At 70.4% G+C, this 44,170-nt stretch carries 47 protein-coding genes (1 of these 47 cut by a window edge); 19 read left to right on the top strand and 28 right to left on the bottom strand.

The annotated features are described in order from the left end of the window. Positions 1-574: 574 nt before the first annotated feature. A complete protein-coding gene (locus QLQ12_RS39820; RefSeq protein WP_282766168.1) occupies positions 575-1,189 on the bottom strand; it encodes a phosphatase PAP2 family protein in 615 nt (204 codons plus the stop codon). Between the two features lie 183 nt (positions 1,190-1,372). On the opposite strand from QLQ12_RS39820, the gene QLQ12_RS39815 reads away from it, so the two are divergent. From QLQ12_RS39815 to QLQ12_RS39805, 3 genes are all read left to right on the top strand, one after another. Then, the gene (locus QLQ12_RS39815; RefSeq protein WP_282766167.1) at positions 1,373-2,380 is read left to right on the top strand and encodes a zinc-dependent alcohol dehydrogenase; all 1,008 of its coding nucleotides are present in this window, start codon (positions 1,373-1,375) and stop codon (positions 2,378-2,380) included. Between the two features lie 250 nt (positions 2,381-2,630). Beyond that, the gene (locus tag QLQ12_RS39810; RefSeq protein WP_282766166.1) at positions 2,631-3,329 is read left to right on the top strand and encodes a polysaccharide deacetylase family protein; all 699 of its coding nucleotides are present in this window, start codon (positions 2,631-2,633) and stop codon (positions 3,327-3,329) included. 25 nt (positions 3,330-3,354) lie between these two features. Continuing rightward, entirely contained in the window at positions 3,355-3,681 is a 327-nt protein-coding gene (locus QLQ12_RS39805; protein ID WP_407651687.1) for an ATP-binding protein, read from the top strand. Between the two features lie 24 nt (positions 3,682-3,705). On the opposite strand, the gene QLQ12_RS39800 is transcribed toward QLQ12_RS39805, so the two are convergent. Together QLQ12_RS39800 and QLQ12_RS39795 are read right to left on the bottom strand one after the other, a co-directional pair. Then, the gene (locus QLQ12_RS39800) at positions 3,706-4,494 is read right to left on the bottom strand and encodes a hypothetical protein (protein ID WP_282766164.1); all 789 of its coding nucleotides are present in this window, start codon (positions 4,492-4,494) and stop codon (positions 3,706-3,708) included. Further along, positions 4,487-5,407 carry an ADP-ribosylation family protein gene (locus tag QLQ12_RS39795; protein WP_282766163.1) on the bottom strand — a complete coding sequence of 307 codons (921 nt, stop codon included), beginning with the start codon at positions 5,405-5,407 and terminating at the stop codon, positions 4,487-4,489. Before QLQ12_RS39795 ends, QLQ12_RS39800 begins: the two co-directional genes overlap by 8 nt. Positions 5,408-5,446: 39 nt before the next feature. Here QLQ12_RS39795 and QLQ12_RS39790 point away from each other — a divergent pair, with 39 nt between their 5' ends. Next, positions 5,447-6,217: a carbon-nitrogen hydrolase family protein gene (locus tag QLQ12_RS39790; RefSeq protein WP_282766162.1), complete on the top strand. Its 771-nt coding sequence runs from the start codon at positions 5,447-5,449 to the stop codon at positions 6,215-6,217. A 102-nt stretch (positions 6,218-6,319) separates the two neighbouring features. Here QLQ12_RS39790 and QLQ12_RS39785 read toward each other — a convergent pair whose 3' ends face one another. The 5 genes from QLQ12_RS39785 to QLQ12_RS39765 all read right to left on the bottom strand — a co-directional run bounded on the left by QLQ12_RS39785 (position 6,320) and on the right by QLQ12_RS39765 (position 9,088). Continuing rightward, on the bottom strand, positions 6,320-6,526 hold the full coding sequence (locus tag QLQ12_RS39785; protein ID WP_282766161.1) for a hypothetical protein: 207 nt from the start codon (positions 6,524-6,526) through the stop codon (positions 6,320-6,322). A 109-nt stretch (positions 6,527-6,635) separates the two neighbouring features. Further along, positions 6,636-7,511, bottom strand: a complete 876-nt coding sequence (locus QLQ12_RS39780) for a HEAT repeat domain-containing protein (protein ID WP_282766160.1) — start codon at positions 7,509-7,511, stop codon at positions 6,636-6,638. An 87-nt stretch (positions 7,512-7,598) separates the two neighbouring features. After that, positions 7,599-7,991, bottom strand: coding sequence for a hypothetical protein (locus QLQ12_RS39775; RefSeq protein ID WP_282766159.1), 393 nt, complete (start codon positions 7,989-7,991; stop codon positions 7,599-7,601). A gap of 154 nt (positions 7,992-8,145) precedes the next feature. Next, positions 8,146-8,688, bottom strand: coding sequence for a GNAT family N-acetyltransferase (locus tag QLQ12_RS39770; RefSeq protein ID WP_282766158.1), 543 nt, complete (start codon positions 8,686-8,688; stop codon positions 8,146-8,148). Between the two features lie 4 nt (positions 8,689-8,692). Beyond that, complete coding sequence (locus QLQ12_RS39765) at positions 8,693-9,088, bottom strand: DUF2203 domain-containing protein (RefSeq protein WP_282766157.1); 396 nt, start codon at positions 9,086-9,088, stop codon at positions 8,693-8,695. 108 nt (positions 9,089-9,196) lie between these two features. Between QLQ12_RS39765 and QLQ12_RS39760 the strand changes: the two genes are divergently transcribed. Continuing rightward, entirely contained in the window at positions 9,197-9,778 is a 582-nt protein-coding gene (locus QLQ12_RS39760; RefSeq protein WP_282766156.1) for a GNAT family N-acetyltransferase, read from the top strand. Here the strand turns inward: QLQ12_RS39760 and QLQ12_RS39755 are convergent. Continuing rightward, positions 9,770-10,507, bottom strand: a complete 738-nt coding sequence (locus QLQ12_RS39755; protein ID WP_282766155.1) for a VOC family protein — start codon at positions 10,505-10,507, stop codon at positions 9,770-9,772. The two genes, QLQ12_RS39760 and QLQ12_RS39755, sit on opposite strands and share 9 nt — an antisense overlap. A gap of 183 nt (positions 10,508-10,690) precedes the next feature. On the opposite strand from QLQ12_RS39755, the gene QLQ12_RS39750 reads away from it, so the two are divergent. Further along, positions 10,691-10,987, top strand: a complete 297-nt coding sequence (locus QLQ12_RS39750) for a DUF6232 family protein (RefSeq protein ID WP_282766154.1) — start codon at positions 10,691-10,693, stop codon at positions 10,985-10,987. On the opposite strand, the gene QLQ12_RS39745 is transcribed toward QLQ12_RS39750, so the two are convergent. Genes QLQ12_RS39745 through QLQ12_RS39735 form a run of 3 tightly spaced genes read right to left on the bottom strand, consistent with a single transcriptional unit; the run spans position 10,923 to position 12,788 of the window. After that, entirely contained in the window at positions 10,923-11,567 is a 645-nt protein-coding gene (locus tag QLQ12_RS39745; protein ID WP_282766153.1) for a class I SAM-dependent methyltransferase, read from the bottom strand. The two genes, QLQ12_RS39750 and QLQ12_RS39745, sit on opposite strands and share 65 nt — an antisense overlap. After that, positions 11,564-11,812, bottom strand: a complete 249-nt coding sequence (locus QLQ12_RS39740) for a cysteine hydrolase family protein (protein ID WP_282766151.1) — start codon at positions 11,810-11,812, stop codon at positions 11,564-11,566. The genes QLQ12_RS39745 and QLQ12_RS39740 overlap by 4 nt, the downstream gene beginning before the upstream one ends. A gap of 10 nt (positions 11,813-11,822) precedes the next feature. Next, the gene (locus QLQ12_RS39735) at positions 11,823-12,788 is read right to left on the bottom strand and encodes a helix-turn-helix transcriptional regulator (protein WP_282766150.1); all 966 of its coding nucleotides are present in this window, start codon (positions 12,786-12,788) and stop codon (positions 11,823-11,825) included. 93 nt (positions 12,789-12,881) lie between these two features. Between QLQ12_RS39735 and QLQ12_RS39730 the strand changes: the two genes are divergently transcribed. Together QLQ12_RS39730 and QLQ12_RS39725 are read left to right on the top strand one after the other, a co-directional pair. Next, positions 12,882-13,289: a VOC family protein gene (locus QLQ12_RS39730; protein WP_282766149.1), complete on the top strand. Its 408-nt coding sequence runs from the start codon at positions 12,882-12,884 to the stop codon at positions 13,287-13,289. Between the two features lie 44 nt (positions 13,290-13,333). Next, positions 13,334-13,945, top strand: a complete 612-nt coding sequence (locus QLQ12_RS39725) for a GNAT family N-acetyltransferase (RefSeq protein WP_282766148.1) — start codon at positions 13,334-13,336, stop codon at positions 13,943-13,945. Positions 13,946-14,053: 108 nt separating this feature from the next. Here the strand turns inward: QLQ12_RS39725 and QLQ12_RS39720 are convergent, their stop codons facing one another. After that, positions 14,054-14,677: a TetR/AcrR family transcriptional regulator gene (locus QLQ12_RS39720; protein WP_282766147.1), complete on the bottom strand. Its 624-nt coding sequence runs from the start codon at positions 14,675-14,677 to the stop codon at positions 14,054-14,056. 115 nt (positions 14,678-14,792) lie between these two features. Here QLQ12_RS39720 and QLQ12_RS39715 point away from each other — a divergent pair, with 115 nt between their 5' ends. After that, the gene (locus tag QLQ12_RS39715; RefSeq protein ID WP_282766146.1) at positions 14,793-16,055 is read left to right on the top strand and encodes an alpha-hydroxy-acid oxidizing protein; all 1,263 of its coding nucleotides are present in this window, start codon (positions 14,793-14,795) and stop codon (positions 16,053-16,055) included. Between the two features lie 427 nt (positions 16,056-16,482). Here the strand turns inward: QLQ12_RS39715 and QLQ12_RS39710 are convergent, their stop codons facing one another. The 3 genes from QLQ12_RS39710 to QLQ12_RS39700 all read right to left on the bottom strand — a co-directional run bounded on the left by QLQ12_RS39710 (position 16,483) and on the right by QLQ12_RS39700 (position 19,168). Continuing rightward, entirely contained in the window at positions 16,483-16,869 is a 387-nt protein-coding gene (locus QLQ12_RS39710) for an Imm32 family immunity protein (RefSeq protein ID WP_282766145.1), read from the bottom strand. A 205-nt stretch (positions 16,870-17,074) separates the two neighbouring features. After that, complete coding sequence (locus QLQ12_RS39705) at positions 17,075-17,794, bottom strand: hypothetical protein (RefSeq protein ID WP_282766144.1); 720 nt, start codon at positions 17,792-17,794, stop codon at positions 17,075-17,077. A 180-nt stretch (positions 17,795-17,974) separates the two neighbouring features. Beyond that, entirely contained in the window at positions 17,975-19,168 is a 1,194-nt protein-coding gene (locus QLQ12_RS39700) for an MFS transporter (protein ID WP_282766143.1), read from the bottom strand. Positions 19,169-19,207: 39 nt separating this feature from the next. On the opposite strand from QLQ12_RS39700, the gene QLQ12_RS39695 reads away from it, so the two are divergent. The 3 genes from QLQ12_RS39695 (at position 19,208) to QLQ12_RS39685 (ending at position 20,747) form a co-directional block, all read left to right on the top strand. Next, complete coding sequence (locus QLQ12_RS39695) at positions 19,208-19,771, top strand: hypothetical protein (protein WP_282766142.1); 564 nt, start codon at positions 19,208-19,210, stop codon at positions 19,769-19,771. Between the two features lie 101 nt (positions 19,772-19,872). Next, entirely contained in the window at positions 19,873-20,199 is a 327-nt protein-coding gene (locus QLQ12_RS39690; RefSeq protein WP_282766141.1) for a DMT family transporter, read from the top strand. Further along, positions 20,196-20,747 carry a TetR/AcrR family transcriptional regulator gene (locus QLQ12_RS39685; RefSeq protein ID WP_282766140.1) on the top strand — a complete coding sequence of 184 codons (552 nt, stop codon included), beginning with the start codon at positions 20,196-20,198 and terminating at the stop codon, positions 20,745-20,747. Before QLQ12_RS39690 ends, QLQ12_RS39685 begins: the two co-directional genes overlap by 4 nt. A 124-nt stretch (positions 20,748-20,871) precedes the next feature. Here QLQ12_RS39685 and QLQ12_RS39680 read toward each other — a convergent pair whose 3' ends face one another. Further along, complete coding sequence (locus QLQ12_RS39680; protein WP_282766139.1) at positions 20,872-23,178, bottom strand: putative bifunctional diguanylate cyclase/phosphodiesterase; 2,307 nt, start codon at positions 23,176-23,178, stop codon at positions 20,872-20,874. Positions 23,179-23,385: 207 nt separating this feature from the next. Between QLQ12_RS39680 and QLQ12_RS39675 the strand changes: the two genes are divergently transcribed. Then, on the top strand, positions 23,386-24,009 hold the full coding sequence (locus QLQ12_RS39675) for a hypothetical protein (protein ID WP_282766138.1): 624 nt from the start codon (positions 23,386-23,388) through the stop codon (positions 24,007-24,009). Positions 24,010-24,092: 83 nt separating this feature from the next. Continuing rightward, positions 24,093-24,587 carry a hypothetical protein gene (locus tag QLQ12_RS39670; protein WP_282766137.1) on the top strand — a complete coding sequence of 165 codons (495 nt, stop codon included), beginning with the start codon at positions 24,093-24,095 and terminating at the stop codon, positions 24,585-24,587. 84 nt (positions 24,588-24,671) lie between these two features. Here QLQ12_RS39670 and cysK read toward each other — a convergent pair whose 3' ends face one another. The 4 genes from cysK to QLQ12_RS39650 form a co-directional block, all read right to left on the bottom strand. After that, positions 24,672-25,592, bottom strand: coding sequence for a cysteine synthase A (gene cysK, locus QLQ12_RS39665; RefSeq protein ID WP_282766136.1), 921 nt, complete (start codon positions 25,590-25,592; stop codon positions 24,672-24,674). Further along, positions 25,589-26,140 carry a serine O-acetyltransferase EpsC gene (epsC, locus tag QLQ12_RS39660; RefSeq protein WP_282766135.1) on the bottom strand — a complete coding sequence of 184 codons (552 nt, stop codon included), beginning with the start codon at positions 26,138-26,140 and terminating at the stop codon, positions 25,589-25,591. Before epsC ends, cysK begins: the two co-directional genes overlap by 4 nt. A 138-nt stretch (positions 26,141-26,278) precedes the next feature. Beyond that, positions 26,279-26,866, bottom strand: coding sequence for a TetR/AcrR family transcriptional regulator (locus tag QLQ12_RS39655; protein WP_282766134.1), 588 nt, complete (start codon positions 26,864-26,866; stop codon positions 26,279-26,281). A 123-nt stretch (positions 26,867-26,989) separates the two neighbouring features. After that, entirely contained in the window at positions 26,990-29,425 is a 2,436-nt protein-coding gene (locus QLQ12_RS39650; protein WP_282766133.1) for a transglycosylase domain-containing protein, read from the bottom strand. A gap of 683 nt (positions 29,426-30,108) precedes the next feature. Here QLQ12_RS39650 and QLQ12_RS39640 point away from each other — a divergent pair. The 3 genes from QLQ12_RS39640 (at position 30,109) to QLQ12_RS39630 (ending at position 32,884) form a co-directional block, all read left to right on the top strand. After that, positions 30,109-31,113 carry a GNAT family N-acetyltransferase gene (locus QLQ12_RS39640; RefSeq protein WP_282766132.1) on the top strand — a complete coding sequence of 335 codons (1,005 nt, stop codon included), beginning with the start codon at positions 30,109-30,111 and terminating at the stop codon, positions 31,111-31,113. 283 nt (positions 31,114-31,396) lie between these two features. Then, a complete protein-coding gene (locus tag QLQ12_RS39635) occupies positions 31,397-31,747 on the top strand; it encodes an immunity 22 family protein (RefSeq protein ID WP_282766131.1) in 351 nt (116 codons plus the stop codon). Between the two features lie 657 nt (positions 31,748-32,404). Then, positions 32,405-32,884 (top strand): NADAR family protein, encoded by a 480-nt coding sequence (locus QLQ12_RS39630; RefSeq protein WP_282766130.1) that lies wholly within the window; start codon positions 32,405-32,407, stop codon positions 32,882-32,884. Positions 32,885-32,975: 91 nt separating this feature from the next. On the opposite strand, the gene QLQ12_RS39625 is transcribed toward QLQ12_RS39630, so the two are convergent. After that, positions 32,976-34,259, bottom strand: a complete 1,284-nt coding sequence (locus QLQ12_RS39625; RefSeq protein WP_282766129.1) for a DUF805 domain-containing protein — start codon at positions 34,257-34,259, stop codon at positions 32,976-32,978. A 707-nt stretch (positions 34,260-34,966) separates the two neighbouring features. On the opposite strand from QLQ12_RS39625, the gene QLQ12_RS39620 reads away from it, so the two are divergent. Next, complete coding sequence (locus QLQ12_RS39620; protein WP_282766128.1) at positions 34,967-36,028, top strand: hypothetical protein; 1,062 nt, start codon at positions 34,967-34,969, stop codon at positions 36,026-36,028. Here QLQ12_RS39620 and QLQ12_RS39615 read toward each other — a convergent pair. Together QLQ12_RS39615 and QLQ12_RS39610 are read right to left on the bottom strand one after the other, a co-directional pair. Then, positions 36,003-36,323, bottom strand: a complete 321-nt coding sequence (locus tag QLQ12_RS39615) for a putative quinol monooxygenase (protein WP_282766172.1) — start codon at positions 36,321-36,323, stop codon at positions 36,003-36,005. The genes QLQ12_RS39620 and QLQ12_RS39615 overlap by 26 nt on opposite strands. Positions 36,324-36,488: 165 nt before the next feature. Then, entirely contained in the window at positions 36,489-38,804 is a 2,316-nt protein-coding gene (locus tag QLQ12_RS39610) for a putative bifunctional diguanylate cyclase/phosphodiesterase (RefSeq protein WP_282766127.1), read from the bottom strand. Positions 38,805-38,941: 137 nt separating this feature from the next. Between QLQ12_RS39610 and QLQ12_RS39605 the strand changes: the two genes are divergently transcribed. Further along, positions 38,942-39,940 carry a hypothetical protein gene (locus QLQ12_RS39605; protein WP_282766126.1) on the top strand — a complete coding sequence of 333 codons (999 nt, stop codon included), beginning with the start codon at positions 38,942-38,944 and terminating at the stop codon, positions 39,938-39,940. A gap of 46 nt (positions 39,941-39,986) precedes the next feature. Here the strand turns inward: QLQ12_RS39605 and QLQ12_RS39600 are convergent, their stop codons facing one another. The 4 genes from QLQ12_RS39600 to QLQ12_RS39585 form a co-directional block, all read right to left on the bottom strand. Then, complete coding sequence (locus QLQ12_RS39600) at positions 39,987-41,696, bottom strand: acyl-CoA dehydrogenase family protein (protein WP_282766125.1); 1,710 nt, start codon at positions 41,694-41,696, stop codon at positions 39,987-39,989. 13 nt (positions 41,697-41,709) lie between these two features. Further along, positions 41,710-42,255, bottom strand: coding sequence for a PadR family transcriptional regulator (locus QLQ12_RS39595; RefSeq protein WP_282766124.1), 546 nt, complete (start codon positions 42,253-42,255; stop codon positions 41,710-41,712). A 170-nt stretch (positions 42,256-42,425) separates the two neighbouring features. Beyond that, positions 42,426-43,253, bottom strand: coding sequence for an oxygenase MpaB family protein (locus tag QLQ12_RS39590; RefSeq protein WP_282766123.1), 828 nt, complete (start codon positions 43,251-43,253; stop codon positions 42,426-42,428). A gap of 113 nt (positions 43,254-43,366) precedes the next feature. Beyond that, positions 43,367-44,170 carry the 3' end of a VWA domain-containing protein gene (locus tag QLQ12_RS39585; protein WP_282766122.1) on the bottom strand. The gene runs 3,165 nt beyond the window's last position, so only the last 804 of its 3,969 coding nucleotides appear in the window; its start codon lies beyond the right edge, outside the window; the stop codon is at positions 43,367-43,369.

The raw sequence follows: 44,170 nt of genomic DNA, 5'->3' as shown, positions 1-44,170 counted from the left end.
CCCGCCTGACGTGACCGATGTTCATCTTTCATTCGATCGAGTGATCACTATCTATCGCGAACCCGCAGAACGATCTCCAAACGGACCCAACGCATAGATCAACCTAAACAGTTCATGACCGGCCTCTGAGCACCTGAGCACCTGAGCACCTGAGCACCTGAGCAAGCCTCCGCCAGCCGCGCTCGGAAGCCCACCAGCAGAAAAAGTTGACACCCGTAGCGGGTGTATCCAACACCCGCTACGGGTGTCAACTGTTCGCATCATCCATGCCTCCGCCAAACATGGATCATGACAGCGCTCGGACGCCTGCGTCGAAACACAGGGGCAGAGCTCCGGTAGCGGCCAGACTTCCCGATCACCGCCAAGACTGCCGTGGCTGACGGCAATCCGGTCGCGGTCAGAGTCCCGGTAGTAGACGGCGACCGGCGGTGGCGGGTGCGGCGAACGGCGAACGGCGAGCGGCGAACGGCGAACGGCGAACGGCGAGCGGCGAAGCAACCCGTGCCCGACATCTACGGACCAGCGAAACTCTGTTACCCGATGCGGTGCCTGCAAGCCGCCGGCCACGAGGGTCTCAGCGCAGGGCCGGATAGAGGAGGCCGGTGGCGCAGGCGCCGACCAGGGCGCCGGCGAGCACCTGGGCGGTGGTGTGGTCGCCCAGTCGCACCCGGGACCAGCCGACCGCGGCGGCCAGCGGCCACGTGAACAGCAGCGCCCAGCCGAAGACGACGGTGAAGGTGACCGCGGTGCCGGCTGCGACCAGCGAGTGGATGGAGATCTTCCACCGAGCGAACAGCGTGATCGGGATGGCGACCACCAGCGCCGCCGCCATGCAGCCGATCAGGGCGAGAAGGTCGCGAGGCGCCCCGGCGGCGGCGAGGGCGAGCGTGCCGGAGGCGGTGGAACCGAGACAGACCAGCATCGGCAGAGTCCGTTGGTCGCGGACGCCGACGTGGCGATCGGTCCAGGCGCCGCGCCGGACGCCGTGCAGGATGTAGGCGATCGGCAGGAAACTGGCCGCGGCCGCCGCGATGACTCCCATCACCAGCGCCGACACCGGCGAATCCGCGGACGCCCACGCCACCGCGAACAGGACCGTGGCCACCAGCACCGCCGGCGACAGGATCTCGGTGAGCAGCCGCGCCACCCGGTCCGCCGGCGTGACCCGGTCGATGCTTGACGTCGCCATGACGTCGATCATCGCAAATCGAGCCGTAAGAGGTACGTGGACGGGCAACCAGCGGAAGTCCCCAGCGACTGCGCTGATCCGAAGTCGGCAACTCACGCATGCGAGCCGCCCGCCACGACCCGGACGGGGGCGGCGGTATCTCGAACATGAGCGGCCGGGCGCCCCACCCTAGGATTCCCGATCATGATGCGTGCGCTGATTCTCACCGGCCCCGGCAAGGCCGAGGTGCGGGAGGTTCCGGTTCCGGTCGCCGGGCCCGGGCAGGTCGTCGTGGAGGTCGAGCGGGCCGGGGTCTGCGGCACCGATGTGGAGCTGTTCACCGGTGAGATGAGCTACCTGCACAGTGGCGTGGCGTCCTATCCGCTACGGCCGGGGCACGAATGGTCGGGCACCGTCCGAGAGGTGGGCGAGGGCGTCGACAGCACCTGGACGGGCCGTCGCGTCACCGGCGACACGATGATCGGTTGCGGTCACTGCCGGCGTTGCCTTGCCGGTCGCCACCACGTCTGCCCGGACCGTCACGAACTGGGGATCCGCGACGGGCTGCCGGGCGCGCTGGCCGAGCGGGTGGCTTTCCCCGCCGCCTACCTGCATGCGCTGCCGGACACCGTGGACGCTGCGGCGGGTGCGCTGATCGAGCCGGCGGGCAACGCCCAGCGGTGCGTCGACGCCGCCGGCCTCGACGCCGGAGAACGCCTGCTGGTTCTCGGCACCGGCACGATCGGGCTGCTCACGGCCATGCTCGCCCGAGCTCGGGGCTTCGAGGTGCATCTTCTCGGGCAGGAGTTGGAGTTCGCCCGGTCGCTCGGGTTCGGTGACGTCTGGACCCGCGAGACGCTGCCGGGCCTGCCGTGGGACGCGGTGGTCGACGCCACCAACGCGCCGTCCATGCCGCGCCTGGCGACGGAACTGGCCGAACCCGGCCGCCGGGTCGTCTGTATCGGTCTTTCGGGAACACCCAGCATGGTCGACAGCCGGGACGTCGTGCTCAAGGACGTGACGGTCGTCGGCATCCTCGGTGCGTCGGCGGGGCTGGCCGCGGCCATCGCGGCGTTCGCTTCCGGGGCCGTTGATCCGCGGCCGCTGGTGGCGGCCACGGTCGGCTTGGAACAGGCCGCCGACGTGCTCTCGGGGCGACGCCCGGCCGCCGCCGGCCGGGGGCCGAAGATCCTGATCGACCCTCAGCTCTAGCGGGCGGTTCCACCAGAGCCTTTCGGACCCGCTACAGCTAGTAGTCACCACCGAACGCAGAGAGTATTCGAACGAGGTCGGGTACACAGCGGACCCCTCGACTCGCCTCACCGCACGATACGCGTACGTGGTCCGGACGAAGGTGCCTGACCGAACGGTCAAAGGCGCTACGCGGAGCTATCAAAGCGGCCGACAACTACATAGCGTAGCTATTCACTTGGGGACCCGCCCGAAGTGGATGGGAGCAACGATGCGCACGGTGGCCGCCTTGCTGGGCATGCTTTCGCTCGCCTGCGGAGTCACGTTCATCGCTCCACCGGCGCAGGCCGCACCCTTGCCGTCCGCTGCCACGCAGTCCGCTGCCACGCAGTCCGCGCCGGCACAGGCCGTGCGACGGACGGTCTACCTGACCTTCGACGACGGACCGAACGCCAAGTGGACGCCGCGATACCTCGACGTGCTCAAGAAGTACGACGCGAAAGCCACGTTCTTCACCACGGGACGCAACGTCAAGGCGTACCCGGGGATCGTCTCCCGCATCGACCGCGAGGGGCATCTGCTCGCCAACCACACCTGGAGTCACCCCAACCTGACCCGCCTGAGCAAGGCCGACGTGAAGCGTGAGCTCACCCGCACCCAGAGCGCCCTCGGCCGCCACCGGACCGCCTGCATGCGCCCGCCCTACGGGGCCACGAACACGTCGGTGCGCCGCTGGACGAAGGAGGTCGGCCTCAAGACGGTGCTCTGGGACGTCGACAGCCGGGACTGGGAGAACTCGCAAACCTCGACCAGCATCTACACCCGGGTGACCAAAAGCGTGCGGGACGACTCCATCGTCCTGATGCATGACGGTGGAGATTCACAGCGTGCTTCGCTGGCGGCGCTGACGAGGATCCTGCCGAAGCTGAAGAGCATGGGATACGCGTTCGAGGTTCTCCCGAACTGCTGAGGAGGTTGCGGAGGCACTCCCGGTCTTGGACGCCTGTAACGCATGGTCCATGCCGTCGGTCATCGACCGGGCCCGGCTGGTGGCCGCAGAGCTGGTGGCGAATGCCGTCGAGCATGCCGGCACCGATATCGTTCTCGTGGTGAGCCGCCGCGACACTGGCGTACACCTCGCGGTGAGTGATGGCGATACCGAACTGCCTCACCTGGCAAGACCAGGCGATGCGGAGCCCACCGGAGATGACCGCTCGCGCGGCTTGGGTGTACGAATCGTGGATGCCGCGACAAGCGTCTGGGGCGCCCTGCCCACCTCCGGCGGAAAGGTCGTCTGGGCGATCCTCAGAAAGGATCCCTAGGCGGTGTCCCAGCCGGCGTCGGTCTCACGCGCCGATCGCCTCGGCCGCCAGCCGGTAACGGCGGGCCTCGTCGCGGACCTCCGCGTCGGGGGCGCCGCGCTCGCTGGTCGTCGCCAGCCGGAACAGCAGCGCCCGCGCGACGGCGGCCACCGGCACGCCCGCGGCCGCTGCCAGCGACGGCGGCATCCCGTGCCAGCAGAGGGCGTCGGCCACCACGACTCCTTCCGCGTAGGCGGGCGGGCGCCAGTAGGGCGACACGTCGATCACCGCCGGCGGCAGCCCCGGCGCGAACAGGACGTTGCCACTGAGATCGCAGTGCACGACCTGCGGCGGGCCCAGCGGCCCAGCCAGGCCGCGCAACCGGGCCGCCACCTCGGTGAACTCCGGCCGCAGCGGGACGGCGAGCTCCTGCCAGGCGACCCGGTCGGCGCGCGCCCACCAGTCCTGCCGGGTGCCGGTGAAGCCGGGCCGCCGAAGGTGCGCCAGCGCCCGGTGGAACGCCCGGCCGGCCTCGATGATCCCCAGCCACGTCTGCTCGGCCGTGTAGTCGGGTGGCTCTCCCTCGACCCATCGGGTCGCCGACCACCCGGCATGGGACCAGGCGCCGTCACCGGTCCGCACCGGCGCGGCGACCCGGAAGCCCTCCCCCGACAGACCGTCGAGCACCTCGCCGAGCCACTCGTGGACCGGGCCGCTCTCGGGTTTGAGCACCAGGTCACCGGCCCGCCACGAGGTGCCCTGGCCACCGGGGAGCGGCCGGGCCGGTCCGGGCGCGCCGAAGGCTCGCAGCACGCCGGGCGGCGGATCAGCCACGGGCGGTCAGCACCTCGACGGAGCGGAGGTCGCGGCAGGCGGCGTGGAGCGAGGCGATCTCGGCGAACGCGTCGCGGCCGAGGGCACGATAGGCGCCGACGAGCAGGTCGAGGCCGGCCTGCCGGTGGTCGTCGCTGTCGAGCCAGTGCAACTCGCCACCGACCGCGAGGGCGAGCGCGGGCATGCCCGCGGCCAGGTCGCGATGGGCGCGGGCGATCCACTCGGCGGCCTGGACCGGGTCGTGCTGGAAGGCGTGGAGGCGGGCGCCCGAGTCGGCGGCCTGTGGGTCTCCGCTGTCCGGCGGCAGGACGGGCAGCAGGGACACCGCGAGGAACGACCGGGGCTCCGACCCCCATCGGGGTGGCCCGTCCTGCCGCAGCGCCTCCTCGTCGGCGGACGCGAACCAGTCGAGCGCCCCGGTCAGCGCGGCGACCCGGGCGGCCTCGTCCTCCTCGTCGCCGTAGTCGCCGAGGAAGCGGTCCACCCGCTCGCGCAGCACCCCGAGCAGGCTCGGCGCCGGGGACGCCCAGGTCTCGGCGGAGTCGCGGGCATAGTTGTGGGCGATCACGGTGGGCAGCTCGGCCGGGTCGTCGAACCAGAGGCCGAAGTGCAGCCCGTCGCTGTCGCCGCCCATGACGGTCACGAACTCGGCGGGATCGCACCGGAAGCGGGCGTGCAACCGCTCGTCGAGCCCGTCACGGCCGCGCAGGTCGAGGCCCCCGTCGCGGAAATAGTCGGTGACGCCCCACGGTGAGAGGCCGATCTCGGCGAGGGCGTCGCCGTCACTGGCCGCGAGAGCCGCGAACACCGCGACATGACGTGGCAGCCGCAACCCCCACACCCGCCGGACCCGCTCCGCGACCAGCGGAAATCGGCGCGTCATCGTGGCCAGCGCGGCCTCTCGCGTCATCATGGCGAAATCCTAGAATCCGGGTACGACACAATGACGCCCGTGCAGCTCTCCATCTTGATCGCTCAGGTCCCCACGGTCGGGGACGTCGCCACCAATCTGGCCACGCTCCGGGACGTCCTCGATGAATCCCGCCCCGGTGATGTGGTGGTGACGCCGGAGGGCCTGCTCTCCGGGTACGGCGAGGATCTCACCGGAATGGACCCCGCCGAGGTCCACGAGGCCGTCGGCACGGCGGCAGACCTGGCCGTACGAAAGCAGGTGCACTTGTTTCTGGGCTCGCTGCTGCCGACCGCGACCGGCTGGTGCAACGCCGCCCTGTCGCTGCCGCCGGCCGGCGAACCCTGGATCTACCGGAAGATCAACCTGGCCATGAACGAGCGGGGCCCGCTGGAGCCCGGCGACCGTCTGGAGACCGTCCCGGTCGGCGGCACGACCGCGGGTGTGCAGCTCTGCCGAGAGATCCGCTTCCCCGAGCAGTGGCAGTATCTGGCGACGGCGGGCGCGCGGTTCTTCGTCTACATGACCAACGCCGCCAACCCGGACGAGCCAGAGGACGCCTGGCGCAGTCATCTGATCAGCCGGGCCGCCGAGAACCAGCGTTTCGTGCTCGCCGCCAACATCGCACACCCGGATCAACACTGTCCGAGCATGGTGGTCTCCCCGCGGGGCGCGGTCCTCGCCGAGCTGGAACCGGGGGTGACCGCGGTGCTCAGGCACACGATCGACGTCACGGAATCCGGCGACTGGTACCTCGGCCAGCGGCGGCGGGACGTCGTCTCGCTCGCCTACCACGGGCCCGCGACCATCTGAGATGCCGGTTCCGGTGACACGGTCAGCGGCGCCGCGGACGTCCCCCGGGGCGAGCAGCGCCCGGCCGGTCCGTCGGAGATGCCAACCTGGAGGCGACTGGCACTACCGCCGCCCCGGCACCTTCGCCATGTCGAAGACCTGATCGGCGGGCGGCGTCGCGATCTCGCCGAAGGTCGCGCCGAACTCGCTGAGTGTCGTCCTCGAGCCCTTCAACCCGACGATCTGCAGCGGATACGGCTCACCGCCCGCCGATAGGAAGAACTCGTTGCCGGTCGCCCGCGAGCCTGCTGACGGTCTTCGCGTCACCACCGAAGATCTTCACCATCGCCGCCGCGTCCGGTTTGACGTAGGAGCGCCCATCCACCACCAGCGTCCTGACCGTCGCGCCCGCCCGGGTCAGTGTCCAACGTGGCACTCGTCAGTAGGCCTTGGCCTGCGATTCGGCACTCTCTCGTTCGGCGATGGCGGCTTGGATGCGACGCAGTGTGCGCAGAGCCTTCTTCGCCGCGGCGCGAACCTCTCCGTCGAACACGGTCACGCCACGGTCGCCGGCCATCAGCAGCTCCAGCGTCGGCACCGCCCGGTCATCGCCCGTCGATCCGAGCGCGACGGCAGCCCAATACCGCTGATCCGGATCCGGGCTGTCGGCCGCGGCCAGCAGCCGGGGTACCACCTCCGGCGTGAACAACGCCAGCGCGCTGGCGATATAGCCGATCCGGGGGAACCGCCGGTTCTCGAACTCGTACCAGAGTGCCTCCAGCGCCGCGTCGCCGCCGATGCGGGCCAGGGCGTCGGCGGTTCGCTGGCGAAGCCAGTCGGCCTCGTCGCCGAGCAACGGTCGCAGCGAAGGCACGACCGAGGCGTCGCCGAGGCGGCCCAGCGCGGTCACCGTCTCGCCCCGGACGATCCACTGTGTGTGGTCGAGGAGCGTCATGAGCTGTGGCACGGCGGCCCGGACATCCATTGCCGCGCAACCCATCGCGGCCCATGCCTGACAGTTGTACCGAGTGTCGGCGAGCGCGGCGAGCAACGGCTCCTGCAATCCGGCGTCCGCGAAGACGGCCGCTTGGTTCATCGCCCGCGAATACAGCGACCGGTGAAAGTCCCGATAGTCACGGACGAGCGCGTGCAGCGCCGCGATGGCTGATTCATCACCGTGGATTCTGGCCCGATCGAGCAGTTGGTACACATGTGCTTCGCGGGTCTCGAGGCTTCCCGATCGAAGGCCTTGCAGGTCAACGGGATTCACCGCCCGACCATACGCGCCACCGTTCCCACGGCCGATCACCGCCATCCTGATCGCCTGCGTGAGACGGCCGGGGTCGCCTTGGCAGGGATATCCGCGACGGGACGTGGGTGACGGGTGGTGGGTGGCTCAGGGTCAGCGGCCGCCGGTGAAGAACCGTGCGGGAACGGTCAACCGATGCCCGGACCCGTAGACGATGGTGGCGTCGTCCTTGCCCCACTCCACGACCACGGAGCTGGCGTCCACGCCGGTGGCGTCCAAGCGGACCCCGTGGCCGTAGCCTCCGCTGGGGTCGCGGCCCATGACGATCTCCCAGTGATCGGTGCCCAGCGGGGCGTGCACATGTTTGAGGACCGCCACGTGCCCACCGTCTTCGCCGTAGTGTTCGGTCGCCGTCATGGTCTTCACCGTCGTCACGCGCGGCCACGTCAGCACAGCCACGCCCGCGACGAGAACGACGGCGAGCGCGAGGATCAACCAGACGCGTCGGCCCCGTGCCTTGCCGGCGGGGGCAGCGGCCATATCCATCGCGCCATCGTCGCCGCACCTGTCAAGCCTTGGTGGAAGCAGGCATCCCAGGGTCCGAGACAGCTTCTGATCTTGCGATTCCACCGGATCGGAGCCGATGGCCGGGACGGCTTGGCCGGGACGGCCTGGCCGGTAGCCGTACGAAATCGAAGGTTTAAGGGTTGACCCAGATCAGGCAGTCGTGGCGGGTGTCGTGTGCGGGGTCCTCGTCGGCCCAGGAGCGGCAGTGGCCGGGGATGCGGCGGTCGAAGCGGTAACCGGCGCGTTCGGCGACGCCGACGGACGCCGGGTTGGTGGGGTCGATCTCCAGCCACAGGCCGCGGAAGCCGGCCGAGGTGAGTGCCCAGTCGGTGAGGAACCGGAGGCCGGCGGAGGCGAGGCCCTGACGGCGATGCCGTGGCGGGACCCAGTAGGCGACTTCGGCGATCTGGGCGGGCTCGCACATCAGGCCGAACGCGGCGAGCAGCCGATCGTCGCGGAGGATGCCGTAGGAGGCCAGCTCACCTCCGTCGGGATCCCACTCGCGCAGGGCGTTCCCGGCGTCGGCGAGTGTGTAGGGGCCGACCGGTCGTGGACCCCAGAGCGCCGGTGCGGTCTCCTCAGAGGTGGCCTCGACCACCAGTGGCGCGTCCGCCGGGGACAGCGTGCGCCAGCGCAGACCGCCGGGCATCGCGGCGTCGGCCCACAGCGAGGTCATCGGATCAGCCGGCATCGGGAGAGCGGTGACGGCCGGCTCCGGGGAGCGGGCGGCGGCCGGCGAACCCGAGGTCGGCGCGGTGGTACCAGGTGATGTCGGTGTCGCCTTCGAGCCAGCAGAACAGGACGGACACGCCGTCGAGTTCGCCGGGGAAGTCGACCAGCAGCGGGGCCATGCCCTTGAGTTCGGCGCCGGTCTCCTGGACCTCGGTCATCAGTTCGTTGAGGCGGGCCTCGACGGCTTTGCGTTCGGGCAGGCCGCCGAGTGGGGTGGGTTCGCCGCCGGGCACGAGGGCGGCGGACAGTTCCACCATGTCGGCGCGGAGGGTGATGATCTGGTCCAGGACCGGGCGGAGGCGGGCCACTTCGAGGCGAGCCTCGGGCAGTGTGAACAAACCCATGGCGCAGAGTGTGTCATCCCCCGCGAACCGGCCCGGCGGTGGCCGCCTGACCGGGCGCCTCCCGGTAAATCGGTTGGACCCGCCGCCTGCCACCGGGATGATCGCCTGATGTCCGATTTCTCGATCAAGCCGGTGCTCACCGGCGAACGGGTCGTCCTGCGGCCGTTCGCCGACGAGGACGTCGCGGTGTTCCTGGAGGCGCTAACCGACCCGGAGATGGCCCGGCTGACCGGCAGCCCCGCGGACGGCTGGCCCGGCGAGGAGCGGACCCGGGCCTGGTATGCCACCCGCAACGCGCAGGACGATCGGCTCGATCTGGCGGTGGTCGACCGGGCCGGCGGGGCCTGCGTCGGCGAGGTCGTCCTCAACGAGTGGGACCCCGGCAACCGGAGCTGCAACTTCCGCACCCTGCTGGCGGCGGCCGGCCGGGATCGCGGCCTCGGGACCGAGGCGGTGCGGCTGATCGTCGGGTACGGCTTCGAGCAGCTCGGCCTGCACCGCATCTCCTTGGAGGTGTACGCCCACAATCCGCGGGCCCGGCGGGTCTACGAGAAGGTCGGTTTCGTCGCCGAGGGTGTGCTGAGGCAGGTGCTGCGCGACGGTGACGGCTGGGTGGACGCCACGGTCATGTCCATCCTCGCGCCGGAGTGGGCCGCCCATCGGGGACGGCCGGGCGCCACCTCAGGGTAGGGCGAGGACGCAGAACTCGTGGCCCTCCGGGTCGGCCAGGACCGTCCATCCGACGTCGCCCTGGCCGAGGTCGAGATCGGTCGCGCCGAGCGCCCGAAGCCGGGCCACCTCGGCCGCCTTGTCGTCACCGGGACCCGGCAGCAGGTCGAGGTGGACGCGGTCCGGCACGGTCTTCCCGCCGGGCGTGCGGAGGAACTCGAGATAGGGGCCGGTGCCCTGGGCGGAGCGCAACGCCGCCAGCTCGTCGGTCACCTGATGCGGTGTCCAGCCCGTCGCCTCACCCCAGAACCGGGCCATGGCCCGCGGGTCGGCGCAGTCGACCACCACCGCGGCGATCGGACCGGTGTCGCGGTAGATCTCCCGAGGCTCCAGCACACAGAACTCGTTGCCCTCCGGGTCGGCCAGGACCGTCCACGCGACGTCGCCCTGGCCCACGTCGGCGGGCGTCGCGCCGAGCCCCGTCAGGCGATCGACCAGCTCCGCCTGATGGGCCGCCGAGGTGGTGGCGAGGTCGAGGTGCACCCGGTTATTCGTCGTCGTCTTCGGGTCCGGGACGGCGACGACGTCGATGCCGACGGCGACCGGGTCCGGCCACACGAAGTCGGGGCCGGGGCCGGCGTAGGTGGTCTGCCTGCTGAAGACGCTCCAGCCGAGCGCCTCCGCCCAGAACCGGCCGACCGCCGCGTGATCAAGCGCCTTGATGTTCACCTGGACCGGTCGTAACGCCATGCCGGCGATCCTATGCGCCGCTTCGCCGCGGCCTCCACGGTGTCGCGAAGCGAAACCGGAGCCGGCCGGCGCGAGCTCCGCCCCGCGAGTTGCGCCCGCGCGAGTTCCGGTTCTCGCATGGATTGAGCAGCGTCGACGCGCGTGTGACCATGACCGTCGGGGACCGTTGCGAGAGGAGTCCTGGTGGGGAGGGTTTACTACCGGAGTTACGACGCCGAGGTCACCAGTGACGTGTTCATCAGCGACCCGGGCGGGGAACCGCGGACATACGCCATCGCCGAGATCGGGCGGGTCGCCGTGAAGACCGTCCCGCGCGGGTGGTGGGAGGTCTGGCGCCGTAAGGAGACCTATCTGCTGGAAGCCGAGTTCCGTGGAGGGACGGTGACCCTTTACCGGAGCGAGGAGCCACGCGTCTTCAACATGGTCTCCCGTGCTCTGCGCCGGGCGCTGGAGGAGCGGCCGGGCCGTCACTGGGCCTGAGGATCGCGACGAGGAAGTCGGCGGCCGGAGTGAACGGGCGCAGGTCCCAGGTGCTCAGCAGCAGGTCGGCGGTCAGGCCCGCCGTGGCGGCGTCGGCGAGGAAGTCGTCGAACGCGTAGCCGCGGCCGGCGCCGAACCCGACGACGGCACGGCCGCCCTCGGCGAGGTGGGCGGCGAAGCGGCGCAGGATCTCGGCCCGCGTCGAGGGGCCGGCGAAGGTCATCACGTTGCCGGCGCAGACGATCGCGTCGAACCGCTCGGGCAGGTCGAGCTCGCTGAGGTCGCCGACCCGCCAGCGTGGGCCAGGATGCTGCGCGGCGGCCTCGGCGATCAGCTCGGGGTCGAGGTCGACGCCGGTGACGTCGTGGCCGGCGGCGGCGAGGTTGCCACCGACCCGCCCGGTGCCGCAGCCGGCGTCGAGGATGCGGGAGCCGCGGGGCACCATGGCATCGATCATGCGGGCCTCACCGGCCAGGTCGGCGCCACGGTCGGCCATCTCCCGGAACCGGTCGATATACCACCGGGAGTGGGACGGGTTCTCGGCGATTTTCTGCAGCCAGAGGTTGTCGCTGACGGTCATGCGCTGAAGTCGACCTTCTCGGTTTCGGCGGTCGCGGCGGTGCGACCGGGGGCACTCTGCCACTGCCAGTACAGGTTGGTGTGGGCGATGACCTTATCGGGGATGGGAGCGCCGAACGCCGAGAGGTCTTCGGTGGTGTGCGCGTCGGTGACCAGGGTGACGTCGTAGCCCCGAAGACGAACCCGCCGCGCGGCGTGGACCGGATGCAGGCGTCGGTCGGGGCGCCGGCCGGTCAGTGTCGTCATGGTCCCCACCCTAGGACGGGGGTGTGACAACTTTCCCCGCCACGGCCTGGTCCGGCGAGTAGAGCGCGACGAGTTCGGCGCCGAGCCGGGCCAGCTCGGCGCGCACCTGCGGCGGGTCGAGCACCTCGGCGGCCGCACCCCAGCCGGAAAGAGTCCGGGCCAGGTCGCGGGCGTCCGGGGCGGCCACCCGCACCCGCGCCCGCCCGTCGGCGCCGGTCTCCAGCACCTCGCAGTGCCGGCCGAAGTGGTCCCGCAGCACCCAGACGAACCGCTCGTCGATCATCAGGGTCGCCCACATCCGGGCCCGTTTCTCCTCGACCTCGCCGACCACCTGCTCCCAGGCCTGGTCGAGGTCGAAGTCCACCGGGCGTTCGAAGCCCTGCCCGGTGATCGTCACCGCGCTCATCCGGTCGACGCGGAAGGTGCGGCGCCCCCGCTCGGTCCCGGCGACCAGGTAGAAGACGTCGTTCTTGCCGACCACACCCCACGGGTCGGCCTCCCGCTCAGTGTCGCGGTAGGCGAACCGGATCCGCGCCCGCCGGACCACCGCCTCCTGGAGGAGGCCGACGACCTCGGGCGGCCGCCGCTCCCGCTCACCCCACCCCGCCGGGTCGATCAGGGTCGCCGCGGCGGCGGCCCGCGCTTCCGTCCGGAACGGGGCGGGCAGCGCCCCCATCAGTTTCCGCAATGCCGACCGGGCGTCCCCGGACACCGCGGCCGGGCCCACGAGCAGGAACAGCGCCCGCGCCTCGGCCTCCGACAGCCCGCTCAGGTCGGTTCGGGCCCCGCCCACCAGCGTCCAGCCACCGCGCCGGCCCGGCTGCGGATAGACCGGAACCCCGGCCGCGGAGAGCGCTTCGAGATCGCGGCGGGCCGTGGCCACCGACACCTCCAGCTCGGTGGCGATCTCCGCGGCGGTGACCCGGCCGCGGGTCTGCATCAGGAGAAGGGTGGCGACAAGCCGGTCCGCACGCATGCCGCAAGATTCGCAGAAAAAGTGCTCAGAAGGTGAGCACTTCAAGCGGCAGTATCGAACTCACGAAGGCAGGCACCACGAAGGGACACCGAGATGCTCCGCGGATTCACCACCGTCACGTTCTTCGCCGACGACATGACCGCCGCCCGCGACTGGTACACGAAGGTCTTCGAGTCCGAGCCCTACTTCGTCCGGGAGGCGGCCGGCGAACCGGCATACCTGGAATGGCGCGCCGGCGACTATCAGCACGAGTTCGGCCTGCTCAACAGCCGGTTCGCACCGCACCCGCCGGCCGGGCGCCCGGCCGGGGCGGTCATCTACTGGGCGGTCGACGACGTCGAGGCCGCCTATCGGCGACTGCTCGACCTGGGCGCCCGGCCACACGCCGAACCGACCGAACGCGGCCCGGGTTTCATCACCGCCTCGGTCACCGACCCGTTCGGCAACATCCTCGGCGTCATGTTCAACCAGCACTACCTGGACGTGCTGGCCACGTCGTAACCCGACGCGCGGTGGAAGCGTTCCCACCGCGTACCGTGCACGACGTGCCCGAGATCCGCCCCTACCGCCCCGCCGACCGCCTCGCTCTCTACGACATCTGCGTGCGCACCGCCGACGCCGGCGGTGACGCCCGCGGTCACTACTCCACCGACGACCTGATGGGCGACCTGTTCGCCGGCCCTTACGCCCACCTCGATCCGCACTTGGCGTTCGTCCTCGACGACGGCGGCGACCCGGTCGGCTACGTCGTCGGGACCGCCGACACCGCCGACTTCGCCCGCCGCTACCGCGCCGCGTGGATCCCGCTGCTCGGCGACCGCTACCCGGTGCCCCCTCCCCCGCCGCGCACCCCGGAGCAGGACATGATCGCCCTGCACCACGACCCCGAGCGGATGCTGGTTCCGGGACTCGACGGCTACCCCGCCCACCTGCACATCGACCTGCTGCCGGCATATCAGGGCCGCGGCTTCGGCCGCCGTCTCATCGACCGCTTCCTGGCGACGGTCGACGCCCCCGGCGTCCACGTGGGCATGGTCACCGCGAACGTCAAGGCCCGCGCCTTCTACGACCGCCTCGGCTTCACCGAACTGCCGGTCCCCGACCCCGGGCCGCTGACCTATCTGGGGATCAAGACCACCGATTTCGTACGCCCGTAGCCGCCCCCGACCGCACCATCGGCGTCCCGGGCCTCCCCCGCGACGCCCGGCCCTCTCCCGGCCCCACGGCGACCACCGGGCCGCAGCCTGGGCGCGGCTCCACCGCGCCTACCCGATCTCCCGGGCCCGGGAGATCCGGTGGCCGCCGACGGCGCGGAGGAAGGCGGCGGTGATCGACTCCAGGGTGGGGACGGCCGGCGCCGTGCCAGGGATCCGGGTGACGGTGGTCGTGTCGCGGATGGCGCTCAACGCCAGCAGGAGCGCATCACGGAAGCCGGCGTGGCGGGCATAGGTCGGCATGGCCATCTCGGCGACCTCGACCACCCGGCCGGTCACGGCGACCAGCGTCGACGCGGTCTTCTCGGCGGTGTCCGGGTGGGTCCGGGCGAGGACCAGGAGTTCCGCGACGACGGCGAGCACCGGGGAGCGGTAGCTGTCCCACACACGCCGCAGCAGGTGCCGCGCGCGGTCCCGCTCGGTCGCCCCTTCGACCGGCTGCGAGGCCTCGTCGAGAAGCCGCCCGGCGAGACGGAGGATCGCGGCGTCGATCAGGGCGGCCTTGGTGGGGAAGTAATGCTGTTGGAGGCCCTGGCTGACGCCGGCGAGCTGGGCGACACCCCGCGTGGTGGTGGCCGCGAAGCCCACCGTGACGAGGCTTTCGAGAGCCGCGTCGAGGAGCGCCTCGACGGCTTGCTCGCGCCGCGCCGCTCGCGTTCCGCCGTCCTGCGTCACGGGGACATCCTACCTTCCCAAGTCAGGTGACTTGGTTTAGCGTGGCGACACCGGCCACACCCGCAGCAGACCTGCCCGCCACGCCATGGCCACACCCGTCTCCTCGGAGGACCGCATGTCGGGAGCTGGACTCGCCCGCCTCAGCACGATCTATCGTCAGGGCGCCCTCGGCCGCCGGCCGGTGGTTCCCGCCGACTTCGCCGAGCTGGAGCGCCGGGCGCGACGGGTCAGCAGTGCCCGGGCCTGGGCGTATGTCGCCGGTGGCGCCGGCGAAGGACGGACCATGCGGCGCAACCGGGAGGCCTTCGACCGGTGGGCGATCGTGCCGCGGATGGCGTCGGGAGCCGCCGACCGGGACCTCTCCGTGGATCTGCCGGGCGGCCGGCACGCGGCGCCGGTGCTGCTCGCGCCGGTCGGGGCGGGCGCGCTGATGGGCGCCGGCAGTGACGTGCGAATCGCCCGGGCCGCCGCCGCGACCGGTACCGCCTACATCTTCTCCAACCAGGGCTGCACCCCGATGGAGGAGTGCGCGGCGGCGATGGGCGACGCGTCCCGCTGGTTCCAGCTCTACTGGAGCAAGGACGAACGACTGGTCGAAGGCCTGATCGCGCGGGCCGAGGCGGCCGGCGCGGGCGCGCTGGTCGTCACCCTGGACACGACCGTGCTCGGCTGGCGGCCGCGGGATCTGAACCTGGGCTCGCTGCCGTTCAGCCGGGGCCAGGGGATCGCCCAGTACACCTCGGACCCCCGTTTCCGGGAGATCGTCGCCGGGCGCGCGGGGCGGCCCGCGCCGAAACCGGAGGTGACGCTCGGCGCCGTCCGCACACTGCTGGCGATGACCCGGAACCATCCCGGCCGGTTCTGGGGCAACCTGCGCTCGCCGCTGCCGAGGGCTTCGGTGGAGACGTTTCTCGACATCTACTCCAATCCTGGCCTGAGCTGGGAACATCTCGCCACGCTGCGGGACCGGACCAGGCTTCCGGTGGTCCTCAAGGGCATCCTGCACCCGGACGACGCCCGCCGCGCCTTCGACCTGGGCGCCGACGCGGTGGTCGTGTCGAACCACGGCGGCCGTCAGGTCGACAACGCGATCGCCTCGCTGGACGCCCTGGTCACCGTTCGCGAGGCGGTGGGCCCGGCGCCGACACTGCTGCTGGACAGCGGCATCCGCAGCGGCGCCGACGTCTTCACCGCGCTGGCTCTCGGCGCGAACGCCGTGCTGCTGGGCCGCCCCTACATGTACGGCCTGGCGCTGGCCGGGCAGCGCGGCGTCGAGGACGTGATCCGCAACGTGGTCGCCGAGCTGGACCTGACCATGGCCCTGACCGGCACCCCGAACATCGCCGCGATCACCCGCAGCCTGCTGGTCGCGGCCTGACCCCGCCCGCCCGGCTCGGCCCGCCATCTCAGGCACAGGCGGCCGGTCACCTCAGCTTGTGTTTTAACCTCTGGCGCAGCTACGTGTTGGGGTTACAGCGGGCGGTCGGCTGATGCGCCCGGCCGATGAGCAGGGCGAACTCTGCCGGCGAAGTGACGCACTGTCGATCTGAGAGCTCGTCTCGGCGTCGTGAGGCGGAGCAGCCGAGGTTTAGGTACACGCGCTGGTCAAGCCCTCGTCGCGCCGGGGTACCTAAACCTCCATCGCGCCCCGGGCAGGAGGCTGGTGCGAGCGAAACGGGCCCTGCGAGCGGCGCGACCCACCTCGTCCATCAGCAGAACCGTTACTGTGCGTTACGGCCGCCACGATGCCATGCCCGCTCGAACAGTATCCGCTTCTGCCGAATTCAGTGTGTTGTCCGCTCCGGCTACTCGGGCCAGTCGGCGACGATGACCAGGGGAACCGAGTCCGGTGACCGGTACTCGTCTCCAGGGAAGTATTCGATGTGCTGATGGCGGTTGATGCTCCGGTCATCGGCGGTCATAGCCTGCTCGGCTACGCCGTCCAACGCGTCCCAGACGATGTCGAGAAATTGGCGGCCGCCGGAGAAGTGCAGCGTCGTCACGCCTCGCAGGCTCACGAGCAGCGGACCGCTGGAGACCTCCTGAGACACCGATCCGTTGGTGATCGCAACGTTCCAGGTCTCCGCAGGCCGGCGAAGATACTGGCTGAGGGCGCGGAGAGCGGACGGGGGACCCGCAAGCTGGAGTTCCCCGTTGTCGACCGAAAGGCGGCAATGCCTGAGCTCGTCCATCCGGGCATTCTTGCTTGCCCGCCTCATCGGCCATGTCGGGCCTTCCCGACGTCCGGATCTGCCGCCGTCCGTGCGCGCCGACCGTGACCCACCGTAGCCGCCAGCTGAGGCGCTGAAGTCGATCTCTTGCCGATGAGCGGGCGTTGTCCTGGATCGGAAGGCGTTGATGAGCCTCGGGGTGGCAGTGGAGGTTAGCCGCCCGTCTTTACTGAAGTGCTTGCGTAACTTTGAGCAGATCTTCGGGCGGAAGCCCGCCCAGCCGTCGAGCCGCATCTTCGTTGTCGCAGACCAGTACGTCACCGTGCATGGACCAGTTCCCCCCGCGGTCTTCGAGCAGTTGTCGAGCGGCTTCCACAGCTGTCTCGCGGGGACACGCGGCATTACCGACGGCCAGGAGTGCGTGGGCCACCTGCTCCACCATGTCAGTCATAGAATCGCCGTCCCCCAAGGCGCGCACCAGCAGCAGGAGGCGCTGTGCCGGTGACCCCAGGCTGCCCCGTTCGACCAGCCTCTGTGCCTCCGGCCAGGACAAGCCAGGTCCGTAGGAGTGTGCCGCGACAGCTGCCACGGCGATGCAACGGCCGTCTCCGGGCAGGACCATGAAGTCGTGACCCTCCGTCTCGTCGATCACGTACCAGATCGCCAACGCGAAGTCTCCGGCTTGGGTTCCGAGCCTCAGAACCGGCCAATTCCCCGTCCGCTCGATTTCTCTCCACAGGTCGTTCATCTGGTCGAAGACGCCCTGCTCGCCGCCGAACAAGGCGTCGAGGAGTTCCTCATCAGCTCCGTCGTACAGCAGGCTCGCCCAGAACTCTCGCCGTTCGAGCAGCCAGGATCCGTCAGACAAGAGTTCCGGTTGCAGGACCTCAGGGTCGATGCCGTCGAAGCTGTTCAGGTAGCCGACGGCCTCGTCATGATTCAACACGAACTAATGATCGCAAAGCGGTTGCCAAGCCGAACGTCCGCTTCTGCCGCATACAACGCGCGGTCCGCACCCGCTCCAGCCCTGCCCGAGCCACGGGCCGTCACCCAGCGTAGGCAACACCAGTACGCCACGATCTCGTCTCTGGGGGCACGGATCTGCGCCGGAGGTTAAACGCCAAGCTCAGGCCGAGGCGGCCGGCCGGCGGAGCGACCGGCCGCGGGGTGGTCGTGCCGACGCCGTGATCGCTCCGGCGCTCGCCGCGACGAAGGCCGCCAGCACCACGGGAATCCACAGTGCCGTGGCCAGCCCGACGACCGTCGCGGCCGCGCCGATGGCGATCGGCCCCAGGAGGAAGCCGACATAGCCGATGCTCACCACGGTCGACAGCGCCTGCCCGGCACGCCGCGGGTCGACTCCGGCGGCCGCCGAGAAGAACTGCGGGGCGACGCACGACAGCCCGATGCCCAGCAGCCCGAACCCGGCGACTCCGGCGACCGGATGGTCCACCAGCAGGCCCGTGCCGAGTCCCGCGGCGGCGATCACCCCGCTGGCCCGGACCAGCGGAACCGGCCCGAAACGGCCGGCGAGCCGGTCACCGAGGATCCGGCCGGCGGTCATCATGATCGCGAAGGCGGCGTATCCATACGCCGCGAAGCCCTCCGAGGTGCCCAGGTCGTCGCGCAGGTAGACGGCGCTCCAGTCGGCCGCCGCGCCCTCCCCGACCAGGGTGCAGAGCACCACGACGCCGTAGAACACCAGCAGCGTGCGGCGGCCGCCCGGCTCGGGATCGCCCGCGCCGGCCCCGGCGGCGGGCGCCGGATCGGACCTCAGCACCCACCGCGACGCCCAGGCGGCCAGCACGAGCACCGCCAGCCCCACACTGATCAGCGTCGAGCCCACGCTGACGCCGGCGTGAGCGAACAGGCTGCCCACGATGGCGCCGAGGAAGCCGCCGATGCTGTAGACGGCGTGGAACGACGACATGACCGGCCGGCCCATCGCCCGCTCCACCTCGGCCGCGCTCGCGTTCATCGCGATGTTGAGCGTGCCGTGCACGGCCCCGAAGGCGAACAGCGCGACGGAGAGTGTGACCAGGCCGTCGCTGATGCCAGGCCCGGCCAGCAGCACGCCTTCCAGAACGGCGGCCGGAACGAGGACCCGTGAGCTGCCGAACCGGTCGGTGAGCCGGCCGATCAGCGCCATGCCGGCGATGCAGCCGGCCGCGAAGGCCAGCAGCGCGACGCTGAGCCGCCCGTCACCGAGACCGAGCTTCTCCTTGACGGCCGGGATGCGCGCGGTCCACACCCCCAGAGCGGCGCCGAACAGCAGGAAGACCAGGGAGGTGGCGATCCTGCCACGGCGCACGGCGTCCATGGGCAGCACAGTAGACGGACCCTCTGACAGAATCGCCGTATGTCGGTCGGGAGGTCGGTGGCCGTGCTCCTGCTGCTGGTGGCCGCCGCCGGTTGCACCTCTCCGGAACAGCGCGCGGTCGATCCGCCGCCGCCGTCGGCGCGGGCGAGCGTTGCGCCCGGTGGCCTCGTCGCCGGCTGCGAGGACGCGGTCGCCCAGGAGCAGGACCCCGGCAGGACCTATCGCGTCGCCGCGGGTGTCGTCGCCGTTCCGTCCGGTGACCAGGTGCTGGAGCCGCTAGAGCAGGCGTCCGGCGCGGGCCCGGCCCGGCTGTTCGCCAAATGGGGCCTGCTGGTGCGCTCGGGCTCGACGGTCGAGCTGAGCCTGCCGCCCGGGTGGGGAGACCGCGCCCGGATCAATTGGGGTGACAGCGGCGCCGAGCCGGCCACGGCCATCACCGTGACCGCCTGCACGGCCGGGCCCGGCGAGCGCCCGTGGTCGGTGTTCACCGGCGGCACGTGGGTGGCCGAGGCGGACTGCGTCCCGATCCGCATCAGCACGGGGACGGAGCAGGTCACCGTGGAGTTGTCGATCGGCGCACCGTGCCGCCGCCCCGGCGGCTAGAGCACGGCGACCGGAGTGGCCTTCGTCGCCCTGGCCTGCGACGATACGAACTTGTACGATCGTACTTGTACATCCGTACAAGTAAAGATCGAAGGCTCCCCGTGCACTACCTCTTCCTGGCCGTCGCCATCGCCGCCGAACTCTTCGCGACCAGCCTCATGAAGACCACCGAAGGCTTCACCCGCCTCTGGCCGACCCTCGCCGTGCTCGCCGGTTACACCGTCTCGTTCGTGCTGCTCGCGCAGGCGGTCAAGAGCATCCAGGTCGGTGTCGCCTACGCGATCTGGTCCGGCGTCGGCACCGCCGCGATCGTCGCCATCGGCGCGGTCTTTCTCGGCGAGCCGCTCACCACCATTAAGGTGGCGGGGATCGCCTTCATCATCGCCGGAGTCGTGATGCTCAATCTCAACAGCAGCGGGGCCCATTGACCGCGCGCCGCCCCCAGCGGGCCCGGGATCCCGAGGCCCGCCGCGCCGCTCTGGCCGTCGCCGCCATGGAGGTCATCGCCGAGAACGGGGTGGGCCGCACCACGCACCGTGCCGTGGCGGCCCGGGCCGGACTGCCGCTCGGCGCGACGACCTACTACTTTCCGACGCTCGACGATCTGATCGCGGCCGGTCTGCGGCACGCCCTCGACGGCCTGCAGGCCGACCTGAGCGCCTGGGACGATCGGCTGCGCGCCGCTCCCGACATGGCCGAGGCGCTGACCGGCCTGGTCCAGGAGTACCTCGCCGATCGCCGCCAGGTCCGCATCGAGTATGAGTTGTTCGTCGCCGCCGCCCGCGACACCGCGCTGCGCCCGCTGGCGGAGGCCTGGCTCAACGACATCCCGGCGACGCTGGTGGCCACGGTCGGCGCGGACGCCGCGCGGGACATCTGCGCCCTGCTCGACGGCTGCATCCTCCAATCCTTGGTCAGCGGCACCGAACTCGACGCGCCCCGCCTCACCGCCGCGATCCGCAGACTCGGTTCCTGAAGACCTTTCTCCGGGCCGCCCCGGCCGCAGCCGGATCTGCCCGGTGGTCGCGCAGCGGCCGGAGTGGGCAGCCCCTCGCGCGGACCGCCACGGATCGCCGGTTCGGTAGCCGTACGAAATGGTGTCAATGCGGGAAGGCGGCCTGCGGCGCGGCAGCCATCAGCTCCGCGCACTCACCCGGCGGCAGGGGTCTGGCCATGAAATATCCCTGCCCGTAGCGATATCCCATGTCCCGGAGCCGGATCAGCTGGGCCTCACTCTCGATGCCTTCGGCCACGGCTTTGAGCTGCAGGTATTCGACCAGCTGGGCGACCGCGGCGGCGACAGCCAGGCGACCGCGGTCAGCGCCGTCGGCGATGCCGTCGACGAACGACTTGTCGAGCTTCAGGACGTCGACGGGGAAAGCGCGCAGCAGGCTGAGCGAGGACTGCCCGGTGCCGAAGTCGTCGAGGGCGAGGCGGACGCCCATGTCGTGCAGGGTACGCAGGGTGTCGGTGACCTGCGGGCCATCGGCCACCGACGACTCGGTGACCTCGATGATCAGGTTCGCGGGGCAGAGGCCGGTGTCGCTGAGGACCGCCGCGACCTCGTCGACGAATCCGGTTTCCCGCAGTTGGCGGACGGCCACGTTCACATTGATCGCCTCGACGGCGTCCGCGCCGAGGGCGGCCTGCCATCGGGCGAGCTGGGAGCATGCTTCGCGCAGCACCCAGGCCCCCAGGGGAACGATCAGCCCGGACTTCTCGGCGACCGGGATGAAGTCGGCCGGTGAGACGAACCCACGGGAGGGGTGCTGCCACCGCACCAGCGCCTCGGCGCCGTGCATGCGGCCGGTGACCAGGTCGTAGACGGGCTGGTAGAGCAGCCGCAACTGCCCGCCGAGGATGGCGTCGTGCAGTTCCCCGGCGAGACGGGCGTGGGCGGTCATGTCGTGGCGCATGCGGGCTTCGAAACGGACCCAGGACGCCTTGCCGGACTCCTTGGCCGCGTACATGGCGATGTCGGCGTTGCGCAGCACCTCGTCGGCGGTCTCCCCCGGCTCCGCGATCGCGACGCCCACGCTGGCGTGCAGCAGGAACTGCTGCTGCCCGGCGAGCACCGGCCGGCCGACGGTGGCCTGGAAGCGGGTGGCGGCGGCGTCCGCCGACGCCGGATCGTCGAGGGGCAGCAGGACCGCGAACTCGTCGCCGCCGAGCCGGGCGACGCACTCGCCGGGCCCGACGCCGTCCGCGAGGTGCCGGCCGACCTGGCGCAGGAGCTGGTCGGCGGCGGACGGACCGAGCGTGTCGTTGACCATTTTGAAGTCGTCGATGTCGATGAGCAGCGCGGTGGCGGGCTGTTCGGTGGCGAGGCGTTCGGTGAGGGCCACGACGAAGCCGGTGCGGTTGGGCAGGCCGGTGAGGTTGTCGGTGAGGAGCAGGCGTTCCAGTTCGGCCTGCTGGCGGCGGATCCCGCGCAGAGCGAGGGTGTTCTCGCGGAGGCTGAGAAGCTGGCGGGCGACGATGATGGCGGCGATCAGGACGGCGCCGATGATGACGGCGCGGCCACGCAGGTCGAGGTCGCGGGCGGAGACGATGATGACCAGACCCGCGGTGACGGCGACGGCGAGGAACTGCAGCGGATCGGCGAAGGACCAGCGCAGCCGGCGCGGCGGGGCGGACAGGACCCGGCCCTGACGGTAGGCGGCCAGGCAGATCCCGAGTCCGACGAGCGGGTATCCGAGGACCGACAGCAGCAGCATGCCGAGCTCGGTGCCGCCGAGGAACAGCACCACCGCGACCAGCCCGACGGTCGGCCCGAACGCGAGGATGCCGAGGGCGGCCGGGTCGACCCGGCCCTCGGGGCTGACCGCGGCCTTGCCGAACACCACCAGCGCGAGCAGGCAGCCGACGCCGACGATGGCGGCCGCGGCGCCGGCGGTGGCGGAGGTGCCGGCCGGGATCGCGTGCAGCATGAAGTACCCGAAGAAGACCGAGCCTGCGACGGTGACGGCGGCGCCGTCGAGGAGTAGTCGCGCCCAGTCGAGGCGGCTGCGCGGGGTGACCGGCACGTGCCGGAAGGCGAGCATCGCCAGGGTGAGGCTGGCCAGGGTGGGCACGGCCTCGTAGAGGGGCATGCCCGGTTCTCCGCTGGCGCCACGGATCATGGCGCCGATGGTGCTGGGGATGAAGACGGCCGCGGACCACGCCCACAGCCGCCAGAAGCCGCGGATCGGGTCGACCGCCGCGGCGAGGCGGCTGACCCGGTAGCAGGCGAAGGCGGCGCCGATCAGCACCACGGTGCCTCCGACGTTGCCGGTGACGCGATCCTCCGGATCACGCAGTCCGAGCCAGGCGGACACCGCGGCGAGAGCGACGAGAGCGACGATCAGGGGTACGGCCAGCACACGGTCCCGTGACCGCGGACCCGCCGCGTCGTCGGATCCCCTCATCGGTGCCGGCCTCTCGCCCGTCGACGTCTCCCCGGGGTCAGATCGGCCGGAATCCGGATCAACTGAGCGACCTCCCGTTCGTGAGGACCAGCGCGACGGTGCCCACCGGTGGCGGTGGATCCCGATCGGCTGATGGCGAGAATGCGGCATCGAGGACGGCGAGGCCGCCTGAGCTGAGGTTTGCGCGCGTTCGGCATGATCATCCGCGTGCCTATGATATCGATCGCCATCGGGCCGGTGCTGCTGCTCTGGCTGATGGTCGCCCGGAGCCCTCGCGCCCGCTGGACGGTCGCGTCCGCGCTGGCGGCTCTGATCGTGCTCGGCGGCACGCTGATCGAAAGGTGGCCGCAGGCCCGGTGGGAGATTCTGCTCGCGTGCCTGGCGCCGGCGGTGGCGCTGGTGGCGAAGGGGCGCAAGCGGGTCCGGGCCCGGCTGGCGGGCGGCCTGCTCACCGGCTGGATCCTGGTGGCGCTGGTCGGTTCGGCGGCGATCCTGTGGCCGCGACCGTTCTTCCCGTCGACGGACACGGTTCTGCCGCTGCCGGACGGGCTGCGGGTCACCGTCGAACCCTACGACGACTCGGACTGCCGGTCGGGGTCGTGCACCCGGCGGCTCACGGTGGCCGGCCGGGACGGCCAGCCGGAGGCCGACCTCTACGCCGAAGTCAGGGGTCATCTGGCGGCACGCGGCTGGGGTCAGGGGTGCCGCCCGGTGGGCTGGCTGCTGGACCGGTCCACCCAGTGCGTCGGGGTCTCGGTACGCGGCCTCACCGTGGTGATCGCCCTCTCCGGCAACCGCGACGATCTGCGTGACCTGACCACACCACCATAGAGGGGCCCGTATCCGTGGAAATCGGGTCAGCTCGTCACATCGAATTTGAGGTACGTACCCGGGAACGGTTACCGTCCCCGCCCATGATCTCCGTTCGCGTTGCCACCGCAGTGCTCGCCGGCGTCTCCCTGTGGGGTCTCGCCGCCTGCGGCGAGGAGAAGACCGCCACCACCACGGCTCCGGTCGCCACCAGCCCGGCCGCCAAGCCCGCCGCCTCGACCGCGGCCACGACGGCGCCGGCGGCGAAGGCCGGCTCCGACAAGGAGCTCTGCCAGGCTGCCGACAAGGCGGAGAAGGACATGAAGGCGGCGATGCTCACCATCACGCAGACCACCGGTGGCGAACTGTCGGCGGCCGACGCCAAGGCGATGCTGACCGGCTTCTCGAAGTCCCTGACCACGGCGGCCGCGGGCAGCGACAGCAAGGTCGCGAAGATCATGACGACGATCGGCGCTCAGGCCGCCAAGGCCGCCGCGGCGAAGGACCCGGGAACCGCCGCCGACACCCCGGAGGCGGAGAAGTCCGGCAAGGAGCTCATCGCGGCCTGCAAGGCCGCCGGCGTCACACTGAGCTCCTGAGACGGCGCCGCTCCTGAGACGAGCGACGGCCCGGCGTGCCATGCACACCGGGCCGTCGCTTGTCCGCGATCAGGCTGTCCCTGGTCAGACAGCGGAGAAGAGCGGCGTGCTCAGGTAACGCTCCCCGGTGTCCGGCAGGACGACCACGATGGTCTTGCCGACGTTCTCCGCTCGCCAGGCCAGCTCCCGCGCGGCGTGCAGCGCGGCGCCGCTCGACACCCCGGCGAGGATCCCCTCGGTCCGGGCCAGGTGGCGCCCCGCCTCCCGAGCCTGGTCCACGGTCACCCGGAACACCTCGTCGTAGATGGTCGGGTCGAGCACCTCCGGCACGAACCCGGCGCCGATGCCCTGGATGCCGTGCATACCCGACGGACCGCCGGACAGCACCGGCGACTCCTCCGGCTCGACCGCGTAGACCCGCAGCTCGGGCCGTTTCTCCTTGAGCACCTGGCCGACCCCGGTGATGGTGCCGCCGGTGCCGACCCCGCCGACGAACAGGTCGATCTGACCGTCGGTGTCGTTCCAGATCTCCAGCGCGGTGGTGCGGCGGTGCATGTCCGGGTTGGCCGGGTTGTCGAACTGCATCGGCAGCCAGGCCCGCTGCTCCTCGGCGATCTCCAGGGCCTTGGCGAGGGCGCCCTTCATGCCTTCCGCCGCGGGCGTCAGGACGAGTTGCGCGCCGTACGCGAGAAGCAGCGCCCGCCGCTCCGCGCTCATGCTGTCCGGCATGGTGAGGGTGAGGCGGTAACCGCGCGCCGCCGCTACCAGCGCCAGGCCGATGCCGGTGTTGCCGCTGGTGGCCTCGACGATGGCCGAGCCGGGCCGCAACTCCTCGGTGGCCTCGGCCGCCTCGATCATGGCGAGGGCGATCCGGTCCTTGACGCTGCCGCCGGGGTTGGCGGATTCGAGTTTGGCGATCAGTTTGGCCGGCAACCCGGGTTCGAAACGGGTCAGCCGCACCATCGGGGTCCGGCCGATCAGCTCGGTGACGTCGTTATAGATCATTTCCTCGCTCCTGAGTTGATGCCGGCGTTCGGTGTTGCGGGAACAGTCTCCGCGGCCGGGGCACGCAATCGGGCTCCGGCGGGCACGTCGGCCACGACGAGCGCGAGCGCGCCGATCTCCGCGTCGTCCCCGATGCTGACGGGCCCGAGCACGGTGGCGCCCACCCCGAGGGTGACCCGATCACCCACCCGCGGGTGACGACGGGTGCCCTTGGCGTCGCGCTGCCAGCCCCGCCCACCGAGGGTGACCTGGTGGTACATGGTGACGTCGTCGCCGATCCGGGCGGTCTCGCCGATCACGACCCCGGAGCCGTGGTCGATGAAGAAGCGCTTGCCGATCACCGCGCCGGGATGGATCTCGATGCCGGTGAACAGCCGCATCACCTGTGACACCAACCGGGGCAGGAACGGAATGCGGGCCCGGTGCAGCAGGTGCGCCGCGCGGTGGCCCCAGAGCGCCCACAGCCCGGGATAGAGCAGCACCTCGGCCACTCGGATCCCGTACAGGGCGGGGTCGCGCCGGCAGTAGGCGCGGATGTCGTCGAGCACAGGGGGATCCTTGACCAGGGATGAGCGGCGGACGTGGGCGGGGTCTCTCAGCTCACGTCGGCGACCTCACTCATGCGGACCAGACTATCCGCTCCGGCGACGGGCCGATCAGGGCCGAAGGGCTCGAAACGCCTCCCGTCAGTGCAGTAACGCGCGGATCCCGTTCGCATAGGTCTGCCGGTCGATGCCGCCGAGCAGGATCCGCTGCAGGATGTACCCCTGCACCAGGCCGAAGATCGCCGCCCCGATGCCGGCCGGGTCGGCGTCCGCCGGGATCTGGCCGGCGGCCTGGGCGTGCTCGGCCATCAGCACCACCCGGCCCCGCACCCGGCCGTAGATCTCCGCGACCAGCGCGCCCACCTCGGGATCGTGGACCGCCTCGCCCCACACCTGCACGGCGATCCGCACCGTGCCGTCCTCCACCACGGCCGCGTCGACCAGTTCGAGCAACCGCTCCAGGACCTCCGGGATCGGCGGCATCGGATCGAGCAGGAGCAGCCCGTCCAGCACCGCCGTGACCGCGGAGATCTTCTCCCCCGCGATCGCCGTGATCAGCTCGTTCTTGCTCTTGAAATAGCGGTAGAAGGCGCCGACCGACAGGCCGGCTTCCTTGATCACGTCCTGCATCGACGTCTGATGGAACCCGTTGCGCACGAAACACCGCGCGGCGGCATCGAGGATCTGCTGGCGGCGGGCGGCGAGGTGGGCTTCGGAGACGCGTGGCACCCCAGAACCTTAATCATTTCGTACGGCCATGAGCAGCACCGCGCCTCCCCCCGCGAGCGGCGGCCACTCACGGCCGCTGCGCCGCCACCGGCCGATCCCGGGTCTTCGGCTGTCGCGCCGGCGTCAGTTGCGTGGGCTGTTCGGGCAGAGTCCCGGGAACTGCTGACAGATCTGCGTCTGCTCCGGCTTCTCGGGCGGCGGCTCCACGCCGTTGGCGGCGGGATGCTTGGCGTCACCGGTGCGCTGCCGCTCCGGGAACTTCGCCTCCTCCCACTTCATCGCTTCGGCGGCCTCGTTGAGGAACTGCTGCCAGACCTTGGCCGGTGTCTTGGAGCCGAACATGCTGTCGCCGTTGCTCTCCTTCAACGCGACAGGGTCGGCCTTCTCACCGACCCAGACGGTGGCGGCGAGCTGGGGGATGCCTCCGACGAACCAGCAGTCGCCGTTCTTGTCCGACTCCCGCTGCCCGAGCTCCCAGGTGCCGCTCTTGGCCACCGAGTCGCGTCCGTTCCTCAGCGAGTTGCCGGTGCTTGCGGGGATCTCGGACATGACGCCGAGCAGGTCGGACATCTGGTCCTTCCCGAAGACCTGCTTCCCCTTCAGGTTGTCACCGAGGGTCTTCCGCTCGCCGGTCTGCTGATCGAGCCAGCTCACCTCCTTGACGAAGTGCGCGTCGTACTGCGTGCCCACACCGACGATGGTGGCCACGGCGGCCGCGTGCTCCAGGGGGACTATCCGGAACTGGCCGAAACCCGCCTCCGGGGAGAAGTTCTTTTTGATCGAGGCCGCCGGCGCGGTCGTCAGATCGATCCGCTCGCCGCTGTTGGACCACATGTACCGGACTCCGGCGGCTTTAGCCGCCCCGATCACCTTGTCGACACCAAGCTTCTCGGTGATCCAGTAGAAGGGGAAGTTGTAGGACTTGATCGTCGCGGTCTGCAGATCACAGTTCTTGATGCCTCCGCCGGAAGTGCACACCCCGCCGGGATCCTGACCCGCGTTGCTGATCGCCTTGCCGTCGGTGCGCCGCAACTCCCCGTTCCAGCGGGTCTCGAACGATATGCCGTCGCGCAGACCGGCCGCCAGAGTGTAAATCTTGAAGGTCGACCCGGCCGGCTGGCCGCCGTTGTCGATGACGCCGTTGCCGTCACCGTCCATGTATCCGCCGAAGTCGGTGCCGACCGGTGAGTCGCCGCCGTAGTAGCCGAGCACCCGCCCGTTGCGGGGATCGATGCCGATGACCGCGGACTGGTAGTCCTTCGAGACCTTCGCCATCGGCGATTGCGGATTGGCACGCGATCCGGCCGCCACCGCGGCCTTCTGCACCTTCTCGTTGATCGTGGTGGTTACCCGCAGGCCACCCTTCTCCCACATCTCATCGGTGACGCCCTTCTCGCGCAGCTCGTGCCGGACGTGGCGGACGATCATGCCGTCGGGGCCCTCCTCCGCGCTCGCCGATCCCTTGCCGGCCGCCTTGCCCTTGAGGATCGTCGGGTATTTCCGCTGGTCATACTCCTGCTGGGTGATCCAGTTCTCGTCGAGCATGTTCTTCAGCGTTTCCTCCCAGCGGCCTTGCGCGGCAGTGCGGTTGAGGTCCGGGTCGTACCCCTGATGGCCGGTCTTGGCGTCTGGATACGGCTGCTTGATGATCGACGCCAGCACTGCCGCCTCGTACACGGTGATGCGGTTCTTGGGGTCCGCGTCCTTGTCGACGCTCTTGCCGAAGTAGCCCTGCGCCGCCGCCTCGACGCCGTAGCGGCCGCGGCCGAGGTCGACGAAGTTGAGGTAGAAGCCCATGATCTGGTCCTTGTCGAACTTGGATTCCAGTTTCCGGGCGATCACCGCCTCGCGCAGCTTCCGGCTGTAGGTGATCTCGTTCATCTCGGCGACATGCCGGGCGTACTGCTGGGTGATCGTCGAAGCGCCCTGCTTGTCCTCGCTCGTGACGTTGTTCCAGGCGGCGCGGGCGATGCCCTTCATGTCGATACCGTTGTGCCGGTAGAAGCTCTTGTCCTCGATCGCGACGACGGCGTGTGCCATCACCTCATTGATCTTCTGGTACGGCAGGTTGATGCGCGCCTCGCCCCGCTTGGCCAGAACCTTCTTGGCGCCCCCGTCGTAATAGATGATGTTCATCTGGTCCTCGGCCCTGGGTTCCGGCGCGGTGACCCCGTCGAAGAAGAAGGTGCCGCCCACGATGCCGCCGCCGGCCAGGATGACCAGCACCGCCGACACGGCGGCCAGGATGTTCCCGCGACGGCGCTTCTTGGCCGCTTTGCTCTTGCGCGGGCGTTGACGGCCCTTCTTGACGGACCGGTCTTCTTTGGAAGATCCATCGCCGCCGGCCACGTCCGGCTCACCGGCCCCGCTGCCGGGCGGCACCGCCCGAACAACGGCGCGGGCCACCGCACCGCCCACGGCGGCGCGTCCCGCCGGCGTGCCACCGACCGAGGCACGACCGGAGGCACTGGCCGCCGAGGCCGGTCCGGCCGGCTGCCGGTTCGTGCCGGGCGCGGGCACTCGCGCCCGGGCCGCCTGTGAATCCTCGTGCTTGCTCATTCCTCACACCTACCGGTCGGGGGCGCGCCCGGAGTCCCCACAGGGATCCGGGATCTGCACCACGAGCGGACCATCCTGGTTATGGCGCAGGTCAGCCGCCGGTTCGGTGCACCAATCACCGGAGGCGCCCTGAGGGGCCTCCATCGGCCCCGTCGCGGCTCATCGCTCCAAGATCCAACAGGGACGATGGGCCCCACACCGTCGAAGGGCCGCCGCACGGCACGTTTTGGGGATTCCTCACAAGAATCACATCAGCACCTGCCGAACCCTCCCGCGCAAGACGGCACGCTCGACGTCGGCGCGCGGCCGGTTGCGGCTGTCGTCGGCCGGCAGAGCGAGGCTGAGGTCGAGCCGCGCGGACGCGATCCGCCGTGGCCGGGCACCTTTCCCGCTCCCACCCGGCGATCACCTCATGGGCCACCCGTTCAGTCGTCGGGTCGCCGGCCCATGCCAGGGTGGTCGCCGCGTAGCAGTGAGCTTTGGCCGGGTCGTACTGATGATGATGTTCCGGGCGATCCGGCACCGGACGCTGCTCAGCCATCCGTTCCACCCGGCGCGGCGCGTCTCGGGGCGCCGCTCACTCCGGTATTTCGAGGTTGGCGATGACGGTTGGCCGAATCACCTGGTCAGCAGGCCCTGCTAGCGTCAGCCGCACACTGATGATCAGTCGGAGGCCGACAGGAATGACCCCCACGTTCCCCGAGACCCGCCTGCTGGCGGGCGATCTCTTGCTGCGGCCCTTCTCCGCGATCGACATCGAGGAAAATCAGATCGCTTGCGCGGACCCGCTCGTCCAGCATTGGCTCCCCCTGCCCCGGCCCTACACCCGCCAGGACTCCGCTGACTGGTGCACCAAGATCTCCCATTCCCTGCGGGAGACCGGAGACGGGATCCACTTCGCGATCGTTGACGCGAACACCGACCGCCTCCTCGGCGCCGTCGGCCTGAAGAAGACCGACTGGCGCGGCCTGGTCAGCGAGATCGGCTACTCGGTCGCCCCCTGGGCTCGCGGCCGAGGCATCGCGGCCGAAGCCACGCGGACCATCGGTCACTGGCTGCTGGTCGACCACAGCTTCCAGCGCATGGAACTCAAGGCCGCCACCGGGAACCTGGCCTCGCAGAGGACCGCTCTCCAGGCCGGCCTGCAACGCGAAGGCATCATGCGCAATGCCGGCTTCATCCACGCCGGCCGCGTCGACCTGGTCCTCTTCTCGCTCACGCCGGACGACCTCAAGTCGCGGTACGACGGCGATCCCACGCAGTCCGTTCAACGGCGACAACCGATCATGAACCTCATGGAGGACCAGCAGGCGCCGCGGCCGGCCGAGGGTGAGGGTGAGGCGAAGGTCATCACGCTCTGCGGCTCTACCAAGTTCGAGGCTGAGTTCGCGGAGGTCAACCAGCGGCTCACGATGGAAGGTTGCGTCGTGATCAGCCTCGGAATGTTCCGCCTCCCCGATCTTCCGGACTACGACTGGACAGCCGACAGCTCTGACCTGAAGGCGCGGCTCGGCGGCGTGCACTTCCAAAAGATTCGCATGGCTGACGAGGTGTACATCGTGGATCCGGGCGGCTACGTAGGTGAGTCGACCCGACGGGAGATCGCCTACGCGGAGTCGCTCGGCAAGCCGGTTCGGTATCTGAGTCGCGAGCGCTCGGCTCGAACGGGAGACCGCCCCCAAGAGTGAGTCCGACCGGGCGGTCCGCTCAGCGGCCAGGTCCGGATAACGGCTGGCGGTCCGGTGGCTTGCCGCGTCAGGGTGAGCCGCGGGTTCGTCCCACGCACGCCCGACCATCATGTCGACCACCGCGTCCACCTTTACGGCGGATCGAGACGGCCAAGCCGACGACACGGTACGTGATCGCGGGGCTGACAACAGGAGCGAGACCGAAGTTCACGAGGCGGCACGCCGATGCACGGACCGCGGCAGACCAGGACGCTGCCGAAACCGCGAGACTTAAGATCAGAACATGACAATCGTCCATGTTTTCGTCTCGACCGGCCGGTTCGCGTCGGAGAAGGAACTGCGAACCTTCATCGAGCCGACATACACCGCTGAGGGCGATGCGGTGCCGTCGCGATTCATCGAGGAAATCGGCCTCCACGAGTACGAGCCTTTCACCATCGAGACGACGCACGCCGGTGAGGCAATGCCCGTCCGGCAGTTGCTGCGCGACGCGTCGTGGGCCGAGGAATGGCTCATCAATCTCGACCCGGAACTGTGGGCAGACAGCGGCGTCTGCGTCTTCCCGCCAAACGTGATCGCCGCACCGCGCGATTCCTCACTGGAGTACTGCGGCGCCTTCACCTACCTGCCGTAGCCGAATCGAATCAGGTCACGGCGCTCGCCCGACACGCCCAGACGGCGGGAGGAGAGCGCATCTGAGTAGAGGCGCCGGCATTCGTCGTGATAACTTTCCTGTCATGGGTGTCGCGGGTTGGCTTCTGCTGGGCGGGATCGCGGCGGGCGTTACCCTAGCCGGTGTCGGAGCATGGATGCTGATGAGGAACCGGACACCCTCATTGCTGGGCATGGCTCTCGCGCGTGATCCGTCCGCGGGAAAGCATCTGATCTGGATGGGCCTCGGCCTCGTCATGGCAGCGGCCGGTCGACTTGCAGACGGCGCTGGGACGCTGATCCTAATCGTGGCCGGAGCAATCGCTCTAGTCATAGGCATTGCCGGCTACGGGCAGGAGCACACTTACCGGACGCCAGGCGACTAGCGAGGCTGGCAATGCCTTCTGGTAGGCCTCGGTAACGACGTGTCGGCTGCTATGCCAGGACCGGCTCGTCGCGGACGGTGAGGGTGACCTTCTGCCCGGTCACGCGTTCGACCTGGTGGATCAGGTTATGTCCAACGGCCTTTCCGATGTCCCACGCGGCAAGCCGTTCGACCGGTTGAGCAGCAACTCGGTTGCGGCGTCGCCGATGGCCGTGGCACGGTGCGGGTCCTGACCCCTTCCGTTCCGAGGCCCTGGTGACGATCTATTTTTACGGTGCCGACGAGGTTCCGTATGGCTGCTTCTCGAACTTCTCCGCGCACGGCTTCGACCTGGACGGCCGCTGGTGGCCAACGTCGGAGCATTACTTCCAGGCGCAGAAGTTCGCCGGTACCCGCCATGTCGACCTGATTCGCCGGGCGGCCACGCCACTGCGCGCCGCGCAGTGGGGTCGCGATCGGTCCCGGCCGCTGCGCCGTGACTGGGACCGGGTCAAGGACGACGTGATGCGCCGGGCGGTTGCGGCCAAGTTCGCCGCCCATGCCGACATCCGCGTGGTCCTGCTGAACACCGGCGACGAGGAGATCGTCGAAGACACCGACACCGACCATTACTGGGGACGTGGCCGGTCCGGGGTCGGCAGGAACATGCTCGGCCGGATCCTGATGCGCACCCGTACCCGGCTTCACGCCGACCAGGCACACACCGGCGACAAGGCTCATGGCGGCGTCCGCTGATTGGCCTATGTGGAGCTTCGCCTCGGCCGTGCGAGACAGTGGCCGGGGCAGCAGCGGCTCCGCGATCCGGGTCGCGGCTGCCCCGGCGGAGTCACTTCTTGACGTACTTGCGCAGCGCCTGGGTGAGTGACCTGCCGCTGACCTCGGCGTAGATCGTCCGGTCCGGACCGACCCGGACGCTGTACGGGCACTTCTTCTCGTCGCCCGTCATCACCTTGTCGTGGATCTTGACTCCGGTCGCCGCCTCATAGATGCGCAGCTGCCAGTCGGCTCGCATCAGAGAGACCGTCTCGGGCGCCGGATCGCCGTATTCGCACTTGCGGAGCAGCGTGCCGGTGCTCACCCGATCCAGGCACGCGACCAGCTGCACCGTACTCGGATCGTCCGAGCCCCAGATCGCCGTGTCCTGCTCCGTCAGGCCCTCGTCCTCGAAGAAGTAGCTGCCGTTCCGGACACGGATGTCCGACCCGTCACCGGTCTCGACGAGCACCACCACCGGGTGCGGCGCCTTGCCGGAGCGTTTCGGCGACTGCGGGTAGAAGATGTCGTCGTTGCACACCCGGTCCAGATCGCCGATCGTCTTCGCCGGGTACGTGCTGGGGCCGGGCCCTTCCGAGCCGGATTCCCTGCTCCCCGTGGCGCCGGCGTCTGGGCCGGAACCGGTCTGCGGCTTCGACCAGATCTGCGCTGACGGGTCGGCCGCGGCATTCGTGTCGGAGGCCCGCGTGACCAACCCGCGGACCACGCCGCCGCACACGACCAGCAGCAGCAAGCTCATGGCCACGGCGGCGATCATGCTCGCGCGGCCCTGCTTGGCGGTCGGCGGTGCCGCCGGCGCTGTCACCGGCGGGCCGAACTGCTGCCCGCTGGGCAGGAATGCGTACGGCTGGACCGGCTGCCCTTCAGGGGAGGACGCGTACGGCGGAGACGACGTCGCGGGCGGTCCGAAGGGGTGTGCCGCCGCTGCCGGATCGACCGCGGGCCCGGGCCACGGCGGGGATTTCGGGTCCGGCCCGTAGGCGTTCGGTCCGCGGGTGCCTTCTTCGCAGAGCGCGACGAGCAAGATGATCGGCCCCGCGATCGGAAGGAGCGACCAGCAGATGTACCAGCCCGACCGGCCGGTGTCGTGCAGGCGGCGCGCCCGGATGGCGAGCGACGGCAGCAGGGTGGCGAGCACGTAAACGGCGAAACCGACACCGATCGCCAGGCGCACGGCGTAGTACCCGCCGTCGCTGTTCAGGGCGATTGCCAGCGCGCCACCGAAGAGGATGGACCCGACAGCCGCGTCGGCCAGCGTGAACATCCAGAACTCGGCCCGGCGGGCCCGGCCATCGAACCGCGCGTATTTCCGCAGGCCGACAAGATACCAATGCATTTAAACTCCTCGAAAGACGCGTCAGCCTAGGAGTTGAAGATCGATGAAGGCAAACCGGTATTGGCTTCCACCGGCGTGAAATGAATCATCTTCGCCGCCGGAAACCAGGCACTGCCCCGGGTTCACCCGACCGGTCAAGCCGAACGTGCCGGCGCGGCGGAGCCCGCGCTGGCGGACCGCCTGCTGAACCGGGAACTGGGCATTCCGGCTGCGTCGGGACACAGGGGCACGCCCGCTCGCTCCACCGAAGGCTACTCACTGTGCGCGGTCACCCTGGACCACAACCCCGGCCGGCGGCAGACCCCGGTATGTAGGAACACCAGCTACCGTCGGCTAGCCAGCCGGCCTGAGGGAAAAGCGGCGGACAAGGGCGGCAGCGGTACCCGAGGTGCACGATCGGCACCCGGCATATCAGCCCGCCGGATCCGCAAAGAATCGGTGAACCGCAATCTTCGAACGCACCCATCTCGGCTGCCAAAATCGGGTACTCCTCCAGCACGAAGCAGACGGGCCGACAGCTGCGACGGACGGTCGACGACGAGCCGTTGATCGCAGAACAACTCGGCGCGCGGTGAACGCTTTCGAAGAGGTTGCCGCGGCCGGGGACGCCGGCACCTGATGGCCGGCTGAGCGCGCCTCAGCGGATCCACAGCGGACTCTTCGCAGAATCCGGGGGCCAGCAAAAAGCCGTCGCTCCGGGAGTCGCCATGTCGGATCCTTCCACGTCTCAACAACCGTCGGCCGCGATCCGCTGGGCGGTGGCGTGCGGCATCTTCCTCGCCGCGGAGTCCGCTTTGCGCGTGTTCTGGATCGCGGGTGGGCGCTGGGGATACACCGCCTGCGACCGGACCGATTCCGGCGACGTGGCGGGTGGGTGCGGGGCGGACCGGGTCGCGGTGCTGCCGTTCTGGCCGGGGTGGGGAGCGCTGGCCGCCGGCGCCGTGCTCGCCGTGGTCGTCGGGTGGGCGCTGCGGTCCCCCGGCCGCGCCGCGGCCACCGCCGCCTGGGTCGCGGCCACGCTGATCACGGTCGCCGCGTTCCCGCTGCACCTGCTCTTCGAGATTCCGGCGGCGCTCGCGGGGCGTCCTTCGGACTGGCGCGACCTCGGCGCCCGGCTCGCTCTCGTGGCCGGTGGCGTGCTGTTCGCCGGGCTCGCGAACGCCTGCGGCCCGCGGCGCGGCCCGCGGGCTCCCGGATACCGGCCGGTGCCGCGGTGGACCCGCCGGTGGGCGTACGCCGCGGTCGCGCTGCCGGGGATCGGCTGGACCCTGCCGCACGTCCTCTGGGTGCTCGGTGTTCCGTTCGGGATGTCCGGCCAGAAGCTGGCCGACGCCCAGCGGGACCTCGCGACGCCGACCGGAGTCGCGATCGCCGTGGTGCCGCCGCTGGCCGGGCTGCTCGTTCTCGGCCTGGTGCAGCGGTGGGGGCAGCAGTTCCCGGACTGGGTGCCGGTGCTCGGCGGCCGGCCGGTTCCCCGGCTGCTGGCGGTGATCCCGGCCGGGCTGGTGGCGATCGCCCTGGTCACCTACGGCACGCTGAGCGCCGCGGTCCTCGCCGGCCAGCTGATCTCGGGCGCCCATGAATGGGCGGACGTCCGCGAGGGGTGGGCGGCGACCGCGACCCTGCTGGTCTTCCTGGGCTGGGGGGTGGCGCTGGGCGTCACCACCGCCGGCTACGCCCGCACCACCGGCGGTGGCACGGGCCGCACCGGCGAGACACCGGCCCGGCCCGGGCCGTCGCCGGTCAGGAACCCTGGCTCACGGGCGTGAGCCGGCGCAGGAAGGCCGCCTGGATCTCGCCGTCGAGGAGGTCACCCGCGCGGGCGAGGAAGTCCTGCAGGTGAGGAGCCGCCAGGTTGGCGGCGTGGTCCTGCCGGCTGCGCCACACCTCGTGGAAGTGGAACGAAGCCGGATCGTCGACCTGAACGTGCAGGTCGTAGGTGATGCAGCCCGGTTCGCTCACGGTGGGGGGCACGAGCGCCGTCAGCGCTTCCCGGAGCTCCTGTCCCGTCCGGCCTTGGCCCGCAGCCGGGCGACGACGGTCAGGTTCTCGTGATTCTCGAATGACATCAGTGTGGTGCTCCGGTGGTCAACGAGGCGTACGTCCAGCTCGCCGCCGAAGGTCACCTGCGGAGCCGGCGGGGTTCGGGCACCCGGGTCGCGGCCGGCTGACCCCGTCTCGGGCGGCGTGGGCGGCCGACCGGATCGCCGAGGCCGTCCAGGAGTGCCGTCAGCCGGAGACCAGGTCGCGGGCGCGCAGCTCGGTGATGCGGTCCGGCGGGACCGGGCGCGACCAGAGGTAGCCCTGGCCGTACTCGTAGCCGAGCCGGCACAGCAGGTCGCGTTGCTCCTCGGTCTCGATGCCCTCGGCGACGGAGGAGAACTCCAGGGCCGCGGCCATCTGGCTGACCGCGGTCGCCACCGCCGCCTGCCGGCCCACCGTGGTGATCGACTCGACGAAGGAACGGTCCAGTTTGAGGCTGGTCACCGGGCAGGTGAGCAGCAGTCCGAGCGACGACGCGGCGGTGCCGAAGTCGTCGAGGGCGAGTTTCAGGCCGAGGGCCCGCAGCGCGACCATCGTCGCGTGGGACTGCTCGTCGTCGAGGACGGCGGTCTCGGTGACCTCGATGGTGAGGCCGGCGGCGGGCAGGCCGAACTCGGCGAGGGCGGCGGAGACGTCGGCGACCAGGTTCGCGTCGCGCAGTTGCGGGCCGGCGACGTTGACGCCGACCGACAGCGGCACGGCGCCGGGGAAGACACGGCTCCATTCGGCGGCCTGACGGCAGGCCTCCCGCAGAACCCAGCGGCCGATCGCGACGATCTGGCCGGTGCGCTCGGCGACCGGGATGAACTCGGTCGGCGGCACCAGGCCGCGGACCGGGTGGTTCCAGCGGATCAGTGATTCGACGGCGGTCAGGGTGCCGTCGGAGAGCCGCACGATCGGCTGGTAGACCAGGGTGAACTGGTTCTCCTCGATGGCCTGGTCCAGCTCCCGGATCAGGACCGCCTCAGCGCTGATCCGGGCGCCCATCTCGTCGGTGTAGGCGACCCACATGCCCTTGCCCCGGCGTTTCGCCTCGTACATGGCGATGTCGGCGTTGCTGAGCAGGATCGACGGGTCGTCGCCGGGACGGGCGCCGGTGACGCCGGCGCTGGCCCGGGTGACGAGGGTGTGCTGGAGCAGGACGATCGGTTCGGCGAGGTGGCGCAGGATCTGCTCGGCGACGGCGCCGGCGGCGTCCGGGCCGGTGCTGGGCAGGAGCACGGCGAACTCGTCCCCGCCGAGCCGGCACACCAGGTCGCCGGCGCGGACCGCCTCCGTCATCCGGGCGGCGACGATCACCAGCAGGGCGTCTCCGGCGGCGTGGCCCATCGTGTCGTTGACCGTCTTGAAGTCGTCGAGGTCGATCAGCAGCAGCGAGGACTCGCAGTTCAGCAGGCGGGTCAGTTCGGCGCTGAAGTGGGTGCGGTTGGCCAGCCCGGTGAGCCCGTCGGTGGACGCCTGCTCGCGCAGCTGCGCCTCCTGGTCGCGCAGCTCGCCGAGGGCGACGTCGAGGCGGCCGATCAGTTTCATGTTGTCGTGGAAGGCGACCAGCTGGCGGCCGGCGACCAGGCAGGTGATCACCACGACGCCGATGGTGGCGCCGACCAGCTGCGAGGACGCGACCTCGGGCAGCATCAGGAAGAACACGACGAAGGTGACGGCGATCATCCCGTACGGCAGAAGGCTGTAGGGGCGGCGCTTGGCGCAGGACCGGGGGTCACCGGACCGCACCACGATGACCTGGATCCACGGGCCGATGGCGATCAGCACCGACGGCAGGAGGCGGATCACGTAGACGTACGCGTGATCAAGGGTTTGGAAGTCGCCCGGCAGGAACGTGCTGACGCCCTGGACCATGGCCGCGGAGACCATCGGCCAGGCCGCGATCCGTGCCATCGGCGGATTGTGGATCAGCGCGACCTTGGTCGCGGAGAACGTCGCCACCAGCACGAGCGCCGCGGTGACGCTCGCGGTGACCCGGTCGGTGTGGCTGCCGTCGAGCGGGTTGAAGGCGAAACACCAGGCCACCACGCCGCCGCCGACGAGCACGGTGGTCGCGTCGAGCCAGAAGACGAACTTCTCGCGGACGGTGCGCAGGCCCTGCGGGAAGATCAGGCAGGCGATGACGTTGCTGCTCATCCCCACCGCGAAACACACCGTCTGCACGGCGCCTCCGGTGAGCGAGGGCTCACCCGGAGAGATCAAGATCTGCAGGCTCTGGTACGCGTCACCGACGGTGAACGAGGCCCCCGCGAAGCTGATCATCGTCCAGAAGCGGCGGTAACGCGCGGGGGCGAGCCGTCGCAGCCGCCATCCGCCGATCGCGAGAGCCGCGTCGAGCGGCACCTGGAAGATCCAGTAGACCTGGACCTGCCGCTGCGCGTTCCCGTCGAAGAGGAAGAACAGTGCGCAGCCGAGCAGCGTGAGCCCGATCAGGCCGCGCAGCACCGGGTCCCGGCGCAGGTGCTCGACCGGCCGCCCGGCCAGTTGCGTGCCGCTCAACGATCGTCCTCTCGCCCGGGTGCTCCCCGCGACAGATCGGACGACGCGAGCCGTTTCCAAGGGTTCGCGGGAAGAGCGGCGCCAGGCCGCCATCCCCGGGGTCCGGGCTCACGCAAGATCATGAATACCATTCGCCCATGGGTTCACGGGTGAACGTGGCGGTCAGGCAGGGCGGCGACTGGACTCACTGCGGGAGCAACGGACTGGGTTACAGCCTCGGCGCCTACCTGGCGCTGGGCCCCGGGCCGGCGCTGGCCGTCGTGCGCAGCCGGTCGCTTCCCGTGTGGGACCGCCGGCAATGGCAGCTGGAGTCCACCTGCGAAGGGGCCGCGCTGATCGACCTGGACGCCAGGGATTTGCTGTTCTTCCTGGACCTCGGCTACGAGCAGCGGCTCGCCGTCCTGGAGGCGTACGGCCGGACCTGGGCGGGATGGACCGTCCGGTGGGCGTACAACGGGCTCGCCGACGTCACCGACGCGCTGGGGGTGAGCCGGGACGTCCTGCAGCGTGACCCGTGGGACGGCACCGATCTGTTCCGGTGGCACCGCCCCGGGCCGGACGAGGAACTGGTCCTGCGGCAGATGATCACGGTCGGTGAGGTGGCGTACGGGCTGGATCACCACGCGGTGGACCCGTGGGAGATCGGCCCCGCGCTGCTCGACCAGATCGGCGACCTGCCCCGGGTGACGACCCTGCCCGAGATGCCCCGGGCCGGTCTGCACCTCGATCCGGTGGCCCGGACCGCGGGGGTGTGGTCGGTGGCTCCGGTGCGGAACCTGACGGAGCGGTTCGCCGGACGGTGGCCGGGCTGGACGCTGGAATTCTGGGAGGACCGCTACCGGGAACACGCGAGCCGATGCGCGGGCGTCTTCGAGTTCCCGGACCCGGCCGTCGCCGTGGAGGAGTCGGTCCATGACCTGGTGGAAAACGTGCTCCACCACTGGCTGCGGGCGATGCCCGAATTCCGGCAACGGTGGCCGGCGAAGGAGGAAGCCGACTACGACCCCTACTACGGCACGCGCGACGCCGGCCTGACGATCGCGGACCTGCAGCGGCTCTGCGGCGCGCTGCTGGGCCCGGACCGCGATCCGGTGGACGTGGCGGCCCGCGCCCGGAAAGAGCTGCGCATCACGTGACCGCCTCTCCCGCGCGAGCAGGCGGGAGAGGCGGCGACCGGTTCGGTCAGGGGCGCATCTCGTAGGCGCCGACCAGGGCGAGGACCTGCTGCCAGACGGCGGCGTCCCGGGCCTCGTCGGCCACCGGGCGGCGGATGTGGGCCAGCGCCCAGTCCGCCTGCTCGGTGGTGGTCGCGGCCTTGCCGTGCAGCTCGGTGGCGTACGCCGAGAAGTCGCGGACCAGGATCGCGAAGATCTCGTCGAGCAGAGGCTCGTCGAGACCGGTCAGCTCGGCCTGCTCCAGGATCAGCTGGCCGTAGACGATCAGCGCGAACAGGTGGCCGACGGCGAGCAGGAAGTCCAGGTCCTTCTGCTGCTCCTCACTCGGCGCGTGGGCGCGCAGCAGGGCGCAGAAGCCGTCGGCCTGCTCACGGAAACGGGCCACGTTCGCGACCGAGGCGTACGTGTCGTACGCGGTCCGCCAGTCGTGGAACTGGATGGCGCCGAGCCCGCGCGCCGGGCCCTGCCGGAACAGGAACTCGTCGTCGGCGGCGTCATGCCGGGTCGGCACCGGCGCGTACTGAGCCGGCTTGAACAGGTAGTTCGGCATGAACTTCAGGATCAGGGCCAGGTTCACGTGCACGGTGCCCTCAAGCTTCGGCAGGCCGCGGACGTCCATGGCTGCCTTGTCGAAGTAGGTGTCCGCCTCGAAGCCCTTGGCCGCGATCACGTCCCACATCAGGTCGACGACCTTCTCGCCCTCGGTGGTGACCTTCATCTTGGTCATCGGGTTGAACAGCAGATAGCGGCGGTCGTCGGGCCCGGCCGAGCGGAAGTAGTCCACGGCCCGGTCGCTGAAGAGCTTCATCGCGACGAGACGGGCGTACGCGTCGGTCAGCTCCCGCCGCACGTGCGGGAACGCGGTGACCGGCTTGCCGTACAGCATCCGCTGGTGGGCGTGGGTGACGGCCTCGTACATGGCGTGTTCGCAGATGCCGATCGCGGCCGTGCACAGGTTGAACTTGCCGACGTTGACCGTGTTGAGCGCGGCGTCGAAGGCGGCCCGGCCGGTGTGCAGCACGTCCTGCTCCCGGACCGGATAGTCCTTCAGCTCGAAGGTGCTCACGTACATCTGCTTGTTCACGACGTTCTTGATCAGGTGGTAGTTCTCGTGCCGGCTGTCGGCGGCGAAGAACACGTAACCGTCGGGGCCCTCGACGTCGGCGCGGCGACCGAAGACCGAGACCAGCCCGGCGACGTTGCCGTTGCCGATGTAGTACTTGGTGCCGCTCGCGGTGAAGCCGCCGTCGGCGGTGGGCGTCAGGATCATGTCGGTGGCGTAGATGTCGGCGCCGTGGCTGCGCTCGGACAGCGCGAACGCCATCACGTGGCCGTCGTCGAGCAGGGCGGCGGCCTTCTCCTTGACGGCCGTGTTCGCGCTCTGCCAGACCGGGCCGAGGCCGAGCACGGTGACCTGCCAGGTGTACCAGTAGTCCAGGCCGTAGAAGCCGAGGATCTCGCTGAGCGCGGCGTTACGGGCGGTGTCCCAGCGCTTGTCCGGGTTCGATCCCCCGTTCGCGGACGGGGTCAGGAAGGTCGCGAACAGGCCCTGTTTCGCCGAGAACGCCAGGAAGTCGTCGTACCAGGTCCGGTCGATGTAGTTCTTGATCAGGGTGTTCTTGCCGCGTTCCTCGAAGAAGGCGACCAGCGCGCGCAGCAGGCGGCGGCTCTCCGGGTCGAGGTGCGCGGGGTCGTAGGTGTTGGGGTTGAAGAGCACAGGAGGTTCCTTTCTACAGTGCCCGGAGCGTGTCGAGGACGTCGTCGAGCCAGTCGAGCAGCATGCGTTCGTAGGCGATGCCGCCGCGCAGCACCGCGTGCTGAAGGCGCTGACCAGCATCAAGTGATGAAGTGTCGGGGAAGTCCCGTTTCTCGCCGTTCAGGTAGCGACCGAGAAGCGCCTCGTGCTCAGCGCGGTAGCGCTCCACCTCGGTGATGAGCGACGCCCGGCCGGCGAGATCGGTGAACGCCGCTCCGCGGATCTTCACGGCCAGTTCGTGCCGCACCGCCTCGGGCTGGACGGGCGCGCGCAGCCACTCGACGAGCACCGCGCGGCCCTGGCCCGCGACCGAGAACGATCGCTTGTCGGGCCGCCCGTCCTGGCCGACCTCCTCCGCGGTCACCCAGCCGTCGCCCTCCATCCGCTTGAGAACGCGGTAGATCTGCTGGTGGGTGGCGGTCCAGAACCGGCCGATCGAGCGCTCGAAGCGCCGGGCCAGCTCATATCCGGACCCGGGCTGCTCCAGCAGGGAGACCAGGATCGCGTGCTCCAGCGCCATCCCCGCATCATGCTATGCAACGAGTTGCATAGCAAGCGGACCTCCGGATGTCCGGATGTACGGTCGTCTCCGCCCCGGCCGGCCCTGGCCGACGGGGCCCAGCCTGGTCCCAGGATGCCGCCCGGGGCGACGCCGTGCTGGCCGACGGCGAAAATCGCCGCCCGAGCAGGTCACCCGCCCCTCTGCCGCTCGCCGGCGGTCAGCGGGTCGCGCCGGCGGTTCAGTCGCCGGCGCAGGTCGTGGAGGTAGTAGTCCTTCACCCCGTCGCGCAGCCTGCCGGGCAGACGGGGGTACACCACCCTGGCCGTGCCGAAGAAGGCGTCGAACAGGCGCTGCCGCGGCGCCGACCAGGAGAAGCCGTACTGGGCGCGGATCGGCTCGGGCAGCAGCCCGACGGTGACCAGCCGGTTGAGCGGCCTGGCCGGACGCAACACGATCGGGATGTTCCTCGGCCTCATCAGCGCGGCGGCGATCTCCCGCGCCTCGTCACCGACCCGCAGCGTGTCGACCGTGCGGTCCCAGTACGCGGTGAAGGCGGCCCGGTCGGCGGGCCAGGCGTCCTCGGGGCAGCCGATCGACGTGGCGAGCACGCTGTACTGCCGGAAGCATTCGTCGAGCTCAGCGGGCGTGAGCGGCCCGAACACCCGCTGGTAGAGCAGGACCGCGGTGTCGTAGAGGGTGGCGTTGACCCACACCTGCAGGCCCGGGTCGTCGGCGCGGTAGCCGGGGCCGGTCACCTTGCGGTGGATGGCGGCCACGGCCCGGCTGATCGCCCGACCCTCCGCCACGGTGCCGAAGAGCACGCCGAACACGTAGCTCATCGTGGTCCGTAGCCGGTCGAGAGGACGTTCGGCGAAGTCGCTGTGGTCGTAGACGCCCTGAGCGACGCCCGGATGTGCGATCTGGAGCAGCGTGGCACGGCCGCCTCCGGCGAGCAGAAACCCTTCGCGGGCCACCCGCCGGATGACAGCGCTGTCGTCGAAGAGGCCGTCGTCCATGCGAGGACCGTAGGCCAGGGTTAACTTCTTGGGAAGGCAGCGCCATCCCCAGCGCTGTCACCACTACTCCGGACACGGGAATCGCGGTTCACTTGTCGCGCCTTCCGGCGGGCTCAGCCGAAGGCTCTCCGGAACGCCTCCACCGTCTCCACGGCCGAGTCGGCCCGCCACATCGCCGCGTCGCCGGGTACCGAGAACGACTTCCACAGTGAACGGACATAGAGATCCTCGGCTTCCTCCGGCGACCCGATGAAGATGGTCCGCACGGCGGGCCCACCGGGACCGCCCGCACCCGCCGGAGCCCGAACCCCCAGAGGGCCTCCGGAGTCGGCGTCGTCGGTCACCACGATCAGGTTCACCCGCCGATCGGAGGGCATCGTGCGCCGGATCCGTTCCCGCACCCCCTGCACCGCGGCGGCCAGAGGTGTGTCCCCGGCCGGGCGCAGGCGTGCCAGCGCGTCGCTCACCCGATCCCGGACCTCACCGGCCGGACCGACCGGCACATGCTCCCGATATCCGGGATCGGCCGCGCCGGCGGTGCCGGAGAAAGACCACAGGCCCAGACGATCGTCGCCGGTGAGCCGCATCATGCCGGCCCGCATCGCCGCGTGCATGAAGGCCATCCGGGCGCCACCCATCGAGCCGGAGGCGTCGACCAGCAGGATCGCGGTCACCGGCGGGCGCACCGAATCCCACATGCCGGCAACGGCCTCGGTCGTCGCCGGCGCGAGCCACACCGCGCGGGCCGGCCCGAGGCGATAGCCGAGCCGATGGTCGTCGGCCGAACCCAGCGCTCGCAGCAGGAAATCCCGGAAGCCGGTGGCGACGCGTCGCTGCTCGGCGTCCGCCGAGGACATGACCACGTAGGGCAGGTCGACGGACGGTCCCGGATCGGTCAGGGGGACCACCGCCCACCG

Origin of the sequence: Actinoplanes sandaracinus, assembly GCF_030009775.1 — a bacterium.
In the GTDB taxonomy this organism is placed as follows: Bacteria; Actinomycetota; Actinomycetes; order Mycobacteriales; family Micromonosporaceae; genus Actinoplanes; species Actinoplanes sandaracinus.
The sequence above is the reverse complement of the archived record's forward strand: the minus strand, read 5'-3'. Positions and strand labels throughout refer to the sequence as shown.

Coding starts and splice junctions, on each gene's coding strand:
- QLQ12_RS39820 (WP_282766168.1), bottom strand. CDS start 1,189: ATGGCGACGTCAAGCATCGACCGGGTCACGCCGGCGGACCGGGTGGCG.
- QLQ12_RS39815 (WP_282766167.1), top strand. CDS start 1,373: ATGATGCGTGCGCTGATTCTCACCGGCCCCGGCAAGGCCGAGGTGCGG.
- QLQ12_RS39810 (WP_282766166.1), top strand. CDS start 2,631: ATGCGCACGGTGGCCGCCTTGCTGGGCATGCTTTCGCTCGCCTGCGGA.
- QLQ12_RS39795 (WP_282766163.1), bottom strand. CDS start 5,407: ATGATGACGCGAGAGGCCGCGCTGGCCACGATGACGCGCCGATTTCCG.
- QLQ12_RS39780 (WP_282766160.1), bottom strand. CDS start 7,511: ATGGCGGTGATCGGCCGTGGGAACGGTGGCGCGTATGGTCGGGCGGTG.
- QLQ12_RS39775 (WP_282766159.1), bottom strand. CDS start 7,991: ATGGATATGGCCGCTGCCCCCGCCGGCAAGGCACGGGGCCGACGCGTC.
- QLQ12_RS39770 (WP_282766158.1), bottom strand. CDS start 8,688: ATGACCTCGCTGTGGGCCGACGCCGCGATGCCCGGCGGTCTGCGCTGG.
- QLQ12_RS39765 (WP_282766157.1), bottom strand. CDS start 9,088: ATGGGTTTGTTCACACTGCCCGAGGCTCGCCTCGAAGTGGCCCGCCTC.
- QLQ12_RS39760 (WP_282766156.1), top strand. CDS start 9,197: ATGTCCGATTTCTCGATCAAGCCGGTGCTCACCGGCGAACGGGTCGTC.
- QLQ12_RS39755 (WP_282766155.1), bottom strand. CDS start 10,507: ATGGCGTTACGACCGGTCCAGGTGAACATCAAGGCGCTTGATCACGCG.
- QLQ12_RS39745 (WP_282766153.1), bottom strand. CDS start 11,567: ATGACCGTCAGCGACAACCTCTGGCTGCAGAAAATCGCCGAGAACCCG.
- QLQ12_RS39740 (WP_282766151.1), bottom strand. CDS start 11,812: ATGACGACACTGACCGGCCGGCGCCCCGACCGACGCCTGCATCCGGTC.
- QLQ12_RS39735 (WP_282766150.1), bottom strand. CDS start 12,788: ATGCGTGCGGACCGGCTTGTCGCCACCCTTCTCCTGATGCAGACCCGC.
- QLQ12_RS39730 (WP_282766149.1), top strand. CDS start 12,882: ATGCTCCGCGGATTCACCACCGTCACGTTCTTCGCCGACGACATGACC.
- QLQ12_RS39715 (WP_282766146.1), top strand. CDS start 14,793: ATGTCGGGAGCTGGACTCGCCCGCCTCAGCACGATCTATCGTCAGGGC.
- QLQ12_RS39710 (WP_282766145.1), bottom strand. CDS start 16,869: ATGGACGAGCTCAGGCATTGCCGCCTTTCGGTCGACAACGGGGAACTC.
- QLQ12_RS39700 (WP_282766143.1), bottom strand. CDS start 19,168: ATGGACGCCGTGCGCCGTGGCAGGATCGCCACCTCCCTGGTCTTCCTG.
- QLQ12_RS39695 (WP_282766142.1), top strand. CDS start 19,208: ATGTCGGTCGGGAGGTCGGTGGCCGTGCTCCTGCTGCTGGTGGCCGCC.
- QLQ12_RS39680 (WP_282766139.1), bottom strand. CDS start 23,178: ATGAGGGGATCCGACGACGCGGCGGGTCCGCGGTCACGGGACCGTGTG.
- QLQ12_RS39670 (WP_282766137.1), top strand. CDS start 24,093: ATGATCTCCGTTCGCGTTGCCACCGCAGTGCTCGCCGGCGTCTCCCTG.
- cysK (WP_282766136.1), bottom strand. CDS start 25,592: ATGATCTATAACGACGTCACCGAGCTGATCGGCCGGACCCCGATGGTG.
- QLQ12_RS39650 (WP_282766133.1), bottom strand. CDS start 29,425: ATGAGCAAGCACGAGGATTCACAGGCGGCCCGGGCGCGAGTGCCCGCG.
- QLQ12_RS39640 (WP_282766132.1), top strand. CDS start 30,109: ATGACCCCCACGTTCCCCGAGACCCGCCTGCTGGCGGGCGATCTCTTG.
- QLQ12_RS39635 (WP_282766131.1), top strand. CDS start 31,397: ATGACAATCGTCCATGTTTTCGTCTCGACCGGCCGGTTCGCGTCGGAG.
- QLQ12_RS39625 (WP_282766129.1), bottom strand. CDS start 34,259: ATGCATTGGTATCTTGTCGGCCTGCGGAAATACGCGCGGTTCGATGGC.
- QLQ12_RS39620 (WP_282766128.1), top strand. CDS start 34,967: ATGTCGGATCCTTCCACGTCTCAACAACCGTCGGCCGCGATCCGCTGG.
- QLQ12_RS39605 (WP_282766126.1), top strand. CDS start 38,942: ATGGGTTCACGGGTGAACGTGGCGGTCAGGCAGGGCGGCGACTGGACT.
- QLQ12_RS39595 (WP_282766124.1), bottom strand. CDS start 42,255: ATGGCGCTGGAGCACGCGATCCTGGTCTCCCTGCTGGAGCAGCCCGGG.
- QLQ12_RS39590 (WP_282766123.1), bottom strand. CDS start 43,253: ATGGACGACGGCCTCTTCGACGACAGCGCTGTCATCCGGCGGGTGGCC.